Here is a 57,671-nt window from a genome sequence, read left to right as displayed (position 1 = left end):
CTTTCCTCTGGTCCTTCATTATTATAATACACCTGTTTTCAGAAATATATGGGACAGTTAAAAAAATATACAGAGTATATACTCTTTGTAATGGTCTATACCCACTTAAGTTATACTATATTTTCGTAAATAAATTTACCCTTAAGGTAATTGCGTAAATCATTTAAAAAATTCAAGGTATCGTTGCAACCAGGTGCGTTAGTTAGTATAATTATTGCAGAATTTAGTTCTTTGAATATCATAACATTGGAATAAAAAGTACCCTCACTACCATAATGATAAAAGATTGTTTCACTATCAGCTTCATTGTACCAACCCATTGCATATTTTGGAATGCCACTAAGTAGGTATTTACAGGTCTGAGAAGTTATATATCCATCCTTTCCATTAAGCCCTTCAAGATAGATATTAACATATTTGGCCATATCTTTAATTGATATATTTATATTTCCTGCTGGAGATGATATTGGGTTTATAAAATGAGTATAATTCTCTGGTGATATTGGAACTCTTTTACCAAACCAGCCCACTTTATGCCCCCAAGGCTGTTCCCTATCAATATTATTAGGGTTGCCAAAACTGATTGAAACTCCAATGTCTCGGGCAGTTTCCAGTGCTAAATCTTCCCATGATTTTCCTGATACTTTTTCCAGCATTACTCCTGCCAAACTATACCCGGAATTCGCATAATTCATTTCAGTACTTTTGACTGGTGGAAGTGTAAGCACATATTTGCAAAATTGAAACCTTCTTTCTTGCTGATTACCCGCGAAATTGGGTATATTTGTATAAATAATTTTCTTTCTAAAAAAGTCTTTTCTTCCATTAAATGTATTCAACGGTTGTAATAATGTCTTGTGTGAAAGTAAATCTTTCAAAGTAATCGAATAATATGCTTGGTTTGAATTATTCATCCATTCAGGAAATAGATCAAAGATTTTTGTATCCCAACTTATAAGTCCTTTTTCAACTAATTTTGAAGCGATTAAAGCGGTATAGGATTTACCACAGGAACCAATTTGAAATTTGTCTTCAATAGAAACCTTTCTTTTGGAGCCGTCAAATATGTATCCTAAAGCATCCATTTTAATAATTTTTCCATCTCTTATAATACAATAAGTGAAACCTGGAATCTTATAATACTCTTGTAGACCTTCAATACCAATTTGCTTGACGGAATTAAATTCTAAAGGCTTTTTGTCTCGAATATAATATTGATTCAATAATAGTATTATCCCAAGAGAAGCTATTATTGAAAAACAAATCATAAAAATTAACTTTTTCTTCATATTATCCTTTGCAAAATAGACTATAAAATATTACTATAATATGTTATATTGTGGTAATTAATAAGTCAATCAAAAGAGTAGAATTAATTAACGAAAAATCTCAATGATGATGACTATTACAGTATTTGGGGTGTAAAAAGTATTAATGCAGGTGAATTTGGTATAATCAAGAGTAAACCAGCTACTGAACCAGATATACGTCAAGAGCAAATTGATGAGTATAAAACATATGAGGATGCGGCTGGAATTTCTGTATCTGAGTATGGTAGCTACTTTTTTTATGCGATGTTTTAAAGTCGTAGGGACTGGGCAAGGTACATTCTCGATTGCATATACCCCAAGATTCATCTCCGCTTTAAATTATCAGCTTATCTGAACATATCACAGTCTACAGCAAGAAGAGCAGTAAGGAAGTTTAAAGAGAAGTTGGCAGGATAAAGGAAGTCTTAGAAGTCGATTTGAGGCTTCCTTTATTGCATGTAGGCTGTAGTATATCAGCTATATAAGTTTTTGTTGAATCCATGAGACATAATGGTAAAATATAATTACCTCAAAAAAAGGTTTGTAAATAGTTCTGTACCAAAGTGAAGGAGGTACTTTTATGGTTTTTATTATAAATTCAGCCCCAGGTGTTGGAAAGTCAACCTTATTAAAAGGATTGCAAGACAAATTACACAATGGATTTGCTTTATTAGATGGGGATGATATAGGAAGAATTGTTCCACTTGAGAATACAAATGATTGGCTAAACTTAATTCAAGACAATATGGTATCTTGTTGTATTAACTTTAGAAAATATGATAAAAGGAATATTGTGTTAGGGTTTGTTTTTCCAAGTGAGGAGAGAATTCAAAGATTAAAAGGGTTACTTCAAAATGAAGGTTTTGATGTTCGTCATATAACTCTTTTTTGCCAAGATAATGAAGTTGAGAGAAGAATAAAAGAAAGAAATACATCCAAACTGGTTGGAATTAGTAAAGTTATTGAACATAATTGGAAAATAAAGGAAATGAAATCAGACTACCAGCTTGATACAACAACATTGAATAAAGAGGAAGTATCCAATAGTGTATGCAATTATTTGTTAAGCAGTATTTTATAAAGGGGGCAAAATGATAATGAAACTAATTGATTTATCACATGAAATTGAAGATAATATGCCAGTTTATCCAGGTGACATAAAGACTAATTTGCATCAAATAAAATATTTGAGTGCAGATAAGCACAATAATCATAGACTGGATATTAGCATGCATTCAGGTACACATATTGACTCTCCAATGCATTTGACTGATTGCAATCAATATATTTCTGAATTATCTCTAGAATCATTCATTGCAGATGGGTGTGTACTGGATGTAAGAAATCAAGCAATAATTAAATTGAAAGCTGAATACGATACATTGGTAAAAGAGAATAGCATTGTATTGCTATATACAGGCTTTGATACATATTATGGTGCAAAAGAGTATTATGAAAACTATCCTTGCATGGATATTGAACTTTGTAAGTTCCTGATAGAGAAGAATATAAAAATGGTTGGAATGGACATTCCTGCTCCAGATAGATACCCTTTTGAAATTCATAAATTACTGTTTAAGAATAATATATATGTCATGGAGAATTTGACAAATCTTGACCAACTACTTAATATAGACAGGTTTGAGGTTATAGCCTTCCCATTAAAGATAAAGGCTGATAGTTCAATGACAAGAGCTGTTGCAAGGATAATATAATGTTAAAAAGTACATATGACAAGCTTTCTCTGTCAATAATTTTGATTTTGTTGAATGAAAAAGTAAATTCCACTTTTAAAAAGTTAGAGTAGAATTTAGTCTTACGTAAATTCCACTACTTCATGTATAATTAATTTTGGTTTCCCAATCCGCAGTGAAAGGAGTTAATTATGTCTAATTTAATACCAGGAAACCAAAAACATCTCACCCTTGATAATAGGATTTTTATTGAAAAATCACTAGACAACAATTTACCTTTTAAAGTGATTGCGAAATATTTGTGCAAAGACCCTACTACTGTTTCAAAGGAAGTCAAGAAACACCGTTCTCTTACTTCTAGAAACAATTTTGTATCCCATAATCATTGTGTTCATCGTGGTAAATGTGGCCTTACAAATGTCTGCAAACGTACTGTTGCTTGTAAGAAGCAATGCAGAACATGTAATGCTTGTAATACCCATTGTGACCAGTTTAAAAATGAAATATGCAGTAAAGTATTAAAGGCTCCTTTTGTTTGTAACGGTTGTTCTAAAAAAGCTGGATGCAGGCTTGATAAATATTTCTACAAAGCAACTCAGGCTAATCGTCAATATAAGACTATCCTTGTTGAATCTAGAAATGGAATCAATATATCTGAAGATTCACTTAATCAGATGGATGCAATTGTCACACCTTTAATTTTGCAGGGGCAGACTCCGTACCAAATACTTAAAAATCATCCCGAAATAAAATGTTCTGAAAAAACAATTTATAATTATATTGCATCTGGTGTGTTATCTGTGAAAAACATTGATCTCCCCAGAAAAGTAAAGTATAAGCCTCGCAAACAAGACAGACCAAAAGCCAAAGATACAGGGATTTTTGAAGGACGAACTTATAATGATTTCATGAAATATATGGAAGCCCATCCAGAGACGAATGTTGTTGAAATGGATACAGTAGTCGGTTGTGAGGGTAGCCGAAAAGTACTACTTACATTATTCTTTCGCAGCTGCAAATTGATGTTAATTTATCTATTGCCAGATAAGACAGCAACTTCTGTTAAAAAAACATTTGACCATCTGGAAGAAAAAATGTCTCCTATCGGCTTCTACAACACATTTCCAGTTATTTTAACAGACAGAGGTACGGAATTTTCAAACCCAGAAGGACTGGAATGTGGGATTGATAATACCATACGCACATCCATATTTTTTTGTGATCCTATGGCTTCGTGGCAAAAACCAGGTATAGAAAAGAACCACGAATATATACGTTCTGTTCTTCCCAAAGGCTCATCCTTTGATAAACTGACGCAATGGGATGTAACAAGACTTGCAAATCATATTAACAGTACAGCAAGAGCCAGTCTAAATGGTAGAACCCCATTAGAACTGGCTCAATTGCTACTGGAAAAACATGCATTAAATGCATTCGGACTAAGAGAGATATCCTGCGACGATATCATCCTAAAACCAAAACTGCTGAAATAGAAACACAAACCAAGAGTTAAAACTGCGGATAGAAACCTCAATATCAACTCTATTCCGAGTGGAATTTAGTTTTACAAAAAATCCTCCAGTCGGCTGTTTGCCATGCAATTTTTTCTTCAGAGCAATTTTCTGTATGCTTATTATACTATATTTCAGGCACAAAGAATATAGTTCAAAGACTTGATTTAGTGGAATTTACTCTTCATTGTGGAATTAAAATTTACAGTGGAATTTAACTTTTCAATTAACGGTAATTTTGATTTGAATATTATAGTAAGCAAACCAATAGACTAATCAACGAAAAATCCCCATACTTTCTCCAACACGCTCACAACCCAGTTGATTGGTATCCTTGGGGCCCTGAAGCATTTGCCCGTGCAGTAAGCGAAGATAAGCCAATTTTTCTTTCCATTGGCTATTCAACCTGTCACTGGTGTCATGTTTTTAAAATATACTAATAAACAGAGAATTATAGACTTATCTGTGAACAAAAATTCTTAAGTTATACTTTTCAATGCCTTCTCATAATCTATTAGTCCATGCCCATAATATTGTTGATTACTACCTTTATCTATTTTCTTGCATGAATTCTCAATTATACTTTTAACTTCTATAGGGGATAACGATTTATCCTTTGATTTGATAGCAGCAGCAAGAGAAGAAACTATTGCAGTTGCTTGGGAAGTACCTGAAATTTTTCTATATTTCCTCTTTCCTGTTATACCCATGATTTCGTAGCCAGGGGCGACGACGCTTAAGCTTTCTCCGTAATTTGAAAATATAGTCAAATCATTATCCTTATCAACAGCTCCTACAGATATGACCCCGGTATATATAGCAGGATACATACCTCTTTTCTCTCCATTATTTCCATAAGATGCAACAACAACAATATTATTATTTAAAGCCTTGTTAATTAAATCCTCCTCCTGTTTGGAATAGCGATAACTTCCAAAACTTAAATTAATTACATCTACCTTATCATTAATTGCAGCATTAATAGCATCGATAACATCATTAGATTTTGCAGAATTTTCCCCATCTGTTATAACATAAGAAAAGACTTTCGCACCATGTATTAATCCTGATATTCCTTCTTTGTTATTACTATTAGCAATCATTATACTACAAAGATGTGTAGCATGACTTGTATCAAATTTCTTATTTACTAAATTTCTAGGTATATATTTTACAATAATGTCACCTTTTGTTAAATCATTACTATCCGTATCAACAGGCCCATCTATCAACGCTACTTTTACCTTTTGAATTTCATCTTTATCTATAAATTTTAATGAATTCATATAGTTAATGTTTTTAAGATACCACTGGTCTTCAAAATAATAATCATTAAAATCCTTTCTAAAAGACAACCTAAATATAATAGACCCTATTAACAATATTAATATAGAAACACTCAATATAATTTGAAAACTTGTAATTTTGTTTTTTTCTATGTTCATATTCCCCACCATCGCTAAAAATAATATAGGAGAAAATCTCCTATACTATTTCCATTGTCATATACAGTACTGTTTAAAATATATCATGTTGTAATATATGTAGAGTAGTTACTAGTAAAATCCTTATACCCATAACATGTTAAAAATACAGTATAATTCATGAAAGTGACACCTTTATCTACTTTAACTTGAGCTTCCCCTTTACACTTTACTTCTGAACCAGATGTCTTAATTGGAGTAGTACCTTTATCAATAACAGTATATGGGAATACGGAACTCCCAGCGTCAGAAGAAGTCATATTAGAGCAATACTTTGAGGACGCGGACGTATCATATTCATAATTCATTATAACCGTATATCTAGCCACTTCAATCCCAAGTACCTTCAACTGATATAAATATGACCATTCTACTGGAACTGTTGCCTGTAATTGGATTTCAGAAGATTCTTGGTTATCTATATTTTGTTTAACTTCTAGGACTATTTCACTACCATCATCAAACTTGATTGATTTAACTTTTTCAGCTGCGGTAAGTTTAACATCCTTAAGTACCTTATTTACTTCTTCTTTTTTAAAAGCTTTTAAATCCTGAAATGCTTCTTTTGCTTCAACATCTCCATTTTTAGCCTTTTCAAGATATTCTTTAACTTGATTTTTTGATTCAAATTTGACCTTTATGCCTGATTCTGCAAAAATATTCGAAGAGCAAACTGAAAGTACAAGTGCCAATACTACAAAAATTGATAATATTTTTTTCATTAATATATCTCCTATGTTAAATTAATTTGAAGTGCACTTCGAGAGATATATTAGCATATTATGCTTTTTCTGTTAATGCTTGTAAATTATAATACTATTTTACAGGCATTGACAGAATACTTAGTCAGTTAATAGTCAAAACCTACTTTAATTATTTGAATATTTGATATTTCCGCATTATCTTTCAATTTCAGTATATTATCAGTCGATGATTGTATAATTATTGATTTTACTTTAATTCCATTCTCACTTATATATTTATTTATACTAGAAATCTTGGATTCAATATTCTTAATTCCTAATAAATTGGATATATTCTCAAAGTTGTTCATTTCATTCTTGAAATTAATAGAATCAGTTTTAAATGAAAGTTCTCTAACACCTGACTTCCCGGAATTGTATTTTTTCGGGAATCCCCAATGAGGGTACAATATATCATATTCAGTAAATTTGCTACCTGTGTCAATTTCAAACCAGATATAATCCATTACACTTCTTGATCCAAATATCCCCTCTACATTATCAATATTTATTGGGTTTTTTAAAAAAATTGCAAGTTTTGTTACTGTTCCTTGTTTAATTTTTTCAAGCTTGTTCCATTTTGATTCTAACGTGCTTGAACCTTCCTGAGAAATCTGCTCATAATTCAAAATATCAGTAGTAGTATTCTCTTTTGATATTGTTGATTTAAAAAATACATTAGGCATTACAAGCTTGATCTCATTATTTACGTATTGCCCTTCATTGCTATAAACCTCATATTTACAACTTGCAGTCATACTGAATAAACCTTGATTTATAGTCATTGACTTAATTTGAGAGCTTGGTATGGTAAACTGAACATAATCTCTTAAGGCCTGTTCCGTATTCTGCATACGTGTGTGGAATAAACTGCTCAGTAGTAGTGGAGCTATAAAGCCAAATAATAAAACAATTACTAAAATTGTACAAATAACACTGATTACAATTTTTCTTAAAAATTTAAGCCTTAAATGCTTAAGTCTTCCAATTGAATTTTCATCTCCATTTAATAATGTATTCTGTTCAGCTTGTTCAAAATCTTTTTTACACTTATCACAATTCTTCAGATGATTTTCACAACTTTCACTATCTGCTTCATTAAGTTTCCCATTTAAAAATTGGGGCAATAATTCCTGAAACTTTTCACATTCATTTGATTGTTCTCTCTTCATAATTTTTAAAAACCTCCTTAAACTTTTTCCTTGCCCTAAACAAAGAAGCCTTTATAGCCGATTCACTACAATTCATTATGCTTGACATCTCTGCATACGTGAAACTAAAATAGTTATTAAGTAATAACAAAACTCTATATTTTGTGGGGATACTCTTTAGTAAAATTTCAAAATCCATTTTAAAATCAATATCTATTGATGATGCCTCTAGGACGTTTACCAAATTATCCAATGTGGTTATATTAATTTTATTTTTTCTAATATAATCAATAAATAAATTATGAGCAACTTTGATTAACCATGAAAGACCTACATTTATATTCGCACTAGCACTAGTTGATAAATAAACTAATGTTTTATAGAATACCTCTTGTGTAAGGTCTTCAGCAAGTTTATCATTATTACATAAGTTCTTTAAATAATAAAAAACCTTTTTGTTATAACTTATATATATTTTTTCAAATTCATCCATCCATCCACCTCTCAGCTCCTTTCATTATTTATAACGGTTTTTTTTAATGAAAAGTTTTGCTTAATTTTACTTTTTTTATATTTTGATTATATTTTTTGAGTTTCTTTGAGACAGAAGCATTTTGGAGACGATGACAAAAAAGAACGTATTTTGTAAACTGTAGCTTTATCAGATGAACAGTAGAATCCATACTGTCAATAAATTCGAATATTGATACAAATCCATTTAATGTGCCAAATCACACCAATCATTCATTATAAAATCGGGTAAAGTTAGTTAATTATATTCAATTTCCACTTCTGCATCCTCTCCTACCCTCTTCCAGACAATTGACTTAATCAACTTTCTATATACATTATTTAAGTCTTTGACATTTAAACTATCTAGGTTTAAGAGTATATCATTATAATATTTAATCCTATCCTCAGGATTAATCCTTTTTAAATTATCAATTTTCCTTTCTAAACTTTCAATTTCATTTTTAGTTTGATAAATTTTTGTTTCCCAGTTTGCTCTTCTTTGTAACCACTCTTCCCTCTTATAATCACCCAATTCATAGCTTTCATTTACTTTATTAAGTGCAGATATATATTTATCATATTCCTTTTGCTTTTTATTCATATCATTTTTGAAATTCTTAATATCTGTCTCAAGCATTTTCTCATTGCTATTAAGTAACTGATTAATTGAATCATTAAGAAATGTCTTAACTTCTGATTTTACGGTATTTAACAAATCCTTATAGCTTCCCCCTCTATTACTGCATTTTTCACCTATATCAGATACATGCCAACAAGGTTTTAAAAGAATATAACCATTTTTTTTACGCTGAAAAGTTGAACCATATCCGCATACCCCACACTTAATCAATCCACTCAATTCATAAGTTGACGCCCTTGCTCTTGTGGGTACAAGTTTACGCTTCTCTATTATTTCAATAATAGTATCATGTTCAAGTTGAGTTTTAACTGCTTGGTGACAGTTTTCAACTATGTTCCATTCACTTCTAGGTAACTCTCTGTAAGCCTTGGCACTTGACTTTTTTATTTTGTGTCCATCTCCTATAGTTTTATTTGTAATTATCTTACCCAAATGTGTCTCATCAACCAAGATTCTATGAATAGTTACATTAGTCCACTTTCTACCACTAGGACTGGGTACGTTCTTTTTATTCAAGTCTATTGCAATATTTTGAGGTGTAATATTATTTAAAGCTTGTCCTATTATATATCTATATATTTCAAGTTTATCATCATTGACTACCAATCCTTTTTCATTATATTTATTTTCCCATCTTTGATATTCATAGGGGAATGGGGGAATCCCATTAGTCCAATTCCCCATTTTTGCCCCTGCTTTCTTACCTTGTCTTAATCTTCTAGTAATTGTTTTATATTCTAGTCTTGCAAAAAGTCCTTGAAAATCACTATATGTATCATCTAAATCATTATTTAAGTCGTAAACTTTACTTGGAGTAATAATAAGTGTATTTGATTTTTGAAACGCCTTCTTTATTTTACTTTGGTCTCCTAAATCTCCCCTAGACAATCTATCATAATCCATAACTAGGATGGCATCGTATAATTCTGTTTCTATTTCGTTCAATAGTTGTTTGAATTTAGGTCTCATATCAATACTATCGGATGAACCAATTTCAACATACTCAACATATTTCCAACCGTTTTTGTCACAAATTTCAACCAATGTATTTCTATGTTTTTGAAGGTCTTTCTCTTCATCGCCCCTAGATTTTCTCAAATACAATGCAACAAATCTAACTTTATAAACTCATTCTCATATTTATTCCTATATGTATTATTTATCAAATATTCATTAAATAACTCCTCTGGAATAGTGTCAAAGTTATTTGGATTTTCCTTTAAATATTTACACATAGCCAACAACAATAATGATATTGTTGTAATCCTTTGCTGACCATCTATAATACTTAATTGATTTATTTTAGTTGCTTGATAGTATTCATCCGTTATGTATACTATTGAGCCAATAAAATGTGTTCTATTCTCATACTTACTTACCCTTAGAATATCATCTAAAAGTTGTTTGCAATTGAGCCTTGTCCACTTGTATGTTCTTTGGTATACAGGAATCATAAACTGTTGTTTTGGTTGTTGCATAAATGATAACATACTTGTTTGAATAGCTTTCATATGTTACACCCCCACTATCTCAATAATGTTTTTAGATATATTGATTTTACATTAATTGTAACATTTTTACAAACACTACATAAATTGTATTATGAGATAGAAATATAAATAATTTGGTTTTTTTAAGGTTAATTGGATTAGTTCGGACTATTATCTTGTAGATGTAAAATATAAACATCTTGCAAAAATATCCCATAATGGATATAATCATTTTAGGGAAAATTAAATAGTTGCCGTGATTTCTAAGTGCTTGCAACACCTAGAAACTCATGCAGGTGCATCACCACCCACACGTATGGACTTTCGTCCACCACAGCAACCAGTTTTTATTATACTTGGTTTTATTTCTTTTTGCAATTACTAGTGCGTGTAGGGTTATACCTATTCGCACTTTTTAATTTTCCCTCCATTTTTACTTTGGAGGGAAATATATATGTTTTCTAGCTTTAATGATGGTAAGAATATGGAAAGCTTCATTCTATCATGTATAGAGGATAGGATTAATGACCTAAGTAATGAATTTAACAAGTCTTCTCAATATACTGACTTTTATAATCAATATACAGATATTTTAAAGAAACTGGAGCAATTATTATCTAAAGAAACTTATGCTTTAATCTTAAAGCTTGACGCGTTATATGAGAAGCTATCAGTTGATTACCAAAACTTCTTTTATAACCAAGGATTTATTGATTGCCGAATGGTTTTCAATTTACTACACAAATAATGCCTCGCTAATTACATCGACCAAATGCATTAATATCAATGGTTTAGGAAGATATGTTCAATATCAAGATGTTAAGTACCTTCTACAATGCACTAAAATCAATGCTTCCATACAGTTAAGAATAAGTAACTCGAATCGTTCAATAACATTGATGTATTGCTAGATGTGTTAATTGATAACCATTATCAATATTAATCGGGCAAATAAAAATCGCCTTACTTGGCGGTTACTCAATCTTGCTTCTAATAATTATACTCAAAACAGAATACATCATTAACTTTTTGGAATAATAGTTTTGTGTTATAAAATAAGCAAGACTATAAAATTAGAAAGGTGGTGATGCCCATGACAAGTCATAAAACACCCAATAAATTGGTAAATGAAAAATCCCCTTACTTACTGCAACATGCATATAACCCTGTTGACTGGTATCCTTGGGGCCCTGAAGCATTTGCCCGTGCAGTAAGCGAAGATAAGCCAATTTTTCTTTCCATTGGCTATTCAACCTGTCACTGGTGCCATGTAATGGAACGTGAATCATTTGAGGACGAAGAAGTAGCACACATATTGAACCGGGATTTTATATGTATAAAGGTTGATCGTGAAGAAAGACCTGATATAGACAGCATTTACATGTCCGTTTGTCAGGCGCTAACCGGTCACGGCGGATGGCCACTCACAGTATTTCTAACCCCTGACAGACAGCCGTTTTATGCAGGAACGTATTTTCCGAAAGAAGACAGCAGAGGCTTTATGGGGCTTATATCTTTGCTTGAATCTGTAAAAGAAGCATGGGACAGCAAAAGAGATAACCTATTAGAATCAGCAAAGAACATTATAGAGCATTTAACTCAAGAAGAAGTTTCTATTGAAACAGAAATTTCAAAAGACATTATACATGAGGCATTTACACATTTTAAATATAATTTTGACAGCAAATATGGAGGCTTCGGAGCCTCTCCCAAATTCCCATCTCCACATACGCTGCTCTTTTTGCTCAGATACTGGTACACTCAGAAAGAGCCTTTTGCACTTGAAATGGTTGAAAAGACCCTTGAATCAATGAAAAACGGTGGAATTTTTGATCATATAGGCTTTGGCTTCAGCAGATACTCAACAGATAAAAAGTGGCTTGTTCCACATTTTGAAAAAATGTTGTACGACAATGCACTTTTAGCTATTGCATACGGAGAAACGTATTCTGCAACCGGAAACAAAAACTATGAAGAAACGGCCAGACAGATACTTGATTATGTGCAACGTGATATGACATCTCAATTAGGAGCTTTTTATTCCGCTGAAGATGCTGATTCCGAGGGTGTTGAAGGCAAGTTTTATGTTTGGTCCCAAGAGGAAGTAATTAGCGTACTCGGCTCTAAAGATGGAGATGAGTACTGCAAATTATTTGACATAACCTCTCCAGGAAACTTTGAAGGACTGAACATACCAAACCTTATTGAAACAGGCACTTTATCCGAACAGCAAAAGCACTTTGCAGAGGAATGCCGTAAAAAACTATTTGCCCACAGAGAAAAAAGAATTCATCCGTACAAAGATGACAAAGTTCTGACATCCTGGAACGGTCTTATGATAGCTGCAATGGCATACTGCGGCAGAATTTTCAGTGAAGAAAGATACATCGAATCGGCCAAAAGGTGCGTTGATTTCATTTATAAAAAACTTATTAGAACTGACGGACGTTTGCTGGCACGCTACCGTGACGGTGAATCAGTTTTTCCCGCTTACCTGGAAGACTATGCATTCCTTGTCTGGGGATTACTTGAATTATATGAGGCTACGTTTACAACTATTTATCTAAAAAGAGCCGTAAAACTGACAGATGCAATGTTAAATCTCTTTGGCGAAAAAAATTCTGCAGGACTATTTTTATATGGACATGATTCTGAAAAACTTATATCTCGGCCACGAGAAAGTTATGATGGTGCTATACCATCCGGGAACTCCGTTGCAGCAATGAATCTTCTGCGATTAGCAAGAATAACCGGTCATCATGAGTATGAAAACAGAGCAAAAGCCATAATAGATTTCTTTAGTAATCAGATGGAAGCAGCCCCAACCGGACACAGTTACATGCTTTGTAGCTATATGTATTCCATATCTGATATATCGTCTGAGGTAGTTATTACAGGGACAAAGCATAAGGAATTAGTAGATACTTACAATAGTAAATATTTACCATTTGCCGTAGCCATTTCTAATATAACACCTGAGCTTACTGAAATTGCTCCTTTTGTGGAAGGCTATAAAGAGCAAAATGATAAGACTGCAGCATATGTATGCCGAAATTACTCTTGTATGGAGCAAATTACAGAAGCAAAAAAGCTTGCTGAAGTATTATCTTAGAAATATATATAAAGGGTTAATTTATCGCAATCTTTAAGATAAATTAACCCTCTTTATAAACAAACTTTATAAACCCAGATAGCTAACTATATTTTTATAGCATACTCCTTCAATAATTTCCCCCAATATATCATCATCGTCGGCAAATTCTTCATTGTCAACAAGATCACCGACAAAGGAACACAGAATCCTTCTAAAGTAATCGTGTCTTACGTAAGACAAAAAGCTTCTGGAGTCTGTAAGCATTCCTACAAAGTATGCCAACATGCCCTGATCTGCAATGGCTTTAAGGTGAGCTGTTATACCTTCCTTGTGGTCATTGAACCACCATGCTGCCCCAAATTGCACCTTTCCAGGAATACCAGCCTCCGTAAAGCAATGAGGAAGGGAAGATAATACCAGGTTATCCTTGGAATTTAGCGTATACAAAATTGTCTTAGGCATGGAATTCTTTTTATCCATGTCATTAAGGAGCTTTGCTAATGGTTCAGCAATTCGAAAATCATTCATAATATCAAACCCCGAATCAACGCCAACCTTTTTCAGCATAGTATCATTGGTGCTTCTAATAGCTCCAATGTGCAGCTGCATTGCCCATCCAGCCTCTTTATATTCTTCTGCTAAAACACCAAGAGTGTACAGCTTATATTTTTCAGCTTCCTCAACTGATACAGTCTCTCCATTAAGTCTCTTTTCAAATATATTGCCAGCTTCATCAAATTCTGTAGGGAAATAAGCAAGACTTTCAAGAGAGTGATCCGAGAGAACACATCCTACCTGGCTGAAAAATTCAATTCTGTTTTTCAGAGCAGCTAATAAGTCCTTGTAAGTTATAATCTTTATATTTGCAGAAGTCTCGAGTCTTTTTATGTACTCAACAAAATTATCATTTAGTATCTTTAAGGCATTATCCGGTCTGAAAGTAGGTAAAACCTCAAATCCTTTGTCAGTCTTCTTTCCTAGCAGTAAATGATATTCAAGGGAGTCAACCGGGTCGTCGGTTGTGCAAATTAGCTTTACATTAGAAGACCTTATCATTTTTGTTGGAGAAAGTTTATCCTCCCTTATTTTTGCATTGCAGTAATCGTATATTTTATCTGCATTGCTTTCCTTTAAAACTTCATTTACTCCAAAGTAAGTTTCCAACTCCATATTAGCCCAATGGTAAAGAGGACTTCCTATAAGTCTTTCACAGGTTTTTGCCCACATTTTAAATTTGGTACGTCCGTCTACTTTTCCAGTGATAAATTCCTCAGGTACTCCAGCAAAACGCATTGTCCTCCATTTATAATGGTCATATCCTAGCCATATGGATGAAATATCCGTAAAAGTCTCATCTTCATAAATTTCTTTCGCAGAAAGATGACAGTGATAGTCGTAAACCGGCGCATCCTTTGCAAAACGGTTATATAAAGATTTAGCGGTTTTGCCCTTTAAAATAAAATCATCGCTTAGCAAATACTACACCCCCGTATTTAGTCAAACTAAAAGCAACTATGTTCACAGTTTGCAGCACCAAGAGATACAATCCCTCAAAGTCTCAATCATCACTTTATTTGTAAGACCTTCTTCTCTATGTGTAGGAGCAAGGCAACAAATTCTTCCGGCCCCAAATTCACGAGCCCAACCTGCTTCAGATTCACCGTATGAGGATTCACTGTCAAGGAATACAAGACTTTTGTCAAGATTATATTTTACAAAATAATGTTCATCCATTGCCTCAAAGGATTCCTTCAGACTGATTCCACTGCTATTTTCTTTAGGAATATACTTTACAATCCTGTGTTCGTTTGGATGGCTTAAAAAATATCCACCCATCATCTTTGTGTATTCTCCTGTCTCATCATACAACGCTAAACCTGCATGCCATGCCATCCAGCTTCCACCGTTGTTTACATAATCAACAATCTTCTTTTCAATATCTCGAGTCATCCACTTGTTTACAACTTCATCAGTGGGATTAATTCTGTTTTCTTTGCCCAAAATAACAAGGTCATATTTCTGGGATAGTGCTTCCTCAAGGCCGTCTACATCAGAATCAATAAGTTCGAATGTATGAAGCCCTGATTTATTTAACATATCGACTGCCTTTTTGAGTGCTGTAAATGCTATGTCATGGTCATGATAATAATCGCCTAAAATGCTAAGAATTTTTTTATTCAAATCTATTCACCCCCATCCAAATATATCACAGGGAAAATAATTATGCAAAATGAATATTGAAAAATTAACAAAAACCCGATGGCCTAAACCATCGGGTTTTTATCTATTTTTCAAATCAATAATTTATCAAATTAAGCCTTCAATCTAGCTTCGAGGTCAGCAAGCTGCTTCTTCAATTCAGCAGGAACCTTGTTTATATCATAAGTCTCATAGTGAGCTTTGATTGACTCAACTTCTTTGAGCCATTCTTCCTTATTAACTTTAAGAAGCTCTTTCATGTCTTCAGCTGAAACGTTCAGACCTTCAACATCGATAGCATCTTCAGTAGGCATATAACCGATTTCAGTCTTAACAGCCTTACCTTCACCTGATACTCTTTCACATATCCACTTGAGAACACGGCTGTTTTCACCATATCCAGGCCACAACCATTTTCCGTTTTCATCTTTACGGAACCAGTTAACATAGAATATCTTTGGAAGCTTTTCTGGGTCAGCCTTTGCTCCAACATCTAACCAGTGTTGTAAATAGTCATTTACATTATAGCCTATAAATGGAAGCATTGCGAATGGGTCACGACGAACCTGACCGATTTTGTCGGAGATAGCGGCTGCAGTGATTTCTGAACCCATTATTGAGCCAAGGAATACACCATGGTTCCAGTCAAAGCTCTGATGTACCAATGGAATAGTGCTTGGACGACGTCCACCTATCAATATAGCTGATATTGGTACTCCAGCAGGATCTTCCCACTCAGGAGCTATAACAGGACACTGGCTTGCAGGTGCTGTAAAACGAGCATTTGGATGAGCAGCAGGAGTTTCTGAACTTGGTGTCCAATCCTTTCCGTGCCAATCAATTAAGTGAGCAGGAGCATCTACTCCCATACCTTCCCACCAAACATCTCCATCGTCAGTTACACCAACGTTAGTGAAGATAGTGTTCTTTTCAATGCTGTGCATAGCATTTGGATTTGAATCCAATGATGTACCAGGAGCAACACCGAAGAATCCTGCTTCAGGATTGATAGCATACAATCTTCCGTCTTTTCCGAACTTCATCCAAGCTATATCATCACCGATTGTTTCAACTTTCCATCCTGGAATTGTAGGAACAAGCATAGCAAGGTTAGTCTTACCACAAGCACTTGGGAAAGCACCGCAGATATATTTAACATTGCCTTTAGGATCAGTAAGCTTGAGGATAAGCATATGTTCAGCCAACCAGCCTTCTTCACGAGCTATAACTGATGCTATACGGAGAGCGAAACACTTCTTACCAAGCAAAGCATTTCCGCCGTATCCTGAACCATATGACCAGATAGTTTTTTCTTCTGGGAAGTGGCTGATGTATTTCTTTTCGATTGGAGCGCAAGGCCATTTTGTATCTTTTTCGCCTTCAGCTAAAGGAGCTCCTACTGAGTGCAAGCATGGTACAAATTCTCCATCACCGAGAGTTTCCAATACTTTTGTTCCAATACGAGTCATAATTCTCATGTTAACAACAACGTATGGGCTATCAGTAATTTCAACACCGATTTTTGATATTGGTGAACCTATAGGTCCCATTGAGAAAGGAATTACATACATTGTTCTTCCCTTCATGCAACCTTTGTAAAGGTCTTTCATAGTAGCTTTTAATTCATTTGGATCAATCCAGTTGTTAGTAGGTCCTGCTTCCTCTTTTGTCTTTGAAGCGATATATGTTCTGTTCTCAACACGAGCAACGTCAGAAGGATCACTGTTGAAAGAGTAACAACCAGGACGTTTTTCAGGATTTAAAGGTTTAGCCAATCCGGAATCAACCATCTCTTTTAAAAGACGATCGTTTTCTTCCTGAGAACCATCACACCAGTATATCTGATCTGGCTGACACATGTCGGCAATTTCTTTAACCCAAGCTTCTAATTTCTTGTTTGTAGTCATTGTAATTCTCCCTTCAATTTATAAAAATATACTGCTATCAATGAGTAGTATTTGTGATTAACACGCTACTATTCAGTATTTCAAGTAAGCAATTTATTTGATAATTTTTTCACTAACCATCTTAACATACAGTTGTATAAATTTCAACACATGTTTTTGTCACATTTTTATTTTTAAAAGAAAATATGCAATTTTAAAGTTTTAATATTTCATGTGTGTATTTTTATACATGAATATACTTATATTTTTAACAAGCTCATTATTAGAAAATTAAAGGTATACATTTATTTTTATAATGTTTTTAATTTAGTGCAATATAATTTCTTACTTTTAAAAAAGAAGTATTTTAATCATATATATTGCATGACACACCTGGCCAAAGTGGTTATTTTTAGTTAAATGCTTTAGCAATATTACTAGTATTTGCATATTCTAGAATATAATACCTAAGTTGTTGAAAGGTGGAATGTTTTTTGTGTGCAAAAATTATTAACTATTATGCCTGCGCAAACTCATCGAAGGGATTTGTAAATTACTTAGACGACAATATTAATTTTCTCGACAGACTTTTTATTCTTAAAGGAGGTCCTGCTACTGGAAAATCTACCCTTATGAAAAGGCTCGGCAAGGAGTGGTACAACAGAGGTTTTGACGTAGAGTACATTCATTCCCCTTGTGATAATAGCTCCGTAGATGGTATTATTCTTCCCTCCTTGGGAATAGGCGTTGTTGACGGAACATATCCTCACGTGGTAGAGCCCAGGGCTCCTGGAGCAATTGAAGAGTACATAAACCTTGGAACTGCATGGGACAGTAAAAAATTAATCCCTCATAAAGACGAAATTCTTAAAATTAATAAGCAAATTGCTATGTGCTATGAAAGTGCTTATAATTTCTTTGCCCAGGCCTTGAGAGTTCATGATGAGTGGGAAAAGATATATATTTCAAATATTGACTTTAACAAAATGAATGAACTTACTCAAGAGACTATCAATACTATAATCGGTAATAATTCTAAAGACAAGCAGGCAGGTGTCAAGAACCGCTTCTTTGGAGGTGCTACACCTAAAGGGTCTGTGGATTTTGTTATGGACCTTACTTCTGATATGTCAAGCAGGTATTTTATTAAGGGGCGACCTGGCTCGGGCAAATCTACCATGCTGAAAAAAATAGCCCAATCTGCCAAGGACAGAGGATTTGATGTGGAGATATATCACTGCGGTTTTGATCCCGCCAGTCTTGATATGGTTATTATCAGAGAATTGTCAGTAGCTGTATTTGACAGTACCTCTCCTCATGAGTATTTCCCTTCCAAAGATACCGATAGAATTATAGATATATACTCCTATGCCATTAAACCCGGTACCGATGAGGAATTCAAAGCAGAACTCGAAGATATCATCGCAAGATATAAAGGGTTGATTCGCGAAGGTACACACTATCTTGCCAAAGCTAAAGACCTTAACGACGACCTTGAAAACATATATATAGATGCAATTGATTATGATATAGTTGATAAAATAAATCATGATTTAAGGCTTAAAATAGACGATTACTTTTTCAATATGGCATAAGATAATAGATAAGGCACCTGGCTGATATTTCTTACTTACCTCAGCCGGGTGCCTCTATTTTAAAGTTCCAGCATAAACTGATAGATTTTATCCATAATTGTAGGAATATTCTCATGTCCGTAATCAGGATAAATCAGCATCTGCTTTTTAGAAGTAATTTTATTATAAGCTGAGAACTGTGTTGAAGGCGGACATATATTATCCATCAGTCCCACACCCATAAGAACCTCTCCTTTTATATGTTTGACAAGATATTGCACATCTATATACCCCAATTTCTCGAAGACTTCATCTTCTCTCTCATGAAGGGGGTCAAAGAGTCTAAAGTAATCTCTGATATCACTATATGCATCCTTTGCTAAATCCATTTCCCAAACCCTTTTGTAGTCGCACAGGAATGGATATACAGGTGCAAGTCTTTTAATACGAGGTTCTAATGATGCACAGACAAGAGTCAAAGCTCCTCCTTGGGAAAATCCCATAGCCCCTACTCGGTTCTCGTCGACCTCTGGCATTGACATTACAACTTTAGCCAGTTGAGCCGTATCAAGAAATACATGTCTGAAAAACATATTTTCAGGGTTATCATCCAGTCCTCTTATTATATGACCGTGGACAGTATCCCCCTTTACACATCCAGAATCCTCTGAGTATCCTCCTTGACCACGAACATCAAGAGCTGCAACCGAGTACCCCATGGCAACAAAATTCAATTTGTCATTCCAGTCACCACTGTTGCTTGTATACCCATGGAATTGCAGTATAGCAGGATGTGGTTTATTTACTCCTTTAGGGCGTAAATATTTAGCATGTACCCTTGCTCCCCTTACTCCTGTAAAATAAAGGTCAAAGCATTCTGCAAAAGGTACCTGAAAGTTAGACGGAACAAGTTCAACCTGAGGGTCAACAGTTTCCAGTTCTTCCTTTGCCTTAGCCCAGTATTCGTCAAAATCCGGCGGGCACGGATTAATTCCATTATACTTTTTTAGTTCTGCCAATGGCATATCAATTAACGGCATATACGAGTTTCCTTTCCATTTTCCATATATTTTTAATTTATATATTTTATAATATTGCTTATAAAAAAACTACCCTTGTATGAACAGTATTATTTATCCGACTGTCCATACAAAGGAAGTAAAATGGGGGAATATGCTAAAGTTTAAGCAATGCAGTTAATAAATAATTTACTAAAAATAATACCGTTACAATGTACATGACAGGGTGTACAGACTTTGCTTTTCCTTTAAATATCTTTACAACTACATACATAATAAATCCAGAAGCGATACCGCTTGATATACTGTATGCAAACGGCATTAATGCTGCTGTAAAGAATGCCGGCAAAGCCTCTTCAAAGTCATCCCATTTTATTTTTGCAAAGCTTCCCATCATCAGTACCCCAACAATTATTAACGCCGGTGCCGTAGCAGCAGCCGGAATTACTCCTGCAATAGGTGCAAACAGCAGACACAAAGCAAAAAGTATGGCAGTAAATACCGATGTAAGACCTGTTCTTCCTCCAGCGCCTATACCAGCTGCACTTTCAACATATGTTGTTGTGTTTGATGTACCAAATAATGCACCAATTGATGTAGCAATAGCATCTGCAAACAGTGCCTTATCCATTTTAGACTTAAAGCCTTTTCCTGCAAACAGCTCAGCTTCATCCTTGTCATCGAATATACCACTTTTACGGCCTGTCCCGATGAAAGTTCCTATTGTATCAAATGTATCTGATAAGCTGAATGCAAGAATTGTTACCAAAACAAGGGCCAACTTCCCAGGGTCATTGAACAGACCTACAAAGTCCATTTTAAATGCCGTCTGGGTAACGTCAGCTAAATTGTATGAAGAAGACATTGAAATGTCTGTAACATTTAATGGAATACCGATTATAGTAGATGCAATTATACCTATAAGTATTGCACCTTTTAATTTAAGAATCATTAAAACAGCTGTTATTACAAGACCTATCAGTGCTACCTGGGCAACCGGACTTGTGAAATTCACAAAAGCCGGAACTACATTTGCACCATCAGCCACCACCGTAGCGGAAGTTGGGTCATCTCCTAAAATTTGAAGTGGTGCATAAGACTTGCCTTCAGATGTAAATTTTATAAATCCTGCACTTTTGAAACCTATATAAGCGATAAATAATCCAATACCACCGCCTATAGCTAACTGAAGGGATTCAGGAATAGCCTTAATAATCAACTTTCTTACCTGAGTTACCGTAATAATTATGTTTATGACACCGCAGATAAACACCATTGCCAAAGCCTGCTGCCAAGTATAGTTCAAACCGAATACAACTGTAAAAGTAAAAAATGCATTTAATCCCATACCTGGAGCTTGCGCATAAGGAACATTAGCAAATAAGCCCATAATAAGTGTTCCTACAACTGCTGCAAGTATTGTTGCAACATATACCCCACCTTTAGGAATACCCGTCTGCCCCAGAATAGTAGGGTTTACAAAAATGATATAAGCCATTGTAAAAAAGGTAGTGAATCCAGCCATTGCTTCAGTTGCAACATTGGTCCCACTCTCTTTTAGTTTGAATTGCCTTTCAAAAAAACTCATTGTTTCCCCTCCTGAAATCATATCGTCATAGCTATTACCAGTACTTTCAAAAACAGGGTAATTTTATGACGTATTTTGAATAAATTTGTCAAAAATACAGGAATATTGTATCATATTTATTACTATTATCAAGCTCATTTACAGTATTCTTTAAAATAAACTTTTTTATGTTTCAATATGGATTTAAACCATAAAATGTCTGGTGGTAATTATTTCAGATATTTTTGCAGGAAGTGAAAAAGGCAAAACCAGCGAATTGCTGGTTTTGCCTTTTTTAAATTTAAAATTTACTTTGGAGTAGTAACTTCTTTGTTGGTCTTTTGACCAGGATTAGGAACCTGTCCGGCACTTGTCTTAACTCTTGCCTTCCTTTGATCAGGCTGTTGTTTTTTTGACATTATCTTTTGCCTCCGAAAATTATATTGTATTTTCGTTTTTATTGTGACAGGTTCCATAAAAAATTATTCTTAAATTACTTTTTTTCTTGTATTTGACTTGGATGCTTTTCAAAAAAATCAACTCTTGGTTCTAGGAACCTCAGCTTATGATTTTCGGGATCCTCCATGAAATCATAAATAGTATCAAATATACGCTCCCAATTCCAGAATTCCTCACCAAGGTTAAGATATTCAAGTATCATCTCTGTTCCCTTTGGTGCAATCGGATGCATAAGAACAGTTGCAGTTCTCACCATATGAAAAGAATCAACCAATACCTTTGTTCTTAACTCATCATCATTATCCTGCTCTGCCTGCTTAATATACTTTGACCAGTATTTATTAATATTTCTGATGTAGCTGTCCATAAGGCTCATAACCAAATGAAAATCTGTTTTGAACATCAATCTTTCATATTCAAGTATGGTCTTTTTTGATTCCTCTAGAATCTCACTGCTTATATCTGCAACAGGGACTTTACCGTCATAATACTTCTGAGCAGTATAGAAGCAAGATCTTACTGCCCTGTTAAATACATTTGAGAGCAGGTTTCCTTCTTTTAAAACAGGGTCACTGTCCTTTTCATTGGCATTAGGATTGAATGGTTTAGGCTGGAAACCTACACTTTTAATTCCTAATCCAAGACTTAAGAAATGGGCCCTTAATTGCTCAAATGTATAGTGATTAAGTAATTCATCGGCCTTTGGTGGCTTGATTGCACTGCTGCTGCTGGCTTTTTTATTTAAAAACAATACATGGTTATTACATATCAGTTTTGGCAGCTGCAGCTCGCCTTCCGGCGGATTTACAGATACCTCTTTGCCCTGACTTCCCATAAACATAGCCATTTCTACCGGGCCATAGAAATATATATTATCTTCCCCTATAAACTGATATACCTGCGCTTCTTTAGAACACCACCAATCTTTCCATGCATTTGAAGCTTTCTCCTGTTGCTCCAGATATGTCATTGTAAAAGATATAGGAGCCCAAAGAGATTCCGGCCAAACCCATATGGTTAAATCCTTCATATCCTCTAATACAGGCGAAGGAACTCCCCAAGGGACATTACCCGTCAATCTGAACGGCACAAGGGTTTTTCCAGTACGGAAACGGACACCGTTTTCAGCAAGTACCAAACACGCTGCTTCTCTCTCTGAAAGATTTTTAAACACCATAAGTACAGATGACTTATTTTTTTCATCTCTCAATTCATATCCAGGAAGCTTATCCTTTATAGACTCAACTACTTCCATCTGATCTCTCTTTACGTATATAGCAGGTGGCTCCAAAAACTCTCCAATGCTTTTAATAACAAATTTTCTAGAGCTTGGGTCCTTCTCTAACTGGCTTACCCACTGGGTCAGTAAATCATGAAATTCGTCAAGCTCAAAGTACCAATTGGTTACATCCCTCATTTCAGGTTTTTTACCTGAAAGGGTACTTTTAGGATTAATTAAATCTATAGGCATATACTGATGTCCCAATGCGCATTCATCTGCATAGCCGCGTTCTGATGAACATCCGGCAATAGGGCATTGTCCTACAACCTGACGTCCATTAAGAAAAACATCAAGCTCTGTATCATAGAATTGTGATGTAGTTATCTTTTTAAGATGTCCGTTTGAATACAGATTATTAATAAAATCAGAAGAAACTTTTTTATGAATTTCGGCCGCACGCCCTAAGGCTGAGGCTGCAAAAATACTTATGTCGATTTGATATGCATCAAGTACTTCTTTTTGCTTTTTATGATTATAAGTAACAAATTCATCTATAGTCCCATCAAAATCGCCGCTATCAACCAACTTACGATAATATTCCAATATAGGAGAGCCATAGCAATCAGTACCCGACACAAAGATTACATTTTCTTTTCCGATGCGGTCTTTAAGAAAACGTGCATAGGTATCAGCATGTACAAAAACTCCACCAATATGTCCTAAGTGAAGTTCTTTATTTCCATATGGCATTCCAGCGGTTACGATAGCACGTTTAGGGAACTTGGGTCTTGAATTTGTTATGTCAAATTCATCTATTGAATTAGTACTTTTTCCTTTCTGATCATTCATACAATAGAAATCTCCTTAATACCATAATTTGTGACAGATTACATTTATCTGTTTATTTTTAGCTAATTGTATCACTATTTATCTGCCCTGTAAACTAATAATGTCGTTCAACCTCATGGTTATAAGCATTTACAGGTTACTAACCTTAATTGATACAATTTATTATTGCCATAAATCCGCCACGTATAATGATAGTAAACATAAAAACTAGTAAAATCTTTATATCTTTTCTACGATTTCCAGTGCTACGGTTACATTTCTTTTGTCTCCCATTAATTCCATCTCTATCAAAGCTTGCCTTTTATGTCTATTAATTTTTCTTATTATACTTTCCCTGCCCTTAAGAGGTCCGCTCATTATATGTACTTTATCTCCCTTTATAAATCCCCTTGATGATTCGATACAACGTTGGTTATTACATAAATCAAGCAGCATCTGTTTTTCAGATTCCCTGACTTCTATCTCATTATCGGAATATTTTAATATTCCAACTATATCACTTGATAAATGTATTCGATTGCTCATATTTTTAAGGAACTCATACCCTGGCATCCTAGACTCAATAAAAACATATCCAGGGAATAAAGGTTTTAGTTCTCTTTTTACTACCCCTGACATTTTAAAAAGAAATTCATGCAATGGAATAAATGGATTAGCCATTTCATTATCAGCTATTTTATTCATATATTGCTGTACTCGATATTCCTTACCAGATTTAACAAATAGTATATACCAGTACATCCCAATTTACCGTCCTTTTACTCAGTCTCGCCTATCAGTTGGCATACCGGAAAGCTACATGTAATCAGATTATACTGCCAATAAGTATTTAACATAGCTAATCAGCAATTAAACACTCTTTGGATTTGCTTCAGTATTGCCTACTTTTGTATTAATAAAACCAATTATATACTTTTTCTAAATTCAGGTAAATTATTTAAATCAAAGAAAATAATACCAAAAAATTTATATAAAATATAAAGTAACCTTTTTATGTAATCCATAGTAAAATATAAACTTACTCATAAAAAGTACACCTCTACAAGTTGGACTTTTTATCCATCATATAGAGGTGTACTGAAAAAATTTCCCATATTATAAATTTATAGCAAAACTACTTAACGTTAAATATTACTTCCAACGGCTTCTTACCTGATAATCTTTCACTGACCTTATCTGGCTGCGTTCCGCCAACATACAAAGTGAATTCACCATTTTCGATATAACGTTTTCCTTCTTCGTCAACTATGGTCATTGCTTTTGAATCAATTTCAAAAGTCACGGTCTTCTTTTCTCCGCTCTTTAAGTGTATTCGTTTAAAGCCACAAAGACTGTGTTTAGGAACTCTCACCGAAGCTTCCATATCTTTTATATACACCTGTACAACTTCATCCGAATCAACACTTCCTGTATTCTGAACATCTACTGATACAGAAAGGTTCTCTCCATTGTTTACAGTCCGAGGACACACTATATTGGAGTATTCAAAACTTGTATAAGATAAGCCAAATCCGAAAGGATACAAGGCATCACCTTTCATAAACTTGTAGGTTCTGTTCTCCATAGAGTAGTCTTTAAATGGAGGAAGTTCTTCTGTTGATTTATAGAAAGTAACAGGAAGTCTTCCGGCAGGAGAATAATCTCCGAATATCATTTCTGCAAATGCAAGGCCGCCCATTGAACCCGGATACCAGCACTGAACTATGGCAGCTGCCTTATCGGCTGCTTCACCAATTGACAAAGCGCTTCCGGAAAGCAATGCTACAATAGTAGGTTTACCTGTTGCCAGAACCGCATTAAGCAGTTTTCTTTGGGATTCAGGAAGATTGAGATCAGCCTTGTCTCCTCCTGCATCCAGTATTACAGTACCCTGATCATTCTGTTCTCCTTCAATTGAAGCATCAAGTCCGAGACACAGAATGACTACATCACTTCTCTCCGCCATAGAAACAGCCTCTTGAAGTCTGTCATCAGGCTGAGCAAGATCCTCTTCTCTGTTCATGAAAAGATGACTCCCCACAGAATACCATACCCGTGTATCCTCGGAGACCCTTTTACGTATACCGTCAAGTATAGTGATGCTTTGAGACGGAGTTCCGCTGTAGTTGGCCCTAAGAGCTAAACTGTTGTCTGCATTCGGACCGATAACAGCTATATTTTTGATTTTATTGCTGTCCAATGGCAATAATCCGTCATTTTTAAGTAATACCATTGATTTTTTTGCAGCTTCAAGTGATAGTTTGTTGTGCTCCACGGAGTCATTTACTTCATAAGGAATCTTATCAAACTCACAGTCGTCATCAAACATACCCAGCTTCATTCTGGTTGTCATAAGTCTGATAGCTGCACGGTCAATATCCTCCTCAGTAATTTTGCCTTCTTTAAGGGCAAGAAGAATAAGAAGATACATATTTCCGCAGTTAAGGTCACAACCACTCTGTAATGCAAGTGCCACAGATTCAGTTGGTGTTTTGGTAACTCCGTGACCTTCATGGAAATCCTTTATTGCCCAACAGTCTGAAACAACGTGTCCATCGAAGCCCCATTGGTCTCTTAAAATATCCTTTAATAGGGTTTTGCTTCCGTTGCAAGGTTCTCCGTTGGTTCTGTTATAAGCTCCCATTACCGATTCTACTTTTGCTTCTTTAACTAGAGCTTCAAAAGCCGGCAAATAGGTTTCATACAAATCTTTTTGCGAAACAACCGCATTAAAGTGATGTCTATCATCCTCCGGTCCGCTGTGAACCGCAAAATGTTTTGCACAGGCAGCTGCTTTAAGATATTTCCCATCCCCCTGCAAACCTTTTACAAATGCAACTCCAAGTCTGGATGTGAGATATGGATCCTCTCCGTAAGTTTCATGTCCTCTACCCCATCTTGGGTCCCTAAATATATTTACATTTGGCGACCAAAAGGTTATACCTTTGTATATATCCCTGTCACCTTTTTTTCTGCTTTCGTTGTATTTAGCTCTTCCTTCCGTTGCAATTACGTCTGCAATTTTCTCAAGAAATTCATCATCAAATATTGCAGCCATTCCTATTGCTTGTGGAAATACTGTTGCAATACCTGCTCTTGCAACTCCATGGAGAGCCTCGTTCCACCAATTATATCTGGGAATTCCCAGTCTTTCTACAGGCTGTGCGTCATACCTAAGTTGTGAAGCTTTTTCTTCTAAAGTCATTCTTGATACAAGATCGGCAGCTCTTTCCTTAAAAGAAAGGCTTTTGTCCAAATATTTTGGTTTTTCCATTTTCCAACCTCCACACCCAAATTTATGAGTTTAATAAAGTAACATCACTTAATAACCTATTATACATGGTATCAAGGAATATTATAAAGCCTTTTTAGCCTTTTACTGCTCCAACAACAAGACTATCCTGGACTTTTTTACTCATTATTGAATAAATGATTAAAGTTGGAATTGTAGCTACCATAAGTCCGGCGCCTATAGGTCCCCACTCTGTTGTATACTGTCCTGCTAAAGACTGGATACCAACTGTTAATGTCTTGTATTTTGCATCACTTATGAACACAACAGCATACATCAGTTCATTCCATGCCTGAAGGAATGTAAATATTGTAACTGTTGCAATTGCCGGCTTCATAAGTGGAAGTATGATTGTGAAAAATATTTTATAAATGCTGCAACCGTCTATACATGCAGCCTCCTCCATTTCCCTTGGAATAGAGCCCATAAATCCTGAAAAAATCAGCAATGCCATAGGTATTGCAAATGCAGTATACGGAGCTATCAGTGCCCAGTAGGAATTAACCATCTTTAAGTTTCTCAGCATTACAAATATAGGTAGAAGTGCTGAATGGAGAGGAACTGTCAACCCCAGTATAAAAAATGAATTTAGGGGCTTTCTCAGTTTAAATACCATTCTAGTCAGTGCATATGAGGCCATAACTGCAATTATAGTTGTAAGTATAATAGTTGCTGCCGTTACAATTACACTGTTTACGAAGTACCTTCCTACATTCCCCTGCAATAGCGCATTGCTGTAGTTTGACCACAACCATTTCCCCGGAAGTCCTATAGGGTTTCCCCCGAAAATTTCGGAATTATCTTTTAATGAGAAGGAGAACATCCAATATAGAGGAAACAATTGAATAACTGCTACTATAAAAAGTGCAGCATACATAAGGACCTTTGATATGGAAAATCCTGACCTTCTATTTTGAACTCTGTCACTCATTTTGCCTCCTCCTTTTCTCTAAACAATAGACCTACAAGAATGGATAAGGCAAAACATTCAAGTATTACAAATACAGCCATTGCACTGCCATAACCGTACTGGTTACCTTTAAATATTGTGCTTACCATATATGTGCCTATTACTTCACTTGCATGAGCAGGGCCACCGCCTGTCAAAACATATACAAGATCAAATACTTTCAGTGCACCTGTAACAGCAAATATAACTGATACATTTAATACAGGCTTCAACATCGGTATTGTTATTTTCATTGATGTATTCCACCAAGAAGACCCGTCAATTACTGCCGCCTCGAAAATATCTGTGGAAATAGATTTTATACCTGCATACATTAAAAGCATATGATATCCGATATACTGCCATATTATCGGAATGAACGTAGCCGCCAATGCCCTTTTTGGATCACCCAGCCACTCTGATGCAAAAGATTCCAAACCTATAGCCTTTAATAATATGTTAAGTATTCCATACTCAGGATTATATATTTTCATCCATAGCTGCCCGATAACAACTGTAGAAATAATAACAGGTACAAAGTAAATAGTTACAAGACTCTTTTCAAATTTAACACCTTTTGCAAGTGTAAGAGCTAAAAGCAACGAAATCGGAAGCTGAATAAATACTGATGCAATTGCCAGAATTAATGAATTCACTGCTGCTTTGACGAATATGGGATCAGAAAGAAGTCCTTTATAGTTTTGAAGACCTATAAAAGTACCTTCACCAAATCCCGACCATTCCTGCAAGCTATAATACGTTGACATTATGATAGGTATTATTATTAATCCGATAAACACAACTAAAGCCGGAAACAGGAAAAATACTATTGCCTTCTTATTGCCTAAAACTTTATCCACCAAACTCACTTCCTTCTATAGTTCATATAATATAGCGTCCATTTTTTGCCCCGAGTTGTTGACATAAGCAAACAAATGGACGCCCTTTTTTATCTTTGATTACTTACCATAAATTGATTGTAAACTGTCAACAAACTTCTCCGGTGTTTTTGTACCCATAAACAATTCCTGTAGGGCATTCAGATAAGTCTCTGTGTCTTTACCGGCAAGGAGTGTATCCCACCAAATTGTAAATGATTCAGCATCCTTTGTCAGATCAACAACATCAACAAGTGAAGGGTTCAGTTTGCTTTCATCAACATCTGTTTTCCATGCAGGCATTGATGCACCTGAAAGGTAAGATTCCCTTGCCATGTTTTCAGCAAAGTAAATTTGAAACTTAATTGCTTCTTCTTTGTTCTTTGAATTTGCACTTACCATTACAGCGTCAACAGCTCCTCCTGTAAATTGCTTTGGATTTCCAACACCATCTGGTATTGAAGGAAAGGATATTGCCTTGATTTTTCCTGCAACTTTTGAATCCTTTGAGCCTGCTTTTCCTGCAGTCCAGCTACCTTTGAACATCATTGGTATTTTTCCTTCAAAGAATGGCACTTCCGCTTCATCATTTGAGACACCGGCAGCACCCTTTGAGAATGCACCTGCATCAACTAACTCTTTAAATCTGTTAGCAGCATTCAGAAACTCAGGGTCTTTGAATGAACCTTGTTTTGTAAGAGTTTTTGTAATCTTTTCTGGCCCTGCTGCTCTTAATGCAATAACATCAAAGTACATTGCAATTGTCCATTTGTCCTTACCTGATACAGCCATAGGAGTTATTCCTTTGGATTTAAAGGTTTTAACTGCTGTTAAAAGCTCGTCCCAAGTAGTAGGAATCTTTACTCCGTTATTTTCAAAAAGCTCTGTATTTACAAACAATGCTCCGCAGGAAAGGAAAAATGGCAAACCGTAGACCTTTCCATCATAAGTTACATTGGTTAATGCTCCGTTAACAAGTTTGTTCTTTAAATCATCAGTTAAATATGAATCAAGCTGTACTACTGAATTTGACTTAACGAATGGCTCTGAAAAACCACCACCCCATGTAGAAAAAATATCAGGGAGTTCATTTGCTGCCGCCATTGCTTTTATCTTAGTTTTATATGCTTCATTCTCGTTAGTATCAACCTTAATCTTTACATTTGGATTTGCGGCCTGATAGTCATCGATAACTTTCTTAGCTGCTGGTGTAAACGGGTCTGCTGCTGAACCCCAAATATGACTGAACTTCAATTCAACATTTTTAGCATTGTTTCCACCTGCGTTATTAGTAGTTCCTGCTGCATTGTCATCTGTTGTATTTTTACTGCACGCCACCGTTCCAACCGATAATATACCAGCAAGCATAAATGCTGCTGCTCTTTTTGCCACCGTCTTTTTCTTCATCCTTATTCCTCCTTGAAACAATGTAATATGGTATCTTATTTTTGATATATTTGTGCAACTTATATAATAGCGTTATGTCAATTTCTAAACTGCACATGGTATAATTACTTGATACGCTAGTTTGAAACTATTATTTGCATTTTTACGGAGTTATATATGAAATATTAAAAGCATTTTATGGAAACAGAAAAAAGCATGTTTTTAAATACTTCTATAAAGAAGCAAGATACGTTTTTGACAGTTATATTCCCATCATTATTTCGATGGCACACAATGAATTTGTTTTAGAAAATAATTGAATTTGACAATGACACCAACTGCTTTGTAAAGTGTCTTAAAAAAGTCTCAGGGTTAGCATTTACCGAGTATAATAAACAACAAAAGGCCTCGGAAGCATTTGATTAATGCTTTCCTTTGGCCTTTTCTCTCAGTTGCTTTAACATATCTTTGAGATGGTTAAGCTGTTCCTCATACTTTATACTTTTCATGTTCGGGAAAGCTTTAATTAAACGGTGCCCGCTGCCCCTTTTCTGGCTAAGAGCCTCAAACTTCTCTCTTAACATGAGATTCAGCTCATTTTTCCCTTCTTCCGCTAAAAGCCGAAGTTTTTCAAAACTCTTAAATAACTCTCTCTCATTAAACCAATCCAGTATTTCTCTATTCTTTTTCAAATCCTCGGTAAATTCGTAAAGCTTTTTAAGCCGTTCATTGAGATTCACCAGAGTGTTAATGGTAAACAGCATATCAATTGCATACGCTGCAATAAGTGCTATCCCGGATACTCTTACCCATATTTCAGGGATTAATAAAACAACATGGGTTATTGCGGGATGTAGAACCTTGACCAAAACAACGCATAGTATTCCGAATAGAACTGAATTTCTCAGGCACACCCGTCCGTTGAGGTTAAATCTTCTATTTGAATAGTCCCACCATCTCGTGCTGAAAAATATCTCCAGCAACCATCCGGTTATGTACTCCAGTATACTGGTAAGCGCAAGTCCTGCCAAAAATATCACAGGTATTCCTGATTGAGCAGGTTTCAGTAAAAAAATCACCAGCATTGCACCAAAGCCGTATACAGGACAAATGGGTCCTGCCAGAAACCCCCTGTTTACTATTCTTTTAGATAATATAGAGCAGTACACCACCTCGCATACCCATCCTATAAAGCTATATATAGTAAGATAGATAATGAATTCATAAAAACTGCTCATCCTGACTCCCCCCAAATACATATTACAGGACATATTTTCTATAAATCCTCTTACTCAATATTATCTTCACAGCCAATTAGCATTTCCTTATAGTTCCTTGAACTTTTTAACGCCTATTGTACTTAATGCTTTTATGAGAACAAAAGCTAATATAGCCAAAAATACACAAACCAGTTCCATAAACAGATTTGTGTTAGAAGGCTTTATAAGAATAAAAAGAACCGCTGGTATTCCTATGATAATAACGTTAATAATCATGGTTATAAAAACACTTGCACTTTGCTTTACTGCTGCAACCTGTGAAGTCCATTCAAGTTTAGGAAAGTACAGGTTTACCAAAATACCCATAACAGGAGAAACTATACACAATAGCAGCAAAAGCAAAAATAGAACAATTATCGTTTCGGTACTCAATTTAAAGGCAAATGCCACAATTACCATATTAACAATAAGCGCCGGAATAGTCAGCGTCATATTGAGGAGTATTTTACTCCAAAGTATATTTTCTATTTTTAAAGGAAGTGATTTGATAATCCAAAGGTTTTTTCCCTCAAGGGATATTGACGATGCAGTAACAAAGGTGAAACTAATGCAAAATGCAAAAACCAGAGCAATCGCTGGCGCTACATATGAACCCGCCATTGGGAGTTCTAACATCATTGCAACCTTATCCTTACCAAAAACAGCAACTGCCAGCGAAAAGACCAGCATCATTATTACACCAACCGCAGTATTGGTTACGTATATATACGACGATAGATAGAATTTAAATTCCTTGATATACAGAGCTCTCATAACCCCTGAGGCCTTTAGGCTTGTAATCTTGTAGTTAGATGATTTATATCTTTCTGACATTTTGGAATTTATTGTTTTAAAGCCCTTGGCGAATATATAAATAAACGCACTGAAAATTGCTACACTAACTATTAAAAAGGCTGCCATATACAAAAGATTTGTGCTACTTAAGGCTTTAATATATAAGTTTGTCCAAAAAAGAACTTTTATCACACCGGATATTGCCGGAATAGCACTCTGAACCTGCTCTTGATTAATTCCGGTAATCATGTTGGGCAGAACCATAAATGCAATAATAATAACAAAAGTTCCTATCAACATTAAAACATTAGTGGATCTGAACTTGGAGGATATACGTCCCAGTATATAAGCTAAAACAGCACCTATGGATATTGGAATAAGGGGAACAAACAATGTTGCCACGGCAGCAAAAACATAGTATATTGGCCCACTATGAGTTTTTATTCCGTAAATGACCAATGAAGGAATTCCAGCAAGTATACTTATGGCAAGGTTTGAAAGATAAACAAAAATCATCTTACTTGCCAGTACTGCCGATGGTTTTACAGGCAGAGACATTAGTAAATCAAAATCCCTGAAAGAAAACAGGTATCCCGGTATTTTGTAAATACTCATAAAAAGTGAGAACAGAGTAGTTGACAAAATTGAGCTCCCTATAAGCAATTCCAATGAATTCAACTCCGCAAGAGCATTACCAAGGGGATAGTATAACATAAACATTGTAAAAGCCAGCATACCAAAAGCGTAAACTATAAGTAAACCCAGAAGTATAGTCTTTAGTCTTTCCGCACTTGATTTTGATTTCAATGCCTTGTTTATTCCCCAGGAATTAATTATATTTGCTTTAATTAAAAGAAACATACTATTCATTATCTATCAACTCCAAAAATAATTGCTCAAGTGAGCTGTTTCCTCTTACAGCGTCAGTTTCACCGCTTGTAATGAGCTTGCCGTCCTTTATAATTGCTATCTTGTTACAGAGCTTCTCCGCAACCTCTAAAACATGGGTTGAAAAGAAAATAGCACACCCCTGTCTGCATTTTTCTTTCATAATCTCTTTAAGAGTATGTGCTGCCTTTGGATCAAGTCCGACAAAAGGTTCATCCATAATATACAGACTTGGATTATGAACCAGTGCCGAAATAATAGCAAGTTTTTGCTTCATTCCGTGAGAGTAAGACGAAATTAAATCCCCAAGACTTCCCGTAAGTTCCATCATGTCTGCGTACTCTTTGATAGATTTTTCTCTCTCTTTTGACGAAATGGAGAAAACATCAGCAATAAAATTCAGATATTGAATCCCTGTCATATTTTCATAAAGGTCAGGATTATCCGGTATATACGCAATCATCCTTTTACACTCCAGTGGATCTGTTTTTATGGATTTACCTCCTATACGAATATCTCCTTCAGAGAATTCAAGAATACCAGTAATACACTTTATGGTAGTTGTTTTTCCCGCACCATTGTGTCCTATAAATCCATATATATCACCTTTTTGAATTTCTAATGACAAATTGTCTACTGCCTTTTTTCCACCTTTATAAGTTTTGGATAAATTACTTATTGTAAGCATAATTTCACCTTTCACATAAGTTTTAATGTTATAAGAATTATACTATATTTTACCTAAATTATTAACCATATATTATTTAATTATTTCTACTTGAAGAAATATTTTGAAATTTGTAGATATTTTTGTTTTCTTTTGTCATATTTTGTAGTAAAATATGCTTAGAACGGCAAATTGTATCATTTTTCTACATATTTTGAGGTATAAAATGGATCAATACATACCGATTATAGATATTGTTATAGCCCTATCGAGTGCTATAGATTTGATAAACCCTAATATTTCAAATCATCACAAGAGAGTTGCATATATCTCTTATTGTATCGCTAAAGAAATGGGTTATTCGGAGAATGAGATTAAGGATTTAGTACTGGCCGGCTTGCTTCATGATTGCGGCGCAGTTAATTTGTTTGAAAGGAGTTCTATTTTCGAGTTTGAATTTGGGAATTCCTATTCCAACAGGCATAACCATGGGTATAAAGGATGGTTTATTCTTCGGGACGCAGAGGAATTACGTTCAGCTGCCGATATAATAAAATATCACCATGTATTTTGGAAAGAAATATCTCACAAGCGGTTTCAATCCTGCAAGATACCAAAATTCAGTCATATCCTCCATTTAGCAGACAGAATTGATATACTGATAAATCCTAACCAGGAAATCTTGCAGCAGAAAAAATATATAAGCAAAATGATTCGCAACGGCAAAGATACAATGTTTATGCCCGCAGCAGTTGATGCGTTTGAGAACATTGCCTCAAAACCTTATTTTTGGTTCGATATTACAGGAACTTATGTTGAGGATCTGATACGCAAAATAATGTCGCCATACAAGGTTTATATTAATAGTGAGCTTTTAATTCAATATGCAAATATCGCACACAGAATTATTGATTTCAGAAGTAAATTTACAGCTACCCACTCAATAGGTGTAGCTGCTAGTGCAAGTACTTTGGCCTCTAAGCTTGGGTTTTCTGCTTGCGACAGCAGACTGATGCACTCTGCGGGGCTAATGCATGATTTGGGAAAACTGTGTATCCCAGAAAGTATATTAGAAAAACCCGGTCCCTTAGACCACTATGAATTCAATCTTATGAAAGCACATACATATCATACCTACCGGATACTGGATTCAATTCCCGGTTTGGGAAAAGTACGTGACTGGGCTGCATTCCACCATGAAAAGCTTGATGGTACGGGTTATCCCTTTGGATTGGACTCAAGAAGTCTTGACCTAGGTTCCAGGATACTTGCTGTAAGCGATATGTTTACAGCTCTTACGGAAGAAAGACCTTACAGACATGCCATGTCCCTTAAAGACACGGTTAAGCTTATTAATGAAGTAAATACTCTTGATTATGATGTCAAGTATTGCCTCAACCAAAATATTGAGGAAATAAACGAGATAAGACGTACATCTCAGGAGATTGTTTTCCAGAGCTGTAATGAAATCTTTCCGGAGTTTGATGAAGAACTTAATCTTCACGCATTGTAATTTTATAACTGTAAGCAATTTAAAATTAACATACATACTCCTTCGGACTTGTTTAAAGCAAGTCCATTTTTTTTGGAATAATCTTGTTAACATATTACAAATAATACGGTACACTTTTTTGTTGACATTCAGCATGACCTAATGTAAAATAAAAAGGCAGCTTAAAAGCTGAACTGAATATTTTTATGGAGAGATGGCTGAGCTGGTCTAAGGCGCACGACTGGAAATCGTGTGTACGTTAATAGCGTACCGAGGGTTCGAATCCCTCTCTCTCCGCCAAACTTACAGAATCAAGCATTTCAAGACTTTTGAGATGCTTGATTTTTTGTTTATCACGTATCATCAGTACACACGATTTTTGAAAGAAATTTTACGAATCGTGTGCTATCTTTTAAGGCTTCACACGCATTAAATCCACACAAAAATACAATAAGGATGGTGCGTAAAAATGAGAATGAAAATGCAACAGCAAGCAGAACAAAGGAGCATTGAACAAGCCTTTGAGGACTTTATCAGGTATTGTAATGTCAAAAACCTTGCGAAAGATTCTATAATCTTCTATGAGAACTGCTATAAAAGCTTTACTAGGTTTCTACCCAAAGAAAGCTATGTAAGCAATATAACACTTCATACTATACAAGACTATATTCTGTGGCAAAAGGATAAAAGTATCAGTGCTATAGCAGTAAATTCTAATCTCAGAGGTGTCAGGGCATTCCTATACTATTGTATGAAGCTTGGCTACCTACCGAAATTTTCAATAGAACTGGTCAAAGCAGAAAAGAAGGTAAAGCAAGTATATACCGATTCTGAACTGCAATTGTTGCTAAAGAAGCCTAATGTAAAGCACTGTTCTTTCACTGAATACAGAGATTGGGTTGTCATTAACTATGCATTAGCAACAGGAAACAGAGTATCCACTATTATAAACCTAAAAAACCAAGATGTTGATTTTGAAAATGGATATATAACTTTGGTTAGAACAAAAAACAAGAAACAACAGGTAATACCCCTCTCCAATACACTCTCAAGCATTCTATTAGAGTATTTGACATACCGCAAAGGAGAGGCTAATGATTACCTCTTTTGCAATTCCTACGGCAATCAACTGGCAGACAGAAGCCTCCAAGGAAGTGTTGCAAGATATAATAAAAGTAGAGGTGTGATGAAGACTTCAATTCATTTATTTCGCCATACATATGCAAAGAAATACTTACAAGCAGGCGGAAATGTGTTTCAATTACAACGCCTTTTGGGACATTCTAGCCTTGAAATTGTTAAGGAGTATGTCTCTTTATTCAGCGAGGATTTGAAGCTGAATTATGACCGTTTTAATCCTCTTGAGCAGATGGTAAAAAGTAATTCCTATATTAAGTTAAACCCATAAATATTATCTATTCAGTATAAGTGGCTTCTATAGGCCACTTTTTTTATATCTTATAATAATAAATAGATATATAGTCATGTCCAAGGATATTCGTATTCAAACTTAATGAATGGTTGGGACTGTAAATAATTTTGTGTATGAAGCCTTTCAAACTCAATGATGGCTAAGTATTTCCAAAGTATTAACTCTCAAAAATTTAATACTATATTTCAAATTATTGCCAGATTATTCTATTTTTATGCATTATTTAGATTAAATCTGGCAATAATTATTTAATAATGGTATTTCTATGCTTATACCTGTATTTTGAAGGTCTAGCCCGTCCGGCAATGAGGACGAGCCCTTCAGGGCGGTGGGGGCTTTGCTCTATGTTTTAAATATAGTTATCCAGTCTCCCATCGTACATAATCATTAATTGACTCATGACCTGATCCCAATTCCGGTATCGTTGAGTCCATTTTTTTATTACATTCATTGATGCCAAATAAAGCATCTTTTCAAGAGAAGTATCAGAAGGAAAAACGGATTTTGTCTTAGTAACTTTTCTGAACTGCCGATGCAATCCTTCAATTATATTGGTTGTATATATTATTTTTCTTATCTGCTCTGGGAACTTGTAATATGGTGATAAAACTTCCCAATTGTTTTCCCAACTTTTAAATGCATATGGATAATCCTTGCCCCATTTGTTTTTCAGGTCTTCAAACCGGTTTAATGCTATTTCTTCACTGGGGCTTGTGTAGACAGTTTTAAAATCCTTTGAAAAAGCCTTCAAATCCTTATATGAAACATATTTAAATGAGTTTCTTAGTTGATGAATTATACACCTTTGAATTTCTGACTTTGGAAAAGCAGCTGCAATAGCTTCTTTGAGCCCTGTAAGTCCGTCCACACAGAATATGAGTACATCTTCTATACCTCTGTTTTTAAGGTCATTTAACACACCTAACCAGAACTTGGAGGATTCGTTCTCTCCAATCCATATTCCAAGGATATCTTTCTTACCTGAAATATCTACACCCATAACAACATAAGCAGCTCTATTTACTATTTGTCCATCAGTTCTTACCTTGTAATGGATAGCATCCATAAATACAAAAGGATAGATAGCCTCAAGGGGCCTACCTTGCCATTCTTTTATTTCAGGAAGGATTCTTTCAGTTATTTTACTAACCATTTCAGCAGAAATATCTATTCCATAAAGCTCTTTAACCTGATCGTGAATATCTCTGGTAGACATGCCTCGGGCATAAAGAGAAATCACCTTATCCTCAATTCCTGATACATCCCTTTTGTACTTGGGAACTATTTTAGGCTCAAACTCACCTTTTCTGTCCCTTGGAATATCAATCTGTACAGGGCCGAATTCACTCTTTAGTTTTTTTGTTGAGTAACCGTTTCTACTTTTGTCGGTAATTTTATGTCTTGACTCATCTCGGGAATACCCAAGAGAAACATCCATTTCGGCTTCAAGCATTTCCTGAAGAACATCTTTAAATGCCTCCTTTAAAAAGGAGATTATTTCTCCGGGATTTTTAAAATCATTCTCCGCAATTATTTCCTGTACTAACTCTTTTGATAATACGCTCATAAAAAATATTCCTTTCTGGTTAATACTTAAATTCTTAACCAGAAAAGAGTATTTCCTATGTTTCATACACAAAATTATTTACAGCGTCGAATGGTTTAAGGTTATGCAATTCAATCAACATATATTTTAGATAAGGTCTATCTTTCAAAGCAAATACAAATCTTTCTCCATACTCGTCTTTATATATCTTTTCAGTATTTGTCCAATCGCCATTATAATATGTTGTAAGTATATATCTTCGCACGGCCTTAAAATCGAAGAAGGATATCTTCATCGGAGCAAGTAATTTCTCATCAACATAAACAACTGCCAGAATATCTGCTGTACAATATCTAAGCCATCCAACTTCTTTTTTAGTTAGGTTATCCCAGATTTCTACAAATAGCTTTTTAGATTGTAAAATCCCGTAATCACTTTTAACTTCAATTTTCTCGCCTGTTATTGCTTCCATATCATATTCTTTAATTTCTTTTGGTCTATCTACGAATTTATATCCATAAAACTTTTCAAGAATATCTTGAACCTCTTTCTCATATTTTTTACTGTCTGAATCCTTTTGTTTTTTCAGCATCGCAACATCATCTGTAAAGTCATTATCATTGTATATTTTACTCAACTGTTTCTCCCCTCTTTATTAAAAAAATCAATGAAAGCACGTTTTTAGTAATGAAAGCCCTTTTTCAAGGTATGAAAGCACTATTCATAGTTAAGAACCCGTTTATTTGGGCGTATATAAACATAGTATAAATATCATATAAAGTATATATTATATATAATAACTATTACTCCGTAATAGTTTGCCATTGCATAAAAAGCGTGCAATGGCTAGTTCAAAATACAATTAGTGTTAATTTGGTTAACAATTAAATATGAATTAACTTCTTTACCTTCGAATTGATTCTCGTTGAAAATGTATGCTCCACGTTCAATTTCCAGTAATCCATATTCCTCAAGTATTCCCAAATACTTTTGAATTGAATTTTTACTAATTCCTGACTCTCTTATTATTTTGTCAGTTAGAATTGTTGTCTGTTCATAGTTTCCCTTACCATCATTTTTACACTTTGTAAGCATATAGCAATACAGATAAATACCCTCTACCTTAATTTTTTTAGCATGAAAAAGCATATACATAAGAACCTCAGTGTTAAGCATTACATAATTGCCTGTAACTGATGAACTTGTAATTTTATATTTTCTGTGCAGACGTTTTGTCTTAAAAGACTTAGCTTTTTCTTGGAGTAATATATAATTTTGATTAACTCCAAAAGACTTCGTAAAAGTCATTTCGAAGTTATCCAATTCACCTTTGTCCTTTATTAAATAATCAATACTATCCGTACCTCTGCTATACCCCAGCAGTTCCTTAATCTGTTGAATTGATAATGGTACACTATTATAATTACTTATTTCATTCAGAACTATATATAGTACAAATAAAAATTGCAAATGTTTCTTACTTGCTCTTTTTTCAAGAGAAACACACCAAATCAAATTCATAAATGATTTAAAGTCATCGAAAGCGTCCCTTGGTATTCGTAAAAACCCAGTATAACTCTTGAAAGTGTTCTTATACCTTATCAAAAAGTCAGACCAATTGCTATGCTGCGTGTATTTGCTGATAAAACTATCTTGTTCATCCATACTAATAATAAGACCCTCCCTATAATTGATTAAATTAACATAAGATTATCATACATTATCTTAGATTTCAACCATTTTAGGTTATATTTCATTACATATACCCGTTTTTAAGTATTATTCCTTTTTATATGACAATTCCTTAGTTTATCTCTATATATCTACATAACTTGTGAACGCTTATGAACACGGTGTTCATAAGTTATTACTTACATACATACGATGTAAAATTGTTTCAGTTGTAATTGAAACTAATGTATATGAAGTAGTTAGAGAATTTTGATGTATTGTACCAGTATAGAATACCCTTACAGTTATCCATTGACTACTTAGTTGGAGATAATCCTTGCGATACATATATCATTTGAATACGTGGTTATATTGTAGTTATATATGGTACAATTATATTAGTAGATAGGATGCAGGAATTCTATTCTGTAAGATTCAAGAAAAAATAAAGTACTAATTGATGTGTTTTTTGATTTTCTAAACATGTATATAATCATACATACGAACACATTACCGTATCTTGGCATATTATATAATGCCTATATGCACCATATGTGACAGTTTGAGAGAATTATTGAAAATACAAGAAACAAACGAACATAAGTTCTGTATGCCATATGTGTAAGGCTACTATATTACTTTCTATCTTCTTTATAAAAAAATCTAATGAGTCACTTCTATTGGAGTTTCCTCTATATACTCACTGTGCCTTGTATATGAATAATTTATTACCCCCCAAATTATAAAAAAACCAATGACTAACAACATTATTATCAATATTGATTTGCTTTTACTTGCCATAGCATCCTCCACATTTTTTATATATTCAAACTTTATTACTTAACCTATTTAAAGTATACTATATTTCCTATGATATCCAGTTATTGAAAATAGATTTAAAGTGTTCCCCAAAAGAGAAGATTAATGAAGTGTTGAGGACAAAAAAAAGAAGGCACATTAATGGAAGTACCTTCTTTTTTAATATTACTTAGGTATCATAAATATATTACACTCAGGACATTTGACAATAGGTGTTTCAGAATGAGAAGTATTCTTACAATTCAGACAAATATACTCTCTAACTGTATCTATCAGTTCCTTCAAAAAGAATTAAGTTAAATTCCATAGATTATCATCCCTTATTAATGTAATTTACTATACTATAGAAGTATCTGCAAGATGTTATAAACAATTTGCAGATTATTTACTTAATGCCTTAAGTTCTTCTTTACTAATTTTCAAGGTGTTATTCGCAAAAGTTCGTACATCTGTTGATGAAGGACTATTTCGAGAATAAGCATCTTTACCTGACGGAAATAATTTACCATCATAAGCCCCAAAAATACTAAACAAAGGTTCATTGAAGTCTTTCAAAAAACCACTGGTATCTCCCACAAAAAGAAGTACCTCATCGTCCTTTTCTAAAGGGAAAAACCCATCAGTGCCGACAACAACATCGTAATCATCAGGGATACTATCATCACCTACTTCAAAAGACTTTTTAGTAATATTACATTCTTTTTTATATTCTCCATAAGTAGTTCTACCTCCAATTTCAATCACTGATACTGTATCTCCTACACTTAAATTTCCTTTAAACACCTCTGTTAATTTAAGTTTCGATAATGTATAAAGCGTATTATTTTGAAAAACAGGTCGTGATGAAATACATACACCAGTAAACACATAAGGAGCAATTTCTAACGATTTCAAATCAGAATATGTTTTTATTTTATCTAAAGAAGTTGAAATGTATCGAGTTTTCTTCTCATCAGCATTAGTATTTTGGGATACTTCGTTAACTTTGTCTTTTGAAACTACAGTGGTTGTTTTTCCACTTGGAGATATCTCGGATGTCCCTTTATTAGAAGAACAACCTACAAGAGAAATGCCTAATGCAAACACCAAAAAAGCACTTATTAATACATTCTTATTCATTATATTTCCTCCTTTATGCCCCATAGATTGCTTTTATTCCTGCAATGTCATCAGCGGATGGACTCCCTGCCGTACGACCATCCCCTAATTGAGACATAATTGCAGTTTTATCAGAAACATGCCAAAGCCCTAAAAAGTGACCATACTCGTGACACACAGTGCCTATTCTATCGAAATAGGACAAACCAGTCTGCGTTTTATCATCATAGTATTTAAAAACCTGACTATTTAGTTTAATTTCACACCAGTACCAGTCAGTATCATAACTGGGTGCATCTTGATTATTTAATTTCAAATAGGTTTGTGCAATAACACCCGTGGGTGAAGGAAAATAGCTCCCCCAATAAACATCACATCTTGAAGAAGATTTTTCGTCAGTCCTTGCCACTGATACGGTGCTTACCTTGTTATTCCAATACTGAATACCATAATTAATTGAATCTGAATATTCACTTGCAGAGCTATCTATGTAATATAAAATGCCTTTCGCTCCGCCACTTATTTTACCTTTACCCAATCGCATATATGCGAATGTATTACCTGTTGTAGATAATATAATTGCCAATACTACTGCAAAAGAAATTATTTTCCTGCTTCGTTTCTTCATTATACATTTTCCTCCTATTGTTATATTTACAATTACTTACATTACAGTTATATATTACATAATTATGCTTTGTGTGTCAATTTTGATATCTACATTTAACCTCCATACATTATATGTTCTGATATTTAATTGGACGAAACATAAGATATAAGCCTATTATCGGATATTCTATTCGACAAGTACTTTCACGTTTTATATGTTAATAGCGTGCAGAATCAACTATCACAAGATATTTCTAAAAAAGCGAGATAAATTTGCAATGTTATAAACGCCCTAAATATAAAAATCTTGCAAAATTATCCTATAATGATATAATCTTTTTAGGGAAAATTAAATAGTTGCCGTGATTTCTAAGTGCTACCAACACTCAGAAACTCATGCAGGTGTTCGTACCACCCACACGTATGGATTTTCATCCACCACAGCAACCAGTTTTATTATACTTGGTTTTGTTTTCATTTGCAAATAAACAAGTGCGTGTAGGGTTATTACCTATCCGCACTTTTTAATTTTCCCTCCAATTTTCTTTTGGAGGGAACTATATATGTTTGATAAAGGTAACGTCACTGAGAACTTTGAAAGCTTTGTAGTATCATGTATTGATAATAGAATTGACGAATTAAGTATGTATTTTAACAACTCAACTGTATATTCAGAATTTTATGACCTATACAGTAAAATTCTAAAGGAACTCCGAGAAACATTACCTCCTGAATCCTTTGCTTTAATAAAACAATTTGACAATTTATTGGAAAAGTTATCGGTTGATTACCAAAATTTTTTCTATAGACAAGGATTTCAAGATTGTCGCATACTCTTTACACTATTAAATAAATAATGGTAGTAAAATTTATTCTATTTAATTCCCCATATCTATATTAAAAGTAATTTATTTAAGTATCTTCTTCTTTAAACAGTACATACGGTTATGAGTACAATAAAAGGTAATTGTAGACTACCCCCAGCCATATATAACCATCCTTATTTTCTTTTATGTAGTAAACTCCCCCCTATCCGTCAGTGCAGAAGTGTAACTCAAATGAACTTTTTCTGATATAGATTCACGGTGAAATTTTACTTTTCTTTTCATTGATTGTGTTCAAGATTTTTAGTCTTAAAATGTATACTTTATAATACTACGGTATTTGCTTTGAATTATAGTCTTAAAATGTAAACACACAGTATTTTAATAAGTCTCATTAAGCGTGTTGACTTTTTGATACTAATTCCATATACTATTGTTATAGCAAATAATATGGAGGTAATACAAATGGCAAATGTATATGGTTATCACAGAACGTCTACAACAGACCAACATCTTGATAGAGGCATAACAGCAATAAACGATTATTGCAAAGCTAATAACATAACACTAACTGAAATGTTTACAGACCAACAGACAGGAAAGAACTTTAATAGACCAGATTACCAAGCAATGAAAAGGATTGCAAAGAACAAAGGAGATATTATAATTCTCTCTGAACTTGATAGACTTGGCAGAAACAAAGAGGATACTTTAAAGGAACTTCAACATTACAAATCATTAGGTGTAAGAGTAATGATAATAGAAATACCCACTACTCTTATTGATTACTCAAAGATGGATAATTCCATGGCAACGATGATAATGGAAACTATAAACAATATGCTTGTTGAAATGTATGCAACATTTGCCCATGCTGAAATGCAGAAGCGTGAGAAACGGCAAAAAGAAGGTATACAAGCTAAAAAAGAACGTGGGGATTGGCAAGACTATGGCAGGCCAAAAGCAATTGATTATAGTATATTTGAGAAGGAATATAGCAAGGTAGTCTCTGGAGAATTAAAACCATTTGAGTGCATGAGAAAACTTGGAATGACTAAGCCGACATTCTATAGATATAAGAAACAATATGAATACAAGTCAAGTATATAGACGTAGTACTGTAATAAAGTAAAAACATGTAATTTTACCATTTATATTCCATATGATATACTTAAAAAACAGTGACTATTGGGATAAATGTTTAGTTAGAACATTCTAAGCTAAGAATAAGAAAGAAGGTATTGCTTTGGAGAAAAGAATTAAAGAATTATGTGAAATGTTTTGTGGATTGCCTAACGGTAAGCCCATCGTAAGAAATAACCAGCCTAATGATGCTTTTTGCGTCTATGTCTATGAAACCTTATTCCGTAACTTGCATAGAATTAGTGAATTCAACATTAATAACTTAGATATGATAAGCCATTGTGTAGTACCACCACCAGATAATGGAATAGACATTTTTATTGAACATGTAGACGGAGACGAACTCTTCTACCACATCGTTCAAGTTAAAAATACTGAATTGGCAGAACATGAAATTCGTAACTGTTTCGCCTTAATGAAAAGAACCATCTCAGATTACTTAAAAAGCCCCCAGAATGTACATATCAATTTAAGAACAATAATTTCAAATACAGAATTTGATGAAACTGTATCTAGTGAAAATCTCTATTATTATGTTGTACATGCTGGTAATGTTAATTTTATGAAGAATTTACGTAAGAATGAAAGAATAATAACCTTAACTGAACTGAACATATTAAGGGGTAGCAAAACAATTGATTGTGTCCCATACGAAACTTTTACAGCTGATAATTCTAACAACTTTATTCTTTACAAATATGAAGATAACTTACCCAACAAACCAAGAGCAATGTTGTGCAATCTTAGTGGATATGATTTGGCTCAGTTTTCAAACAAATATATAAACACTGAATTAGGTAGAAATATCTTATTTGGTCAAAACTTACGAGAATCACTTAACAAAAAATCTAAAACATTTAAGTCTATGACTACGACAATAGATGTAGACCCTGAAAGGTTTTGGTATTACAATAATGGAATTACAATTATAGCTGAAGAATTTAATGTTATACCATCCCAAGAGACAGGTTCTGAGATTGTAGTTCTTAATAATTTTTCAATCATAAATGGAGCTCAAACAGTGAGCACTTTAGGAGAATATCTGAAAGACTCCATTTTAGATAGAGATAATGTTAAGCTTGAGAAATTAAAAAGTGTATATGTTCTAACAAGAATTGTAGAGATAAAGAAAGATACTGGATTAAGAAATCACATCTCTATATTTAATAACACTCAGAATCCTATTTCAACAAGAGATATGGCATCTAATAGGCCTGAGCAAACGAAATTACGTGACTGGCTTTCAGATAATAAGCAACCAAGAATATATGTAGAAATCCGAAGAGGACAAAATCTTCCTTCAAATATAAGATTTCATCATCATCAAAAAATTACAAACGAATTATTGGCTCAATTAGCTTTTTCTGGCTTTCTTAAGTCACCATCAATTGCTAAAGATAAGAAAAGTACTATATTTAATAATGACGATTCATCTAATTATAACTTAAATGAGTATTATCATAAAATATTCAACTATGATACTGAATCAGAAGAACATGGTATCTTATTTCAAAAGGAAAAAAGTGAAATTGACGAGTTATTGTTTCTATATTATTTACACAATGAAACTAAGAAGTATCTAAAAAATAACTATAAGTCTAATATAGACTCAATTAATACTGATATTGCTAATGGTGTTAGAGAATTTGATGATAGTGTAAAAAATGAAATAAGCAGATATAAGAGGCTAATAGAAATAACTAATGTATGCCATTTCTTTAATCTAAGTCTGATATATGAATATAAATCTCAATTCGACCGAAGACCTGAAATGGATTCATATAGAACTAAAACCTTTGATTACACCAGTTTCTATAATAAGAATAGTGATTATCGTAATAATATAATAAAGAATTTTGCATCTACTTTCTTTCAAAAAACTATAAAAATTATTAGGGATATATCTTCACAAACTAATATTACAAACTGGATACGAGATAAGAAAAGTGAAGGTCTATTTTTGGATAAATTAAAAGATGACTTATCATTGAACAATATCGAATGCTTTGAGGCATATTATGATTTCATTAAAAATTTTAAAGTTAAGGATTGGGAATAATAGAACTACTGATACTTCAAACTGACTTGTTGACATTTATATTATAGCTATAATATAATAAATTTTAATCGTGTGCTGTATTTAAGGATAGATAGTCTGAATATGTTGATTTTAATAGCGTTTGAGAGGGTTATAGTTGAATTATCGACTGGAAATCGTGTGTACGTTAATAGCGTACCGAGGGTTCGAATCCCTCTCTCTCCGCCACAACTTGTCTGAAAAGCCTGATTTTATCAGGCTTTTCAGCGTTTTATAAGCAAAAAAGGACACTATTTTGAAGTAAAAATTCAAAATTAATGTCCTTTTTGCATTTTAAAGAAAAAAGGTACGAAATACCTTACTACATTGCTGCAATTAACTTCTTAACTCCTACCATATTTATCGCTCTCCTTATGTTATAGGCAAGGAAACTAAGCCCCAGCTCTGCTGATGCTTTCTCTTTACCTTTACATAACAGATAGTGTGCTCCGTGATACCATTTAACAGTTCCAAAAGGATGCTCCGACAGGCACATTCGCTCTTTTATCTTTGGGATATCTTCTTTTATTCTCAGAACTACCTTCTTTTTGATATAATCTTTACGATCAAGGGTGTGATTAAATGGATTGAGAGGTATGTCGGCTGGCACAGAATTAAGTTTAATCTTAGGACTTCCATACATACGTACCGGAACATATTTTGTATCAGGGCCAAAGTACCCTCTTGGGATTACAGTCCAATACATCTAAGAAATCCTTCCCACCCCTGCATCTCAGCTTATTTATATTTCCTAATACATTGATGGAAACATATATCTATCCCAATTCAAATAATCATTTAAAAACATATAGTCTTCATTATCAATCGTTCCATAATAACCAGCTTTATTTATCATCAAATTTGCTGCTACACGATGAACTGGGTTTGTTATATTGTCGCCAAAATATTTAATTGCATCTGCATCATCCCTTGTAACAAGTCCATCACCATTTACATCTCCGTAAGTAATAAGTTTCTTAGTACCCGCTGTAAACTTTGTTTTTGATCCGTTAAGGTACATTCTTAATTCAGTTTTATCAAGAACATCTATAGATCCGTCTTCATTTACATCTGCGACTACTAACTGAGGATCACTTAATGTAATGCTGGTATCAAGTAAATACTCAGATAGCAAACTGTAATCACTCTCAGTTATACTACCATCATTATCTATGTCACCGTATAGGAGACAATTTGTGTTTAACGCCTGAGTTTCCAGACCTGTTACAGACGAAAATTTTGCTCTTACTCTGTAAATATGTTTATTTGAATTTGAACATGTATAACTTGTATTTGTGCCAACACTAAAAAATGTGCCGTCGTCTATCATAACCTCATATTCAGTTGCAGATGGTACAGGATCCCACGTAAGCACAGTATTTCCATCTTCATCTGCAGTAGCCTTGAAGTTCTGCGGGCTTGAGAGCATTTCCACATTGACTACCATGGAACCTGAACTTTGGCTGCTGACAGTAATTGACACTCCCGAATCGCTTCCGTCAAACCGTTTGCTATTGCATGGCAAAGTATTAGGCCCGAAAGTGCTTTTTCCTATTGAAGATACTGGAGATAAGTTTCTATCTATGAAATCTCCTATTACATCTCCTGCGAAATATAACTTATTGGTGAAAGGACGAAAACTATCAGTGTCATAATATGTATTCAGATCAGCAGCTTCCAATCTATAATCACCGAGATTTAATATAGCTGGCGTACCTACATTCGCACTTTTTACATGCCAAATCGCAATACCACCATTAATACGAGATGTATTTGAATCAAAACTAACAGGCTGACGATTTTCAATTAGAAAATATTCATCTCTGTAATATGGCGGTGCATTACTGGATGAAACAGGGATTTTTAGAACATTATAACTCCCAGGGTTGTTGGGGTCTGTAGAATTAACAGTGTAACTACCTGATGCATTCACTACTTGAGGATTAACAAACCCTAATTTCATTCTATGCCACGGATCCAAGTAGCCTGTTGTTTGGTGCATAATACTATCTTTATTTATATTTTCGGCATTTGTTCGATTATATAAATCTAGAGCTCCCATGCTGTGAGCCAATTCGTGACTTATAGTATATAAACTACTTTCAGAATTACATACAGAAACCCCAGAAAACAATCTTATATTGGTATTAGCTATATTTACTGTTCGAATATAACATGCGCGCAAAAAAGGAGTATCTCTACCACTTGCTATCAATGTTACAATATGTAATTCATTCTTATCTATACGTCCATCATTATTTTCATCAAATGCAGAAAAATCTACAAAGTTATAAAGTTCGCTTAATGCGTCCATTAATGCATCTTTTGCCTCGGTACCTACCTCATCTATCATACGAGAACCATTAGTAAATTGTTCTGCATCTGGATATGGATAATCAAGAGTTACTCTTACTACCCCATCGTTATCACCATAGTTTTCTTGAGCAGGCTGCAAATCCAATTTTCCACACGATACTTCCCTAAAATAATTTCTCACAGTCATCTTAGGAAATCCAGTCTGTGAGTCTATTCCCGTGCCAAAAAAAAGTTCACTATAATACTCATCATTACCTTTAGCAGTGCCATCATATGAGGCATCACATCCTGTCCGAGGCAATTGAGGCTCAGTAAACTGCACCAATACTACAAGAACCTTTTCCTGACGCTCATAAACTGTATCCGCATAAACGCTCCTCATACCGAATAGTGATGTTGTTAAAAGCGTCAGCAAAAGCAAAAATATAAAAAATTTCTTCATTTTTTATCATCTCCCTTATACCAAAATGAATAAATTGCATTATAATATAATTGTTATAAAAAAGCAATAATTTGTCATAAATAGTGTACTCGTTACATATTTCCCAAATGTTACAATCATTAATGGCATCGAGAGGAAAATAATAGAATGAGAAAGTTATATTTTTTAATAATTATCACATTTTCACTAATAATTATGGCTATTTGCAACCCTAGTAAAATATTTTATTCTAAGATATACTAAATAGTATTAAACAATAAATAAAACATAACTCTGAAAATCGTGTACAAACACTCACTGCCAAATTCAAGGGGATTCAAGAATAAACTTGAATCCCCTTGTTGTAACTTTTTTATTACTAATTTTGATTCTTTTGCAAAAAAGAGTTGAATTAATTTAAAAGACTATTTCATTTGTTGTAATAATTTTACTGATACTAAAATCTATTTGATTGTTCCATCAATTCTTTTGGTAATATATGCACTGAAATGCCACTTCGTATCATCGGAATAAAATTTAAAATAGTTGCCCTCTGGCAAACTTAGACCATAAAGCTTGCCCTTGATGTTTGATGCTACAATTTTCCCATTTTTAGCAATATTAAATGCACCCTCTATAGAATCTGGGGAACAGCTAGCAAGTGTAGCTAGGGTAAATTGGTATGTACCATCAGGAACCTGTAAATCGGTAATCAATGTCTTAGCCGTGGAAAAGTAATTTGACCATCTGATTTCAACGGTACCTTTAACATTGTCATACCATTTACCGGTATTTCCATCCTGCAGGTAGAGGGGTTTATCTGAAAATACCTGATGATACCAATAAACAGGTAAAACAGCTGAATCCCCTGCATTCTTAGTTTGAGAACCCGCATTCATGTCAACGGCAAACACCATACAAGAAAAAGCCATTGTGAACACTAATGCTAAAATAGTAACCAATACCAAACGTTTTGACATAAACATACTATTCCTCCTTTAAATTTAATTCATTAATATTATAACATTAATTTGAATATTTGATATCAATATGGAAATAATATGTCTAACTAATTTCTAAAAAGGGATTCGAGCTTGTGGCTGTTAAAAACTCATTATCAATGATAGAATATTTAACTACAACTTCCCAAAGTTACGAAGGTACAACATATTCTGAATAATTACATTTGATTTCCACCAGTTTTTACTGATTGCCCATTCATTTGGATATTCACACCAATCCCAAGGAATGTTCCAAGAACCATCAGCAAGTTGAGCTTTTTCTATGTATTCACACTCATACTCTGCAATTTCTTTGTTGTCATTATAGAAAATACTATTTCTGGAATTAAAAAATTGAGACGGTTTGCAAATATACGAAGTTGCCCATTTATCGGTATCTTGAGTTATACAGTTTTTTACCTTCTCTATCAGTTTGCTTTTTAGTGTAGCTAAATTTATAATGTCAGTTGCTTTTGATTCTTCAATATATTCCATAAGGCGAATATAACAAAGGATTGTATGCATATCATTTGTGCTTTCATCTGACATTAGATAAGCAAATGCTTCATTTGCAATATGACAGCCTAATTTATACAACTCGCTGTCTTTATCAGCAAATCGAATTATGAATCCTGCAAGGCAAGCCGTGGGATTATAGTTATTGTGACTTATACTGTCACTTTCTGTATGCCACCAAGGAGCATGAGGAAAGTCATTGTTACTTTTTATAGTATTTAACCAGAACTTACCCTCAAAGCTTTCTCCTGTTTCAAGATAGCAAAGTATTCCTTTAATTATTGGGTGAGATCTGTCAGTAAAATCTATTTCACGGAGGATTTCAGTAGCTGCCCAGGTTTGTATAGGGGCTGAGTTTGGGTTCCATGCGTCTGCTTCAAGAGCATGACCAAAACCTCCGTCTTCATTCTGATAATAAGAAAGAGCATTTAAAACAGAATCTTTACTGCTATTTTCAAAATGGTACTGCCATCTTGCTAAATCAAGGGGTCTTGCATTTCTATAAATAAATTCTCGTCCCTTGTCATAGGTCATGTTTATTCTTAGTCCCTTCCACGCTTTAATCAAAACGCTCTTTGTAGTGTATGATATTAGAAATCATTAAAAACGAAATAATCATACCCGAAGTAAGAGGTACTTTTCCTTTTTGTAAACACAAAACAACATCTACTACCATAAAGAAAATAGTATAAATAATCATCAGCCTATAGCCCCACTTTTTAAGAAGCAATAATCCGGCTGCGGCAGTTATACGTACTAACGAAAGCAGTATAATGGTAACACTGTTCGAATAAATAGGCAAGGGATTTATTTCAAATCCCAGCTTTTTAAAATACCCTGGAAAAATAGTTGCTCCTATTGCAAACATCGACCACAAAATAATTAAATCTGCAATTATCGTTATTATAATAGGCCTATCTTTATTCACTTATATCCTCCTGAACTTAAATAGTCAAGGTATCACCTTTATTTATCATTATAAAGGATATTTCTGGAAACTTCAAACAGTTTCGCCCCATGCGGCTCAATAGTTACCTCCAACACCTCTTCAACATTGTTTATACTATCCTTACACCACAACTCTTCAAAAACATACTCTTTAAAACATTCAAATCCTAGTTCTCCTGGAGTTATTGCTAAACCCGCCACTTCATCGCTGAGGTTAAATAGAGCAAGATAGCAAACCTCTTTTTCCGTATCTCTTGAAAACCATATCGCATGCTTATCATCCCTTGAAATCTGTTTTGCACCTGTTGAATGGGTCAAAAGACGTAATACTTTTCTATTAGTTATAAGTTCCAATGTCCACTTATCCAGCTTGGTTAGTTCTGCCCCAACCATAAGAGGTGAGCGAAAGATACACCAAAGAGTCATCATAGTAATTTGCTCTTCCCTGGTGAAATTTGTTAATCGTTCTTCCCCAAAGCCTTTACCGACATACCCCAAAGGAAGCATGTCACAATCAGGGTAGCAGCCTTCTGAAACATGATTTTGCCAAATTTCACATCTTTCAAACATATTCTTTAACAACGGCCAGCTATCCCAGAAATCATCTGTAATTCTCCACATGTTTGCATATTTTTCATAATGCCATGCCTTATTTATAAGAGCAGGCCCCGGCGACAAACTTAAAACCATTGGACGTCCGCAATTTTGTATGCTATCTCCGCTTTCAAAATCAAACTTTATTGCAATATCAATTAAACAAGTATTGTTCCTTCGTAGTTCAAAAGCCGCCAGGCTAATCCTGCGAAACCTGATATATTCCTTCACTGTATAGCCGGTTAGTGCAAAAAACATTCTATAAAAGTTTGACATAGACATATATGCTTTTTGTGCTGCAAAGTCCAAGATAATCTTGTTTTCAAGGTTTTCTTCAATGTAATCAATAGATTTCTGAATTCTTTCATAATAGTTCAATAAAGAAGCACCCCTTCAATATCTTAAGATGAGAACATAATATCATACGGGTATTTTTTCTGTCCGACTTTTTTTCTAAAAATACAATCTAACATATTTACTAATTTGAAAATTTGGTAAAATAACTCTAAGGAGGGTAATCAATGAAAAAAATATTAATTCCAATATTTCTTCTCTTACTTACAGCATGTTCAAATTCGAATACTGCGCAAATTACTAAAAGCACTGTGGCAGAATCAGCACAAGCATTTGCCACACCTTCACATATAATCCAAATGCCCGAGAATATTATTAATGCCAGCGGCCAAACAGTGCAAGAAAGAATACGGGTTCCTGACGGCTTTGAAAGAATAAACGTAGATAAAAACTCATTTGGTCAGTACCTAAGAGATTTACCATTAAAACCTGATGGTACAAAAATAATGCTTTATAACGGTGAAGTGACAGAAAAAAATGTTCATGTTGCAGTTCTTGATATTGATGTAGGCAATAGAGATTTACAGCAATGTGCTGATGCAGTTATCAGATTAAGGGCTGAATATTTGTACAATCAAGGACTTTACAAGAGAATACACTTTAATTTCACAAACGGATTTAATGCTGATTACCAGAAATGGATGAATGGAAACAGGATTGTAGTAAAGGGTAATAGTACCTACTGGGTTAAAAATGCAAAGCCTTCAAATGATTATGACAGTTTCAGAAAGTATCTGGACGTAGTTTTTGCATACGCAGGAACACTATCTCTTTCACAAGAGATGGAATATGAATCTATAGAAAATATTCAAATAGGAGATGTGTTTCTAAAGGGTGCTACTCCTGGCCACGCCGTTATCGTACTTGATATGGCAGAAAACAAAAAAACAGGGGAAAAAATATTTTTAACTGCACAGAGTTACATGCCTGCACAAAGCATTCATATTCTAAAAAACCCTGAAAATGGGACTCTAAGCCCTTGGTACTCAACTAATTTCGGTAATACGTTGAAAACCCCTGAATGGACTTTTGGCAAGACCCAACTAATGAGGTTTAAAGATTAGAATTGCCAATTTTTTCAGTATTACTTAAATTTTGAAAAAATTGGCAATAACTTAATATCTTATTCTTCCTGCTCCCAGCTGTGGTAAACATTAGAAACGTCATCAAGGTCTTCTAAAGCTTCTATCAGCTTATCCATAAACTTAATCTGTTCAGGGTCTGTAAGCTTTGTAGTAGTTGTTGGTATCATTGAAACCTCAGCTTCAATAAATTCATACCCCTTTGCTTCAAGTGCCTCACGAACAGCTGAAAAATCAGAAGGGTCTGTTACAATTTCGTAGCAGTTATCATCTGAATCAAAATCTTCTGCCCCAGCATCCAATGCTTCCATCATCAAGGTTTCTTCATCAATCTTGTCATCTTTTTCAATAACTATAACACCTTTTTTGTTAAACATGAAGGAAACACAGCCACTTTGTCCAAGGTTTCCGCCAAATTTATCAAAATAATGTCTCAGGTCGCCAGCAGTTCTGTTTCTGTTGTCTGTTGTACATTCGCATATAACAGCAACTCCGCCTGGACCATAGCCTTCATATGTTATTTCTTCATAGTTGGAACCATCAGTTTCACCAGAAGCTTTTTTAATACTTCTTTGAATATTATCATTTGGCATGTTATTTGCTTTACACTTAGCTATAACATCCCTTAATTTTGAATTTGAATTAGGATCAGCGCCTCCCATTCTTACAGCTATCTGTATTTCTCTTCCCAGCTTAGTAAAAATCTTGGCTCTGACAGCATCTGCTGCACCTTTTTGGCGTTTAATATTCGCCCATTTTGAATGGCCTGACATGTTTACCTCCTAATAAAACCAATTTATATTCTTTTAAAAGCTAAAGCTTTATTTTACAGTTAAAATCCATTATAAATTATAATAGTTATTTGTTAAATAATCAACCTTCCATCACTGCCTAATGTAATGTAAGTTTTTTCACCAAGGTCAATGATAGCTCTTCCATTTGAAACCTCTACAATGTCCTTCATGAGTTTTTCTTCATTTCCAACTTCTATAAGTACGCAAAGTTCAACATCCTGCTCATACCTGATCTCTTTAATTATATTATTGTTTGAAATAAGCATGTTCTGAAGACGTCCAAAAATAGTATATTCTATTATGATATTCAGGTTATAGCACAGCTTACGGGTAACTATTTCTGCCGCTTCAAGTCCAAGAGATGCACTCTTGCTGTATGCACGAATAAGTCCCGAAGCCCCCAGCAGTGTTCCTCCAAAATAACGGGTTACTACCACTACAACATCCTGCAATCCCATACGTTTTATTACTTCTAAAGTCGGCATTCCCGCTGTCCCAGAAGGCTCACCGTCATCGCTGTATCTCTGAACCAAGGTTCCTCTATTTATACTATAGGCATATACATTATGAGTTGCATTCCAGTACTTTGACCTAATTGCCTCAATAAACTCCAATGCCTCTTCCTCACATGTTACAGGACGGACATTTGCAATAAATCTGGATTTTTTTTCTTCAAACTCCGCTTCAGCAGTGTTTAATATTGTTTTGTATACAGGTAACAAAATAACCTCCCAAGCAGCTATTAGTATCATAAGTTATGTAAACTTATTCTTAATTTATTCTATCATATATCTAAAAACAGCACCCCCAAAACTCGGGAGTGCTGATACTTACTGCATTATAATACTTTAAACTTACTTCTCAGCCAGCTCTTTATATTTCGCAAAAGACAAATTTATAAGTGCTCTGTCCTGGCTGTAAGTAATCTTCTCCAAAGCCTCATCAATGGAAAAGTATCCGCCTTCACTAAAATTCTCTTCTTTATTAACTTCATAATTATCATTAAGGGATTTCATTACATACCAGGTAATCTTGTTGCAAACCGGACGTTGACGTGTTACAGAGAAAAATTCATAGTTTGTATTGCCTGCTGCCAAAACAATCTCAGCATCAATTCCTGCTTCTTCCTTTACTCTCCTTAAGGCTACTTCATCGGGATAATCGCCATTTCTGATAACCCCCTTTGGAAGTACCCACTCATCTTTCTCGTTTTTTAAAAGAAACACTTTCTCCCCAGAAAAGACCACTCCACCTGCACAGTTTCTAACCAGCATAATCAAAACCCCTTTCTGATAGAATTAGTTTTTTATTAAGTTATCTCTTAATATTATAATACTCTAACTGGTGAATTTATACAACTATAAAATCCGCGAGCCTGCCCACTTTTTCTATTTTGACCAAGGCCTTTACCTTTATCCCGCCTTCCTCATATTCCTGATTAATTATCTGTCCATTTTGGTAAATATACGGCATAACCCATCCGTCATTATACGGCACTAGAAGGTTTACCTCTTTAAGTTGATGCATAAAACCTTCAGTTATCTTTTCCAAAAGCTGTTCTATGCCATATCCAGTAGCAGCCGATATTTCGCAGACTGCTGAATAGCCTACAGTACTGATTCTCCTGCCATCCTTTACTAAATCCTGTTTGTTAAGTACCAGTATGGTGTTTTTGGTTGAAGCTCCTAGTTCTTCAAGGAGTTTTTCTACAACAGATATTTGCATTGAAACGTTTTCGTTTGAAGCATCTACTACATGCAAAAGCATATCCGCATGAACCGCCTCTTCTAATGTTGATTTAAAAGCTTCAATTAAATCATGAGGCAGTTTCCTAATAAAACCAACCGTATCAATAAGTACTGCTTCCCTTCCGTCGCTCAATGTAAGCTGTCTGGCAGATGGGTCAAGGGTTGCAAAAAGCTTGTCTTCAGCAAGTACCGAAGAACCGCACATCCTGTTCATCAATGTTGATTTACCAGCGTTAGTATACCCCACAATTGCTATTACAGGAGTATTATTGTTGCTTCTGTTGCTGCGCAAAAACTGTCTTCTCTTTTCCAACTGCTTCAATTCCTGCTCCAGGCCTGTTATTCTCCGGCGTATATGCCTTCTGTCTACCTCAAGCTTTTTTTCACCGGGGCCTCGGGTTCCTATACCTCCTCCAAGCCTTGAAAGCTGAGTTCCCATACCCATAAGTCTTGGAAGTTTGTATTTAAGCTGTGCCAACTCTACTTGCAACTTACCTTCCTTTGAAACAGCCCTTTGCGCGAATATATCAAGTATCAAAGCTGTTCTGTCAACAACTCTGACTTTAGTTATTTCCTCAATATTCCTTATTTGTGCCCCTGAAAGTTCATCATCAAATATCAGTAGTTGAACATCCCTTGCCTGACATATCAAAGAAAGCTCTTCTATCTTTCCCTTTCCGATGTAATA

At 34.4% G+C, this 57,671-nt stretch carries 48 protein-coding genes, 1 tRNA gene and 1 pseudogene (1 of these 50 running past the window's edge); 14 read left to right on the top strand and 36 right to left on the bottom strand.

The annotated features are described in order from the left end of the window. Nucleotides 1-110 precede the first annotated feature (110 nt). On the bottom strand, nucleotides 111-1,289 hold the full coding sequence (locus tag K412_RS0109575; RefSeq protein WP_024832903.1) for a serine hydrolase domain-containing protein: 1,179 nt from the start codon (nucleotides 1,287-1,289) through the stop codon (nucleotides 111-113). Between the two features lie 601 nt (nucleotides 1,290-1,890). Between K412_RS0109575 and K412_RS0109570 the strand changes: the two genes are divergently transcribed. From K412_RS0109570 to K412_RS21795, 4 genes and pseudogenes are all read left to right on the top strand, one after another. After that, nucleotides 1,891-2,391: a P-loop nucleotide/nucleoside kinase family protein gene (locus K412_RS0109570; protein ID WP_024832902.1), complete on the top strand. Its 501-nt coding sequence runs from the start codon at nucleotides 1,891-1,893 to the stop codon at nucleotides 2,389-2,391. Nucleotides 2,392-2,407: 16 nt separating this feature from the next. Continuing rightward, nucleotides 2,408-3,025 carry a cyclase family protein gene (locus K412_RS0109565; RefSeq protein ID WP_242835592.1) on the top strand — a complete coding sequence of 206 codons (618 nt, stop codon included), beginning with the start codon at nucleotides 2,408-2,410 and terminating at the stop codon, nucleotides 3,023-3,025. A 170-nt stretch (nucleotides 3,026-3,195) separates the two neighbouring features. Further along, a complete protein-coding gene (locus K412_RS0109555) occupies nucleotides 3,196-4,497 on the top strand; it encodes an IS30 family transposase (protein ID WP_024831370.1) in 1,302 nt (433 codons plus the stop codon). A gap of 293 nt (nucleotides 4,498-4,790) precedes the next feature. Then, nucleotides 4,791-4,946 (top strand): annotated as a pseudogene (locus K412_RS21795) (DUF255 domain-containing protein); the annotation flags it as partial. A 48-nt stretch (nucleotides 4,947-4,994) separates the two neighbouring features. Here K412_RS21795 and K412_RS0109550 read toward each other — a convergent pair. The 6 genes from K412_RS0109550 to K412_RS20630 form a co-directional block, all read right to left on the bottom strand. Then, entirely contained in the window at nucleotides 4,995-5,960 is a 966-nt protein-coding gene (locus K412_RS0109550; RefSeq protein WP_024832900.1) for a S8 family peptidase, read from the bottom strand. Nucleotides 5,961-6,043: 83 nt separating this feature from the next. After that, nucleotides 6,044-6,721 carry a hypothetical protein gene (locus K412_RS0109545; RefSeq protein ID WP_024832899.1) on the bottom strand — a complete coding sequence of 226 codons (678 nt, stop codon included), beginning with the start codon at nucleotides 6,719-6,721 and terminating at the stop codon, nucleotides 6,044-6,046. A gap of 128 nt (nucleotides 6,722-6,849) precedes the next feature. Then, nucleotides 6,850-7,914 carry an anti sigma factor C-terminal domain-containing protein gene (locus K412_RS0109540; RefSeq protein ID WP_024832898.1) on the bottom strand — a complete coding sequence of 355 codons (1,065 nt, stop codon included), beginning with the start codon at nucleotides 7,912-7,914 and terminating at the stop codon, nucleotides 6,850-6,852. Next, entirely contained in the window at nucleotides 7,892-8,386 is a 495-nt protein-coding gene (locus K412_RS0109535; protein ID WP_024832897.1) for an RNA polymerase sigma factor, read from the bottom strand. Before K412_RS0109535 ends, K412_RS0109540 begins: the two co-directional genes overlap by 23 nt. Nucleotides 8,387-8,662: 276 nt before the next feature. Continuing rightward, nucleotides 8,663-10,144: a recombinase family protein gene (locus tag K412_RS20635; RefSeq protein WP_159413136.1), complete on the bottom strand. Its 1,482-nt coding sequence runs from the start codon at nucleotides 10,142-10,144 to the stop codon at nucleotides 8,663-8,665. Beyond that, nucleotides 10,141-10,557, bottom strand: a complete 417-nt coding sequence (locus tag K412_RS20630) for a DUF262 domain-containing protein (RefSeq protein ID WP_024832895.1) — start codon at nucleotides 10,555-10,557, stop codon at nucleotides 10,141-10,143. Before K412_RS20630 ends, K412_RS20635 begins: the two co-directional genes overlap by 4 nt. A gap of 433 nt (nucleotides 10,558-10,990) precedes the next feature. Here K412_RS20630 and K412_RS0109520 point away from each other — a divergent pair, with 433 nt between their 5' ends. Beyond that, nucleotides 10,991-11,284 carry a hypothetical protein gene (locus K412_RS0109520; protein ID WP_024832894.1) on the top strand — a complete coding sequence of 98 codons (294 nt, stop codon included), beginning with the start codon at nucleotides 10,991-10,993 and terminating at the stop codon, nucleotides 11,282-11,284. Nucleotides 11,285-11,623: 339 nt separating this feature from the next. Continuing rightward, entirely contained in the window at nucleotides 11,624-13,648 is a 2,025-nt protein-coding gene (locus K412_RS0109515) for a thioredoxin domain-containing protein (RefSeq protein ID WP_034847390.1), read from the top strand. Between the two features lie 66 nt (nucleotides 13,649-13,714). Here the strand turns inward: K412_RS0109515 and uxaC are convergent, their stop codons facing one another. The 3 genes from uxaC to K412_RS0109500 all read right to left on the bottom strand — a co-directional run bounded on the left by uxaC (nucleotide 13,715) and on the right by K412_RS0109500 (nucleotide 17,736). Then, entirely contained in the window at nucleotides 13,715-15,106 is a 1,392-nt protein-coding gene (gene uxaC / locus K412_RS0109510; RefSeq protein WP_024832892.1) for a glucuronate isomerase, read from the bottom strand. 42 nt (nucleotides 15,107-15,148) lie between these two features. Beyond that, nucleotides 15,149-15,811, bottom strand: a complete 663-nt coding sequence (locus tag K412_RS0109505; protein WP_024832891.1) for a ThuA domain-containing protein — start codon at nucleotides 15,809-15,811, stop codon at nucleotides 15,149-15,151. 131 nt (nucleotides 15,812-15,942) lie between these two features. Then, complete coding sequence (locus K412_RS0109500) at nucleotides 15,943-17,736, bottom strand: phosphoenolpyruvate carboxykinase (GTP) (RefSeq protein ID WP_024832890.1); 1,794 nt, start codon at nucleotides 17,734-17,736, stop codon at nucleotides 15,943-15,945. Between the two features lie 473 nt (nucleotides 17,737-18,209). Here K412_RS0109500 and K412_RS0109495 point away from each other — a divergent pair, with 473 nt between their 5' ends. Next, a complete protein-coding gene (locus K412_RS0109495) occupies nucleotides 18,210-19,310 on the top strand; it encodes a PRK06851 family protein (protein ID WP_024832889.1) in 1,101 nt (366 codons plus the stop codon). Between the two features lie 59 nt (nucleotides 19,311-19,369). Here K412_RS0109495 and K412_RS0109490 read toward each other — a convergent pair whose 3' ends face one another. The 11 genes from K412_RS0109490 to K412_RS0109435 all read right to left on the bottom strand — a co-directional run bounded on the left by K412_RS0109490 (nucleotide 19,370) and on the right by K412_RS0109435 (nucleotide 34,519). Then, nucleotides 19,370-20,329, bottom strand: coding sequence for an acetylxylan esterase (locus K412_RS0109490; protein ID WP_024832888.1), 960 nt, complete (start codon nucleotides 20,327-20,329; stop codon nucleotides 19,370-19,372). A 136-nt stretch (nucleotides 20,330-20,465) separates the two neighbouring features. Further along, on the bottom strand, nucleotides 20,466-21,896 hold the full coding sequence (locus tag K412_RS0109485) for an NCS2 family permease (protein WP_024832887.1): 1,431 nt from the start codon (nucleotides 21,894-21,896) through the stop codon (nucleotides 20,466-20,468). Nucleotides 21,897-22,368: 472 nt separating this feature from the next. Next, entirely contained in the window at nucleotides 22,369-24,405 is a 2,037-nt protein-coding gene (locus K412_RS0109475) for a class I tRNA ligase family protein (protein WP_024832886.1), read from the bottom strand. Between the two features lie 219 nt (nucleotides 24,406-24,624). Next, complete coding sequence (loaP, locus tag K412_RS0109470) at nucleotides 24,625-25,146, bottom strand: antiterminator LoaP (protein ID WP_024832885.1); 522 nt, start codon at nucleotides 25,144-25,146, stop codon at nucleotides 24,625-24,627. Nucleotides 25,147-25,519: 373 nt separating this feature from the next. Beyond that, nucleotides 25,520-27,658, bottom strand: coding sequence for a glycoside hydrolase family 3 C-terminal domain-containing protein (locus tag K412_RS0109465; RefSeq protein WP_024832884.1), 2,139 nt, complete (start codon nucleotides 27,656-27,658; stop codon nucleotides 25,520-25,522). Nucleotides 27,659-27,752: 94 nt separating this feature from the next. Next, nucleotides 27,753-28,607, bottom strand: coding sequence for a carbohydrate ABC transporter permease (locus K412_RS0109460; RefSeq protein ID WP_024832883.1), 855 nt, complete (start codon nucleotides 28,605-28,607; stop codon nucleotides 27,753-27,755). Then, nucleotides 28,604-29,488 (bottom strand): carbohydrate ABC transporter permease, encoded by an 885-nt coding sequence (locus K412_RS0109455; RefSeq protein WP_081741750.1) that lies wholly within the window; start codon nucleotides 29,486-29,488, stop codon nucleotides 28,604-28,606. Before K412_RS0109455 ends, K412_RS0109460 begins: the two co-directional genes overlap by 4 nt. A 96-nt stretch (nucleotides 29,489-29,584) precedes the next feature. Then, entirely contained in the window at nucleotides 29,585-30,910 is a 1,326-nt protein-coding gene (locus K412_RS0109450) for an extracellular solute-binding protein (protein ID WP_024832881.1), read from the bottom strand. A 401-nt stretch (nucleotides 30,911-31,311) separates the two neighbouring features. Continuing rightward, entirely contained in the window at nucleotides 31,312-32,127 is an 816-nt protein-coding gene (locus K412_RS0109445) for a putative ABC transporter permease (protein WP_024832880.1), read from the bottom strand. Between the two features lie 87 nt (nucleotides 32,128-32,214). Then, on the bottom strand, nucleotides 32,215-33,813 hold the full coding sequence (locus K412_RS0109440; RefSeq protein ID WP_024832879.1) for a putative ABC transporter permease subunit: 1,599 nt from the start codon (nucleotides 33,811-33,813) through the stop codon (nucleotides 32,215-32,217). Continuing rightward, the gene (locus K412_RS0109435) at nucleotides 33,806-34,519 is read right to left on the bottom strand and encodes an ABC transporter ATP-binding protein (protein WP_024832878.1); all 714 of its coding nucleotides are present in this window, start codon (nucleotides 34,517-34,519) and stop codon (nucleotides 33,806-33,808) included. Before K412_RS0109435 ends, K412_RS0109440 begins: the two co-directional genes overlap by 8 nt. 205 nt (nucleotides 34,520-34,724) lie before the next feature. Here K412_RS0109435 and K412_RS0109430 point away from each other — a divergent pair, with 205 nt between their 5' ends. The 3 genes from K412_RS0109430 (at nucleotide 34,725) to K412_RS0109420 (ending at nucleotide 37,398) form a co-directional block, all read left to right on the top strand. Then, nucleotides 34,725-36,011 carry an HD-GYP domain-containing protein gene (locus K412_RS0109430; RefSeq protein ID WP_024832877.1) on the top strand — a complete coding sequence of 429 codons (1,287 nt, stop codon included), beginning with the start codon at nucleotides 34,725-34,727 and terminating at the stop codon, nucleotides 36,009-36,011. A 187-nt stretch (nucleotides 36,012-36,198) separates the two neighbouring features. After that, nucleotides 36,199-36,290 (top strand) — tRNA-Ser (locus tag K412_RS0109425). Between the two features lie 169 nt (nucleotides 36,291-36,459). After that, the gene (locus K412_RS0109420; protein ID WP_024832876.1) at nucleotides 36,460-37,398 is read left to right on the top strand and encodes a tyrosine-type recombinase/integrase; all 939 of its coding nucleotides are present in this window, start codon (nucleotides 36,460-36,462) and stop codon (nucleotides 37,396-37,398) included. Between the two features lie 373 nt (nucleotides 37,399-37,771). Here K412_RS0109420 and K412_RS0109415 read toward each other — a convergent pair whose 3' ends face one another. From K412_RS0109415 to K412_RS0109390, 5 genes are all read right to left on the bottom strand, one after another. Beyond that, a complete protein-coding gene (locus K412_RS0109415; protein WP_024832875.1) occupies nucleotides 37,772-38,989 on the bottom strand; it encodes an IS256 family transposase in 1,218 nt (405 codons plus the stop codon). Nucleotides 38,990-39,044: 55 nt separating this feature from the next. After that, nucleotides 39,045-39,605: a hypothetical protein gene (locus tag K412_RS0109410; RefSeq protein WP_024832874.1), complete on the bottom strand. Its 561-nt coding sequence runs from the start codon at nucleotides 39,603-39,605 to the stop codon at nucleotides 39,045-39,047. A gap of 209 nt (nucleotides 39,606-39,814) precedes the next feature. Then, on the bottom strand, nucleotides 39,815-40,633 hold the full coding sequence (locus K412_RS0109405) for a hypothetical protein (protein ID WP_024832873.1): 819 nt from the start codon (nucleotides 40,631-40,633) through the stop codon (nucleotides 39,815-39,817). 1,206 nt (nucleotides 40,634-41,839) lie between these two features. After that, a complete protein-coding gene (locus tag K412_RS0109395; protein WP_024832872.1) occupies nucleotides 41,840-42,577 on the bottom strand; it encodes a hypothetical protein in 738 nt (245 codons plus the stop codon). A gap of 13 nt (nucleotides 42,578-42,590) precedes the next feature. After that, a complete protein-coding gene (locus K412_RS0109390) occupies nucleotides 42,591-43,184 on the bottom strand; it encodes a matrixin family metalloprotease (protein ID WP_024832871.1) in 594 nt (197 codons plus the stop codon). Between the two features lie 544 nt (nucleotides 43,185-43,728). Here K412_RS0109390 and K412_RS0109385 point away from each other — a divergent pair. The 3 genes from K412_RS0109385 (at nucleotide 43,729) to K412_RS0109375 (ending at nucleotide 47,191) form a co-directional block, all read left to right on the top strand. Then, complete coding sequence (locus K412_RS0109385; protein ID WP_024832870.1) at nucleotides 43,729-44,022, top strand: hypothetical protein; 294 nt, start codon at nucleotides 43,729-43,731, stop codon at nucleotides 44,020-44,022. A 432-nt stretch (nucleotides 44,023-44,454) separates the two neighbouring features. After that, nucleotides 44,455-45,099 carry a recombinase family protein gene (locus tag K412_RS0109380; RefSeq protein ID WP_024832869.1) on the top strand — a complete coding sequence of 215 codons (645 nt, stop codon included), beginning with the start codon at nucleotides 44,455-44,457 and terminating at the stop codon, nucleotides 45,097-45,099. 136 nt (nucleotides 45,100-45,235) lie between these two features. After that, nucleotides 45,236-47,191: an AIPR family protein gene (locus tag K412_RS0109375; RefSeq protein WP_024832868.1), complete on the top strand. Its 1,956-nt coding sequence runs from the start codon at nucleotides 45,236-45,238 to the stop codon at nucleotides 47,189-47,191. Nucleotides 47,192-47,531: 340 nt separating this feature from the next. Here the strand turns inward: K412_RS0109375 and K412_RS0109370 are convergent, their stop codons facing one another. The 6 genes from K412_RS0109370 to K412_RS20625 form a co-directional block, all read right to left on the bottom strand. Then, nucleotides 47,532-47,915, bottom strand: a complete 384-nt coding sequence (locus K412_RS0109370; RefSeq protein WP_024832867.1) for a hypothetical protein — start codon at nucleotides 47,913-47,915, stop codon at nucleotides 47,532-47,534. A 45-nt stretch (nucleotides 47,916-47,960) separates the two neighbouring features. Then, nucleotides 47,961-49,967 carry a dockerin type I domain-containing protein gene (locus K412_RS0109365; RefSeq protein WP_024832866.1) on the bottom strand — a complete coding sequence of 669 codons (2,007 nt, stop codon included), beginning with the start codon at nucleotides 49,965-49,967 and terminating at the stop codon, nucleotides 47,961-47,963. Nucleotides 49,968-50,410: 443 nt separating this feature from the next. Continuing rightward, the gene (locus K412_RS0109360) at nucleotides 50,411-50,926 is read right to left on the bottom strand and encodes a hypothetical protein (RefSeq protein WP_242835591.1); all 516 of its coding nucleotides are present in this window, start codon (nucleotides 50,924-50,926) and stop codon (nucleotides 50,411-50,413) included. Nucleotides 50,927-51,082: 156 nt separating this feature from the next. Next, on the bottom strand, nucleotides 51,083-51,997 hold the full coding sequence (locus K412_RS0109355) for a hypothetical protein (protein WP_024832864.1): 915 nt from the start codon (nucleotides 51,995-51,997) through the stop codon (nucleotides 51,083-51,085). Nucleotides 51,998-52,022: 25 nt separating this feature from the next. Beyond that, nucleotides 52,023-52,391 (bottom strand): hypothetical protein, encoded by a 369-nt coding sequence (locus K412_RS0109350; protein WP_024832863.1) that lies wholly within the window; start codon nucleotides 52,389-52,391, stop codon nucleotides 52,023-52,025. Between the two features lie 38 nt (nucleotides 52,392-52,429). Beyond that, a complete protein-coding gene (locus K412_RS20625) occupies nucleotides 52,430-53,383 on the bottom strand; it encodes a hypothetical protein (protein ID WP_242835589.1) in 954 nt (317 codons plus the stop codon). 143 nt (nucleotides 53,384-53,526) lie between these two features. Here K412_RS20625 and K412_RS0109340 point away from each other — a divergent pair, with 143 nt between their 5' ends. Continuing rightward, on the top strand, nucleotides 53,527-54,423 hold the full coding sequence (locus K412_RS0109340) for a DUF4846 domain-containing protein (RefSeq protein WP_024832862.1): 897 nt from the start codon (nucleotides 53,527-53,529) through the stop codon (nucleotides 54,421-54,423). Nucleotides 54,424-54,482: 59 nt separating this feature from the next. Here the strand turns inward: K412_RS0109340 and K412_RS0109335 are convergent, their stop codons facing one another. From K412_RS0109335 to hflX, 4 genes are all read right to left on the bottom strand, one after another. Further along, the gene (locus tag K412_RS0109335; RefSeq protein WP_024832861.1) at nucleotides 54,483-55,214 is read right to left on the bottom strand and encodes a YebC/PmpR family DNA-binding transcriptional regulator; all 732 of its coding nucleotides are present in this window, start codon (nucleotides 55,212-55,214) and stop codon (nucleotides 54,483-54,485) included. Between the two features lie 92 nt (nucleotides 55,215-55,306). Continuing rightward, entirely contained in the window at nucleotides 55,307-55,957 is a 651-nt protein-coding gene (locus K412_RS0109330) for a YigZ family protein (protein WP_024832860.1), read from the bottom strand. Nucleotides 55,958-56,089: 132 nt separating this feature from the next. Beyond that, a complete protein-coding gene (locus K412_RS0109325) occupies nucleotides 56,090-56,509 on the bottom strand; it encodes an NUDIX hydrolase (RefSeq protein ID WP_024832859.1) in 420 nt (139 codons plus the stop codon). A 76-nt stretch (nucleotides 56,510-56,585) separates the two neighbouring features. Beyond that, on the bottom strand, nucleotides 56,586-57,671 hold the 3' portion of the coding sequence (gene hflX, locus K412_RS0109320; RefSeq protein WP_479691915.1) for a GTPase HflX. 759 nt of this gene lie beyond the right edge of the window; 1,086 of the gene's 1,845 nt are visible here — the last part of the coding sequence; the start codon falls outside the window, past its right edge; the stop codon is at nucleotides 56,586-56,588.

The organism is Ruminiclostridium josui JCM 17888 (assembly GCF_000526495.1).
Taxonomy (GTDB): Bacteria; Bacillota; Clostridia; order Acetivibrionales; family DSM-1351; genus Ruminiclostridium; species Ruminiclostridium josui.
This window is presented reverse-complemented; position numbering and strand designations above follow the sequence as displayed.

Excerpts from the sequence above, each read along its gene's own strand:
- K412_RS0109420 (WP_024832876.1), top strand. The coding sequence starts at position 36,460 with ATGAGAATGAAAATGCAACAGCAAGCAGAACAAAGGAGCATTGAACAA.
- K412_RS0109325 (WP_024832859.1), bottom strand. The coding sequence starts at position 56,509 with ATGCTGGTTAGAAACTGTGCAGGTGGAGTGGTCTTTTCTGGGGAGAAA.
- K412_RS0109370 (WP_024832867.1), bottom strand. The coding sequence starts at position 47,915 with ATGTATTGGACTGTAATCCCAAGAGGGTACTTTGGCCCTGATACAAAA.
- K412_RS0109430 (WP_024832877.1), top strand. The coding sequence starts at position 34,725 with ATGGATCAATACATACCGATTATAGATATTGTTATAGCCCTATCGAGT.
- K412_RS0109395 (WP_024832872.1), bottom strand. The coding sequence starts at position 42,577 with ATGAATAAGAATGTATTAATAAGTGCTTTTTTGGTGTTTGCATTAGGC.
- K412_RS0109515 (WP_034847390.1), top strand. The coding sequence starts at position 11,624 with ATGCCCATGACAAGTCATAAAACACCCAATAAATTGGTAAATGAAAAA.
- K412_RS0109565 (WP_242835592.1), top strand. The coding sequence starts at position 2,408 with ATGAAACTAATTGATTTATCACATGAAATTGAAGATAATATGCCAGTT.
- K412_RS0109485 (WP_024832887.1), bottom strand. The coding sequence starts at position 21,896 with ATGAGTTTTTTTGAAAGGCAATTCAAACTAAAAGAGAGTGGGACCAAT.
- K412_RS0109555 (WP_024831370.1), top strand. The coding sequence starts at position 3,196 with ATGTCTAATTTAATACCAGGAAACCAAAAACATCTCACCCTTGATAAT.
- K412_RS0109460 (WP_024832883.1), bottom strand. The coding sequence starts at position 28,607 with ATGAGTGACAGAGTTCAAAATAGAAGGTCAGGATTTTCCATATCAAAG.
- K412_RS0109355 (WP_024832864.1), bottom strand. The coding sequence starts at position 51,997 with ATGACCTATGACAAGGGACGAGAATTTATTTATAGAAATGCAAGACCC.
- K412_RS0109435 (WP_024832878.1), bottom strand. The coding sequence starts at position 34,519 with ATGCTTACAATAAGTAATTTATCCAAAACTTATAAAGGTGGAAAAAAG.
- K412_RS0109390 (WP_024832871.1), bottom strand. The coding sequence starts at position 43,184 with ATGAAGAAACGAAGCAGGAAAATAATTTCTTTTGCAGTAGTATTGGCA.
- K412_RS0109405 (WP_024832873.1), bottom strand. The coding sequence starts at position 40,633 with ATGGATGAACAAGATAGTTTTATCAGCAAATACACGCAGCATAGCAAT.
- K412_RS0109545 (WP_024832899.1), bottom strand. The coding sequence starts at position 6,721 with ATGAAAAAAATATTATCAATTTTTGTAGTATTGGCACTTGTACTTTCA.
- K412_RS0109380 (WP_024832869.1), top strand. The coding sequence starts at position 44,455 with ATGGCAAATGTATATGGTTATCACAGAACGTCTACAACAGACCAACAT.
- K412_RS0109385 (WP_024832870.1), top strand. The coding sequence starts at position 43,729 with ATGTTTGATAAAGGTAACGTCACTGAGAACTTTGAAAGCTTTGTAGTA.
- K412_RS0109440 (WP_024832879.1), bottom strand. The coding sequence starts at position 33,813 with ATGAATAGTATGTTTCTTTTAATTAAAGCAAATATAATTAATTCCTGG.
- K412_RS0109335 (WP_024832861.1), bottom strand. The coding sequence starts at position 55,214 with ATGTCAGGCCATTCAAAATGGGCGAATATTAAACGCCAAAAAGGTGCA.
- K412_RS0109500 (WP_024832890.1), bottom strand. The coding sequence starts at position 17,736 with ATGACTACAAACAAGAAATTAGAAGCTTGGGTTAAAGAAATTGCCGAC.
- K412_RS0109340 (WP_024832862.1), top strand. The coding sequence starts at position 53,527 with ATGAAAAAAATATTAATTCCAATATTTCTTCTCTTACTTACAGCATGT.
- K412_RS0109550 (WP_024832900.1), bottom strand. The coding sequence starts at position 5,960 with ATGAACATAGAAAAAAACAAAATTACAAGTTTTCAAATTATATTGAGT.
- K412_RS0109360 (WP_242835591.1), bottom strand. The coding sequence starts at position 50,926 with ATGTCAAAACGTTTGGTATTGGTTACTATTTTAGCATTAGTGTTCACA.
- K412_RS0109540 (WP_024832898.1), bottom strand. The coding sequence starts at position 7,914 with ATGAAGAGAGAACAATCAAATGAATGTGAAAAGTTTCAGGAATTATTG.
- K412_RS0109445 (WP_024832880.1), bottom strand. The coding sequence starts at position 32,127 with ATGAGCAGTTTTTATGAATTCATTATCTATCTTACTATATATAGCTTT.
- loaP (WP_024832885.1), bottom strand. The coding sequence starts at position 25,146 with ATGTACTGGTATATACTATTTGTTAAATCTGGTAAGGAATATCGAGTA.
- K412_RS0109490 (WP_024832888.1), bottom strand. The coding sequence starts at position 20,329 with ATGCCGTTAATTGATATGCCATTGGCAGAACTAAAAAAGTATAATGGA.
- K412_RS0109415 (WP_024832875.1), bottom strand. The coding sequence starts at position 38,989 with ATGAGCGTATTATCAAAAGAGTTAGTACAGGAAATAATTGCGGAGAAT.
- K412_RS0109535 (WP_024832897.1), bottom strand. The coding sequence starts at position 8,386 with ATGGATGAATTTGAAAAAATATATATAAGTTATAACAAAAAGGTTTTT.
- K412_RS0109575 (WP_024832903.1), bottom strand. The coding sequence starts at position 1,289 with ATGAAGAAAAAGTTAATTTTTATGATTTGTTTTTCAATAATAGCTTCT.
- K412_RS0109520 (WP_024832894.1), top strand. The coding sequence starts at position 10,991 with ATGTTTTCTAGCTTTAATGATGGTAAGAATATGGAAAGCTTCATTCTA.
- K412_RS0109570 (WP_024832902.1), top strand. The coding sequence starts at position 1,891 with ATGGTTTTTATTATAAATTCAGCCCCAGGTGTTGGAAAGTCAACCTTA.
- K412_RS0109365 (WP_024832866.1), bottom strand. The coding sequence starts at position 49,967 with ATGAAGAAATTTTTTATATTTTTGCTTTTGCTGACGCTTTTAACAACA.
- K412_RS0109465 (WP_024832884.1), bottom strand. The coding sequence starts at position 27,658 with ATGGAAAAACCAAAATATTTGGACAAAAGCCTTTCTTTTAAGGAAAGA.
- K412_RS20630 (WP_024832895.1), bottom strand. The coding sequence starts at position 10,557 with ATGAAAGCTATTCAAACAAGTATGTTATCATTTATGCAACAACCAAAA.
- K412_RS0109450 (WP_024832881.1), bottom strand. The coding sequence starts at position 30,910 with ATGAAGAAAAAGACGGTGGCAAAAAGAGCAGCAGCATTTATGCTTGCT.
- K412_RS0109475 (WP_024832886.1), bottom strand. The coding sequence starts at position 24,405 with ATGAATGATCAGAAAGGAAAAAGTACTAATTCAATAGATGAATTTGAC.